This is a genomic window from Actinomyces bowdenii (assembly GCF_017592395.1).
In the GTDB taxonomy this organism is placed as follows: domain Bacteria; phylum Actinomycetota; class Actinomycetes; order Actinomycetales; family Actinomycetaceae; genus Actinomyces; species Actinomyces bowdenii.
This window is the reverse complement of sequence record NZ_JAGFOU010000022.1, coordinates 1-54,637: the sequence shown is the minus strand read 5'-3', so window position 1 is coordinate 54,637 and position 54,637 is coordinate 1. Positions and strand designations below refer to the sequence as shown.

The following is a 54,637-nucleotide window of genomic DNA, read 5'->3' as shown; positions in this document are numbered from 1 at the left end:
ATGGACGGGCTGGAGGTCACCGACGAGGTCTTCGAGTCCGAGGCCAACGTGGCCTTCGACCAGGCCGAGAACCGCATGCACACCATCAAGGCCGTCATGGTCGCCACCCTCGGAGACTGGGACTGAGCCGCCCCCGGTCCTGATCGGCCGCCGAGCCGTGGTCGGGCCCGGCCCCTGCCCCGTGCAGGGGCCGGGCCCGACCCGCATGGGGGTCATGCACTCCACATCCCGGGATGCAGCGCTCCTGGGGCCACCGCCTGGTCGGGACGTTAGACTCATGTCTCAAAGACCATGCGGAGGGGAGTACTCCCACAACAGCGGCGTCGTCATCACGGCGGACGGGGCAGCGGCCCCGGCCCCCGGCGCCACCGGCCGACGGCCGGGGCGGCATGCCCCGGCAGATGCGGCGGGAGGAGACCTCCGGTACTACCCGACCTGTACCGGAGGTACACCCAGTGGATGTCCACGCCCTCGGATGGATCGCCCTCGCCGCGATCATCCTGATCATGATCACGATCGACATCGTCGGCCATGTGCGCACCCCCCACGAGCCCACCATGAAGGAGGCCGCCTGGTGGTCGGTGGCCTACATCGCCATGGCCGTGGTCTTCGGCGGCATCGTCTGGGCGATCTGGGGGCCCGTCTACGGCCAGGAGTACTTCGCGGGCTACATCACCGAGAAGGCGCTGAGCGTGGACAACCTCTTCGTCTTCGTCATCATGATCTCGGCCTTCCGCGTGCCCCGGAAGTACCAGCAGGAGGTGCTGCTGGCGGGCATCATCATCGCCCTCGTGCTGCGCCTGGTCTTCATCCTGGCCGGCGCCGCCCTCATCGAGAACTTCTCCTGGGTGTTCTACATCTTCGGCGCCTGGCTGCTGTGGACGGCCATCTCCCAGGCGCGCGAGGGCGTGGAGGAGCCCAGCGAGCACGACCAGGAGTACGAGCCCAGCCGCTTCGTGCGCTTCATCTCGCGGGTCGTGCCCATCACCGACGGCTTCGTGGGCGGCAAGCTCATCCACCGCCACGCCGGGCGCACCATGATCACCCCCATGATGCTGTGCATCATCGCCATCGGCACCGCCGACGTCATGTTCGCCGTGGACTCCATCCCCGCGATCTACTCCCTGACCCGCGAGCCCTACCTGGTCTTCGCTGCCAACGCCTTCTCCCTGCTGGGCCTGCGCCAGCTCTACTTCCTCATCGACGGCCTGCTCGACCGCCTCGTCTACCTCCACTACGGGCTGGCGGCCATCCTGGGCTTCATCGGCCTCAAGCTCATCAACCACGCCCTGCACGAGAACGAGGTGGGCTTCATCAACGGCGGCGAGCACTGGGAGGCCGTCCCCGAGCCCTCCATCGGCGTCTCCCTGGGGTTCATCGTCGTGGTCATCCTCATCACCGTCGTCGCCTCGGTCATCAAGTCCCGCGCCGACGCCCGCAAGGAGGGGGCCAGCGCCTGATCGGCCGCGGGGCGCAGGAGGCGCCCGCCGCCGGCCAGTAGGCTCTCAACCGTGACCACGACAGATGCCACCGCCTGGCCCCAGGCCCCCACCGGGCTGACCCGCGCCCAGGTGGAGGAGCGCGTGCGCCGGGGCCAGACCAATGCCTACGAGGAGAGGACCTCCCGCAGCGCCGCGCAGATCCTGCGGGCCAATGTCCTGACCATCTTCAACGGCATCCTGGGCTGCGCCCTGGTGCTCATCCTGCTCGTCGGGCACTGGCCGGACGCCCTGTTCGGCTTCGTGCTGCTGCTCAACACCGCCACGGGCACCCTCGCCGAGATCCGCGCCAAGAGGGCCCTGGACCGCCTGGCCGTCCTGGAGGCGCCCCACGCCGTCGTCCTGCGCGAGGGCCGGGAGCAGGAGGTGGGCCTGGCCCAGGTGGTCCTCGACGACGTCGTGCGCCTGAGCGCGGGCCATCAGGTCCCCGCCGACGGCGAGCTGCTGTCCACCGACGGCCTGGAGATCGACGAGTCCATCCTCACCGGGGAGTCCCGGCCGGTGCGGCCCGCCCCCGGGGACCGGGTGCTATCGGGCACCACCGTGACCGCCGGTACCGGCCTGTTCCGCACCACCGCCGTCGGCGCCCAGGCCTACGCCCACCGCCTGGCCCGGGAGGCCCGCAAGTACTCCCTGGTGGTCAGCGAGCTCCAGGCCGGCACCAACCGGGTCCTGCACTGGATCGCCTGGGTCATCGTCCCGGTGGCCCTACTGCTGGTGTGGTCCCAGATGCGCCAGGCCGGCGGCGTGGCCCACGCGGCCGAGACCGGTGCCTGGCGCATGGCCCTGGTGGCCGGGATCGCCGGCGTCGTGGGCATGGTGCCTCAGGGACTGGTGCTGCTGACATCGGTCAACTTCGCGACGGCGGCCCTGGGCCTGGCGCGCAGCCACGTCCTGGTCCAGGAGCTGCCCGCCGTCGAGGTCCTGGCCCGCGTGGACACCCTGTGCCTGGACAAGACCGGCACACTGACCACCGGCCGCATCCGCCTGGGCGGCATCCTGGCGCCCCACGGGCCCAGTGCCGACCCGTCCAGTGCCGACCCGTCCAGTGCCGGCCCGCCGAGTGACGAGTCCATCGACGCCCTGGCGGTGCTCAGCGGGGGCCCCGACCCCAACCCCACCGCCCAGGCCATCGCCGAGGGCCTGGCCGAGCTTCCGCGGGCGCCGCGCGCCGAGAGTGGGGCTGTGGCCGCCGTGCCCTTCTCCTCGCGCCGCAAGTGGTCGGCAGTGCGCTACCGGGAGCGCACCTGGGTGCTCGGCGCTCCCGAGATCGTCCTGGGCGCTCAGGGCTCCGACGCCGGCAGCGGGGGTGCCGTGCTGGAGCAGGTCGAGGCGCTGGCCTCCCAGGGCGCGAGGGTCCTGGCCCTGGCCGTGTCCGACCACCCCTGGCAGGAGGGGGGCGGGCAGGACGAGCCCGCCCTGCCCGCCCGGCTCCAGGCCGCCGCGCTGGTCACCCTCGTCGAGGAGGTGCGGACCGATGCGCCGCGCACCCTGGCCTACTTCCGCGAGCAGGGCGTCCAGGCCAAGGTGATTTCGGGGGACAACCCGACCACCGTGGCCGCCGTGGCCCAGCGGGCCGGTGTGCGCGCCCCCGATGGGGGCCCGCTGGTGGCACTCGACGGGCGCGAGCTGCCCGCGCAGGCGGACACGCCCGAGGAGCTCCAGCGCCTCGCCCACGCCCTGGAGGGCGCCAGCGTCCTGGGGCGGGTCACCCCCGAGCAGAAGCGGGCCCTCGTGCGGGCCCTGCGCGCCGGTGGGCACGTGGTGGCCATGACCGGCGACGGCGTCAATGACGCCCTGGCCCTCAAGGACGCCGACCTGGGCATCGCCATGGGCAACGGCGCGCCCGCGACGAAGGCCGTGGCGCGACTGATCCTGCTCACCGGGGAGTTCGCCTCCCTGCCGGGCGTCGTCGCCCAGGGCAGGAGGGTGATGGCCAACACCGAGCGCATCGCCTCCCTGTTCCTGGCCAAGACCGTCTACGCCTCGCTCATCGCCGTCGTCGTGGCCGCCACCGCCATCTCCTACCCCTTCCTGCCGCGCCAACTGACCATCGTCTCCTCCTTGACCATCGGCATCCCCGCCTTCATCCTGGCGCTGGCGCCCTCCAGCCGGCGCTACCGGCCCGGCTTCCTGCCACGGGTGCTCGGCCTGGCGGTCCCGGCGGGCGCCGTGGCGGCCGCGGCGACCCTGGCGGCGCAGAACTGGCTGGCCTCCACCGGCGCACCGCCGCAGCAGGCCACCACCGCGGCCACGCTGGTCCTGGTGGCCTCGGGACTGTGGCTGCTGACCCTCACGGCCCGGCCCCTGCTGGGCTGGAGGCTCGGCCTGGTCCTGACCATGGCGGGAGCAGCCGTCCTGGGCGTCCTCATCCCCGCCGTGCGCGGCTTCTTCCGACTGGCCTGGCCCACGCCCGGGGCCTGGTGGGTGATCCTCATCGTCGCGGCCGCGGCCGTCGGCGGCATCGAGATCATCCACCTGGTGCGCCGGCGCGTGGTGGCCCACGACGCGAAGTGACGACCAGCGCGACCTCCCGGGCTCGGTCCCATCGCCCCTTGATGTCCTATGGGCCGTGCCATCGGCTGGGTCCCGGGATGCTGGAGCAGGCGCCGGCGTCAGCCGCGCAGGTCCTTCCGGCCGGGAAGGCCGCGGGGCTCATATTGGGCGTCACTTCGCGACTTGGACGGCACTTGTAGGTGTCGCTCTTGTCGCGAAGTGACGCTCTTGTCGCGAAACGACGCCCAACCTGCGGCCCCACCGCCCTCCCGGTGACACGCGACCCTCCCGGCGCACCAGTGTGCCGGCCCGCTGGGCATCCCGACCCAGCGCGAGGCCGCCTACCGGGCCTGGATCCACCCCGGCAATCGCCACCGATCCCACACGCCATCGAGGCTCAGCACCAGCCGACCGCGTCCACAACCTCCCGGGGAAGGACACCTAGACGGCCAGTACGCGCAGCCAAGCTCCCGCGGCGGTGCCGGCCGTCCTGGACCCGCGCGGAGCCCGCGGCCCGGAGCAGCCCGGTGAGCTCCTCGCCCTCGGGCGCATTCATGCCCAGGCGCTGCGCCTCCTGCCCCACATGGTCCGGGCCGCGGCGGCCACGGGCAAGGGCGCGCGAGGAACTGCGCGCTACTCGGCGGGGGCCAGCACCCCGATGACCGGGTTCCACTCCCGGGCGATGCGCTCGGCGATGAAACCCCGCTGCTGGAAGGGATCGTCCTCCAGCAGGGCCAGGGCCCCGGCCTCGTCCTCGGCGCGCACCACGATGAGGGCGTCGTGGGTGCCCACGTAGGGGCCCGCCGCCAGCAGCCGGCCCTCCTGGGCCAGGGCGGCGTTGAAGGCGCGGTGGGAGGGACGCACCTCGGCCATCTCCTCATCGCGGTCGGTGACGTAGTGGTACTCCACGGCGTAGATCCTGCTCATGGGCCCAGCCTACGCGCAGCGCCGGGCGCAGGAGCCGTGGCGGGCGCCCACCCGCCGCGGATGAGACGTGTCGAACACATGTACACAGGTGTCCAGGCCCTAGACTCTCACCTCGTGAACGACTCTCTCATCATCCGTGGAGCCCGCGAGCACAACCTCAAGGGAGTGGACCTCGACCTGCCCCGCGACAGGATGATCGTCTTCACCGGGATGTCCGGCTCGGGCAAGTCCTCCCTGGCCTTCGACACGATCTTCGCCGAGGGGCAGCGCCGCTACGTGGAGTCCCTGTCCTCCTACGCCCGCCAGTTCCTGGGGCAGATGGACAAGCCCGACGTCGAGCTCATCGAGGGCCTGAGCCCGGCGGTGTCCATCGACCAGAAGTCCACCTCCCGCAACCCCCGCTCCACCGTGGGCACGGTCACCGAGGTCTACGACTACCTGCGCCTGCTCTACGCCCGCGCGGGCATCCAGCACTGCCCCGCCTGCGACGCCGTCATCTCCTCCCAGACCCCCCAGCAGATCGTCGACCAGGTGCGGGCCATGCCCGAGGGCACCCGCTTCCAGGTGCTGGCCCCGGTGGTCCGCGGGCGCAAGGGGGAGTACCTCGAGCTCTTCGATGAGCTGCGGGGCCGCGGCTTCAACCGGGTGCGGGTCGACGGCCAGGCGCGCCGCCTGGACGAGGAGATCACGCTCAACAAGCGCCTCAAGCACGACATCGAGGTCATCGTCGACCGCCTCGTCGTGCGCGAGGGCATGCGCCAGCGCCTGACCGACTCGGTGGAGACCGCCCTGGCCCTGGCCGAGGGGCTGGTCATCATCGAGCAGGTCGACCTGCCCCGGGACGACCCCTCCCGCGAGCACCGCTACTCCGAGAAGCGCGCCTGCCCCAATGAGCACCCGCTCCAGCTCGACGAGATCGAGCCGCGCACCTTCTCCTTCAACGCCCCCTACGGGGCCTGCCCGGTGTGCACGGGCATCGGCACCCGCCTGGAGGTCGACCCCGAGCTGGTCGTCCCCGATGAGGAGCTGACCCTGGCCCAGGGTGCCATCGCCCCGTGGACCGGCCATCAGAAGTACTTCACCCGCCAGCTCGCCGCCCTGGGCGAGGAGCTGTCCTTCGACGTCGACACCCCCTGGAGGGCCCTGCCCGCCCGCGCCAAGGAGGCGATCCTGCGGGGCAAGGACTACGAGGTCAAGGTCAAGTATCGCAACCGCTGGGGCCGCGAGCGCGTCTACTCCTCGGGCTTCGAGGGCGTCCTGGACTACGTCATGCGCAAGCATGACGAGACCGAGTCGGAGTGGTCCCGGGAGCGCTACCAGGGCTACATGCGCCAGGTCCCCTGCCCCGCCTGCCAGGGATCCCGGCTCAAGCCCGAGGTCCTGGCGGTCAGGGTGGGGGAGCGCTCCATCGCCGAGCTGTGCGAGATGCCCATCAGCGAGGCCCGGGACTTCCTGGCGGGGCTGAGCCTGAGCGGCCAGGCCCGCCGGATCGCCGGCAGCGTGCTGGCGGAGATCGGCGCGCGCCTGGGATTCCTGGTCGACGTCGGCCTGGACTACCTCAGCCTGGCCCGCGGCGCCGCCACCCTCTCGGGCGGGGAGGCCCAGCGCATCCGCCTGGCCACCCAGATCGGCTCGGGCCTGGTGGGCGTGCTCTACGTGCTCGACGAGCCCAGCATCGGCCTGCACCAGCGGGACAACGAGCGCCTCATCGCCACCCTGGCCCGCCTGCGGGACCTGGGCAACACGCTCATCGTCGTCGAGCACGACGAGGACACCATCCGCGCCTCGGACTGGATCGTCGACATCGGGCCGGGCGCCGGCGAGCTGGGCGGCCGGGTCGTCCACTCCGGCACCCTGGAGGGCCTGCTCCGGGCCCCCGACTCCATGACCGGGGACTACCTGGCCGGGCGCCGGCGCATCGAGGTGCCCGCCACGCGCCGCAAGCGCGAGAAGGGGCGGGAGGTCACCGTCGTCGGCGCGCGGGAGAACAACCTCAAGGACGTCACCGTCTCCTTCCCGCTGGGAGTCTTCACCACCGTCACCGGGGTGTCGGGCTCGGGCAAGTCCTCCCTGGTCAACTCGATCCTCTACCAGGTGCTGGCCAACCGCCTCAACCGCTCCCGCGGCGTCCCCGGGCGGCACCGGACGGTGCGCGGGGTGGAGAACCTCGACAAGGTCGTCCACGTCGACCAGTCGCCCATCGGGCGCACCCCCCGCTCCAACCCGGCCACCTACACGGGGGTGTGGGACCACGTGCGCAAGATCTTCGCCGCCGTGCCCGAGTCCAAGGTGCGCGGCTACGGCCCCGGGCGCTTCTCCTTCAATGTCAAGGGCGGGCGCTGCGAGGCCTGCAAGGGCGACGGCACCCTGCGGATCGAGATGAACTTCCTGCCCGATGTCTACGTGCCCTGCGAGACCTGCCACGGCGCCCGCTACAACCGCGAGACCCTGGAGATCCGCTACAAGGACAGGACCGTGGCCGACGTGCTGGACATGACCATCCACCAGGCCGCCGAGTTCTTCTCCGCCTCCTCGGTCATCTCGCGCCACCTGGGCACCCTGGTGGAGGTGGGCCTGGGCTACGTCCGCCTGGGGCAGTCGGCCACCACCCTCTCCGGCGGTGAGGCCCAGCGCGTCAAGCTCGCCACCGAGCTCCAGCGCCGGGCGACGGGCCGGACCATCTACGTCCTGGACGAGCCGACGACGGGGCTGCACTTCGAGGACATCCGCAAGCTGCTCGGCGTGCTCCAGGGCCTGGTGGACAAGGGCAACTCCGTGGTGGTCATCGAGCACAACCTCGATGTCATCGCCAACTCCGACTGGGTCATCGACATGGGACCCGAGGGGGGCCGGGGCGGGGGCACCGTGGTGGCCGCCGGCACCCCGGAGAGGATCGCCTCCGTGGCGGAGTCCTACACGGGGCGCTTCCTGGCCCCGATCCTGGACCGGGCCTGAGAGGGGCCGGGGGTCACTGCGGGCTGCGCGGGCGCTGGGAGGCCTGCTCCTCGGCGGCCGCCCGGTTGTAGGCCAGGGACAGCGCGAAGCAGACCAGGCCCGCCACCGCCAGGGCCAGGACCCGCATGATCGAGTTGCCCGAGCCCAGGTCCACGGCGGCGAGCTTGAGCACCGCGATGAGGACGAGGCCCAGGCCGTAGTGGCGCAGGGCCGTGGCGCGCAGCCGGAAGCCCAGGATGATGCAGGCGGCCCCGGTGAGCAGGATGAGGATGGTCATGAGCACCGAGTCCACGCTGCTGCCGCTGAGGATGAGCGCCGAGCTCCACAGCGTCAGGGAGCTCAGCAGGGCGCTGGCCAGGGTGGCGTCCGTGGCGCCGAACCAGGCCCACACGAAGCGGTTGGCCAGGACGGCCAGGGCGGCCGCCAGCGCGATCAACGGCATCCGCCAGACCAGGGAGTCCACGAGCGCCGCCGCGGCCACCAGCATGATCAGGGTGCCCATGGCTCCCAGCACCCAGCCCAGCCAGGCGTGGGGCGGGGCCTGCGTGGGCGCGGCGGGCTGGGGGCCATGGGCGGGAAGGGCCTGCGGGAACCGCCCCGCCAGGCGCAGTGCGAGCAGGCGGCGCACCGTGGCCTGCGGGTGGGCCAGCCCCAGCCACAGCAGGGCCGCGAGCATGATGCCGAAGACCAGCGTGGGCAGGACCGGCTCCGCGCCCCGGGGCAGGAGGCGGTCGACCAGCGAGGGCAGGATGAGGGCCGCGGAGGCGGCCATGATCCACACGCTGATCCGCAGCGTCGGCGGGATGGCGGGGGGCTTGCCGGGCGCCTGCGGGGCGCACTCCCACCCGGGGATGCTCTCAAGGACCGCGGTCAGGGCGTGGATGGCCACGAGCGCGGCGATGAGGCCCACGACCTCCAGGGGGCGGCGCGTGGTCAGCAGGAGCGGCAGGCCCGCAAGCGCGCTGAGCGCCAGGAGCGGTGAGGTGAAGCGCTCGCGCAGTACCGGCACGCAGGTGAGCGCGACCACCAGGACCATCGGCAGCGCCAGGGCGGGAGTCGCATGTGCGGCGAGGATGCCCAGGAGGAGGGTCGTGATCAGGTGCGCCGGGGCGCATCGGCGGCGCCAGCCCGTGGGCCCCGGATCGAGCATGAGCGTGGAGACCGCTGCGAGCAGGCACAGTGCCAGGCCACCGGTCAGGGCGTTGAGCAGCTCGGCCCGGGGCGTGCCGTCGAGGAAGCGGACCAGCCGCAGGAGGCTGAGGCCCAGGACGATCCCCGCGACGGCCCAGTCGGCGCCCGCTGCGCTGCGATAGCCGGCGCTCCACAGCAGCCGGCTGGAGTCGAGCTGCTGGAGGAGCATGGCGGCGCAGGTCAGGGCCGAGAGCAGGATCGCGCCCACGGGTGAGGCGGCCACAAGGGTGGGGGCTGGGGCCATGAGCAGGGCCGCGCCCAGGACGACCAGGGAGGTCACGGGGTACCAGGCGGCCAGGGGCGTGGGGCGCCCGCGCCGCGCCAGGACCGTGGTGATCGCCGCCAGGACGACGGCATAGCCGCAGGCCAGGGCCCAAGTGCCCAGGCGGGGCTCGGGGGCCCACCAGGTCCGCCAGGAGGCGAAGCCGATGGTTACCAGGGCTCCGAGGGTGGAGACCACCGCGGTGAAGACCTGGGCGGTTAGGCGCGAGAGGATGAGCAGGGCCGCGCCCCAGGTGGCCATGAGCATGAAGGCCGCGCCCATGGGCACGACGCCGAGCAGGACCGCGCCGATGATGGATACGAAGCCCAGGGCGCCTCCCGTGCCGGTCATCGTCGCCGCGGCCACGCGCAGGTGCGAGCGGGATCCGGCCAGCCGGGTGCCCCCGGCCACCAGGGACAGGCCGAGCAGCCCCAGGGCGCCGACCTTGACCCCATCGGGGATCGAGTCCCACACCAGGGCGATGAGGCTGACGGCCGCCAGGACCACCAGCAGCGCTGCCGCTGCGGAGAGCAGGTAGCGGCCGAGATTGCCCTCGCTGCGCATGGCCGCCGGCAGGAGCGGTGCGGGTGCCGCGGGCCGGGCCTGCGGTGCCGGTTGGATCGGCGGCGTGGGACGGGCCGCTGCGGGCGGCACCGTGATGTACCCGTAGGGCCTGGGGCCCTGCGCGGCGGGCGCCTGAGCGCCCTGGTCGCGCAGTCCCGGCGGCTGGGGCGCCGCGGGTGCCGGGCCTCCGGGTGCCGAGCCCGGTCCGGCCCCGGGCCGCTCGGGCTCCGGGCCCTCGGGCTGCCCCGGCTCGGCCGGCCCCGGCTCGGAGGGCGCGACCCAGTCCTGGGCGGTGTCATCCTGCGCTGCGGCACTCCCGGCTGAGACGCGCCCTGCCGCATCGCTGTGCCCCGCGTCGTCCTGTGCGGCGGGGCTGCCGGCTGCTGGCTCCCGGGCAGGTGAATCCTGGGGGGCGGGCGACGGGGCCGCGGTGGCCTGGGCGGTCGTCACAGGCGGCTGAGGGGGCATGGGGCGCTGGGCCACCCGGCGCGCGATCCAGTCGAGCTTGCGCTCCATGAGGTCGAGCCGGGCGAGGATCTCCGGTGACCGGTCACCGGGGCCGTACGGGGCGGGCATGAGGCACTCCCAGGAAGGCGAGCAACGGGGAACAGCAACCATTATCAACCATAATCTCCGAGGCTGCAACGGCTACAAAAAGCCAGAAATCAGTTCTCACACGTGATATGTGTCACTGTTATCAAAAACGAACGAAGTCGAACAAGATGTCACATGGGGCGGCGGTCTCGGATACCCTCGTGCCATGAGCGAGAACGGACTGACTCAGGCCCAGGCGAAGATGCGTGAGGCGGGCGTCGCCGCCGAGGCGATCGATGTCTTCACCCACTACTACCGAGCACTGGAGGAGGGGGCCACGGGCCTCATCCCCGAGGACACCATCGAGCCGCTGACCTCCATTGACTCCATCGATGATGTCCAGGTCGATCAGGAGGCGGCGCGCGAGGCCCTGGGGCGGACCGTCCTCATCAAGCTCAACGGCGGCCTGGGCACCTCGATGGGCATGGACCGGGCCAAGTCCCTCCTGCCGGTGCGCGAGGGCCGGACCTTCCTCGACATCCTGGTCGCACAGGTGCGCGCCGCGCGGCGGGCCCACGGGGTGAGCCTGCCGCTGATCCTCATGAACTCCTTCCGCACCCGGCGCGAGACCCTGGAGGCGCTGGCCGCCTACCCGGACCTGGCGGTCGAGGGCCTGCCCCTGGACTTCCTGCAGAACCAGGAGCCCAAGCTGCGCCAGGACGACCTCAGCCCGGTGGAGTGGCCGGCGGACCCCGAGCTGGAGTGGTGCCCGCCGGGCCACGGGGACATCTACACCGCGCTCATGGCCTCAGGGGTGCTCGATGCGCTGATCGAGCGGGGCTACCGCTACGCGATGACCTCCAACTCCGACAACCTCGGCGCGGCGCCCTCGGCCGGGATCGCCGGCTGGTTCGCGGCCTCGGGGGCCCCCTACGCCGCCGAGATGTGCCGCCGCACGCCCGCGGACGTCAAGGGCGGCCACCTGGCCGTGCGCAAGGCGGATGGCCGCATCATCCTGCGGGACACCGCCCAGACCCCCGCCGAGGAGATGCACTACTTCACCGACCAGTTCCGCCACCCCTTCTTCCACACCAACAACCTGTGGTTCGACCTGCGGGTCCTGCGCGAGACCCTCATCGAGCGCAGGGGGATCCTGGGCCTGCCCCTGATCAGGAACACCAAGACCGTCGATCCGGCCGACCCGGGATCCACGCCGGTGGTGCAGATCGAGACCGCCATGGGGGCCGCCGTCGAGGCCTTCGAGGGCGCCACGGCCATCGAGGTGCCGCGCAGCCGCTTCCTGCCGGTCAAGACCACCAACGACCTGCTGCTGCTGCGCTCGGACGCCTACGAGCTCGACGACTCCGGCATGCTGGCCCAGGTGGCCCGGCCCGCCTGCACGGTGAGCCTGGACAGCCGCTTCTACAAGACGATCAAGGACTTCGAGGCCCGCTTCCCCCACGGCGCCCCCTCGCTGCGGGAGGCCGTCCGCCTCAGCGTCGCGGGGGACTGGACCTTCGGCGAGGGGGTGGTGGCCACCGGGGAGGCGGTGCTCACCGAGGACGGGTCGCCGGGCCGCGTGGCCGACGGCGCCCGGATCTGAGGCGGGCGGGAACGGCGCTGCTGCGCGCAGCCCTGATCGCGCGGCCCGCGACCGCGACTGGCGGTCGCCGGGCCGCGCCTGGCAGCCGGTGGTGGTGCCCGGCGGTGAGTCAGGCCGGATCGCCGCCGCTGAGCGGCAGGTTCTCCACGGTCAGGGAGGCGCCCTCGTCCTGCGGGGGAGCGGCGATGCCCCAGACCTGGCGGTAGAAGCTGAGCTCGGCCTCGTAGTGGCGGCGGATACTGGCCGCCATGCGGAAGCCGTGGCCCTCGCCGTGGAAGACCTCCAGGGCCACCGGCGCGCCCTTGGCCCGGATGGCCTCGTGCATGAGGGTGGCCTGCTCGGCCGGGACGATGGGGTCCTCCGAGCCCTGGACCAGCAGCAGCGGTGTGGTGATGGAGTCCACGTGGGTGATGGGGCTGCGCTCGCTCAGCACCGGGTCCCGGGGGTCCTGGGTGCCGATGAGCTGGCCGATGTAATGGGACTCGAACTTGTGGGTGGTGGCGCGCAGCCGGGTCAGGTCCGCGATGCCGAAGCAGGAGGCCGCCGCGGAGAACACCTCGGTGCGGGTGATGGCCGTCAGCACCGTGAAGCCGCCGGCCGAGGACCCGCGGATGGCGATGCGGGCGGGGTCCACCAGCCCGGACTCGGCCATGAAGCGCGCGCCGCTGATGCAGTCATCAACATCATGGATCCCCCAATTGCCCTCCAGGGCCCTGCGGTACTCAGTGCCGTAGCCCATCGAGCCGCGGTAGTTGACGTCCAGGTAGGCGAAGCCGCGGCTGGTCCAGTACTGGATGCGCAGGTCGTAGCCGGGCACCGCGGTGGCCGTGGGGCCGCCGTGGACATTGACGATCAGCGGGGGCAGCTCGTCCTCGGGGCCGGTGTGATGGGCCGAGGCCGGCGGGTAGTAGAAGCCGTGGGCGGTGGCGCCGTCGGTGCTCGTCCACGAGACCGGGTCGGGGAAGGACACGCCGATGGCCTCGGGCTCGAACTCGCCCGAGCCGCGCAGCACCTGGACCCGGCCGTTCCTGACCTCCACGATGCAGGGCATGGCCAGCTCGTTGGAGGCCAGCATGACCACCCGGCCCGCCGAGCAGGCCACATTGCCGATGGGCTGCCAGCCCACGTTCCACTCCTCCAGCTCGCCGTTGGACAGCCTGATGGTGCCCAGGTGCCAGATCGCGTCGCGGGCCCAGGAGGCGATGAGGTGCTCGCCGTCCAGGACGTCGAAGGAGTGCGGCCCCAGCTGCCAGGCCGGGCAGGTGAAGGTGGCCCGGGCCGGGTGCAGGGCGCGGGTGCGCAGCTGCGCGGTCCAGCCCTCGCGGTTGGTGCCGCGGCGCGGGAAGCCCTCGGTGCGGTAGAGGTTCCAGAAGCCCGAGGAGTTCGAGCCGTGGACGAGCTCGCACTCCTCGGTCCAGCGCGGCTCGGCCACCGAGTGCCCCGCCCCGCCGTCGATGACCGCCTGATCGCCGATGGTCCCGTCGGGCTGCAGGTCCCCCACGTGCAGGGCGGCGTTGTCCCAGGGCATGCCCGGATGGTCCCAGGTGATCCAGGCCAGGTGCTCCCCATCGGGGGACAGCGCGGGGGAGGTGACGAAGTCGGTGCCGCTGACCACGGTGCGCACGGCGTCGTCGTCGCGCGCGCCCGAGCCGTCCAGGGGGATGGCCACCAGGGAGTTGACGGGCTCGCCCGGGCCCCGGTGGTCCTCGCGCACGGCGTAGACCAGGCCCCGGGCGGTGTCGATCTCCAGGTCCCCGTGGCGCACGTCCCCGTAGATCGTCAGCGGCACCAGGCCGCGCATGCGATGGGCGACGTCGTAGCGGTACAGGCGCCCGTCCCCGGCGTGGGAGACCACGATGATCCCCCCGTCCACCGCGTAGGCCCGGCCCCCGTACTCATGGACGCGGGTGCGCACGTCGACCAGCTCGTCAGCCGGGGTCAGCGGCAGCACCTCGCCGATCTGCCCATCGCCGTCGCGGCGCAGCAGGACGTTGCGGCCGGCCTGGGCGGCGCGCTGCTCCACCCAGTAGGTGTCCGGCCCGTCGACGCGCACCTGGGACAGGCGCACGGTCCTGGTGGTGATCGTTCCCGGAGTGATCGGCGAGGGCCAGGTGCCGAAGGGGGCGGTGGTGCTCATGGTTCCTCCTGGGAGGCGCGGGTCCCGGCGGCGGCTCGTGGGATCGTGCCGGCCCGGCGCTCCGGGACAGTGGCTGATGGGTGGCTGACGGGTGGCGGCCGGGGCCGCTGCGGCCCGACCATGGCACACCCTACGTCCTCGCCGTGAGCAATGTGACACCCACCCGACATCCGGTCCAGCGCTTATGCTGTTGAGCCCGAAGGGATATCCCCGGCAGACCGGGCCGCATGGCCCGGCACACTGGACGATCTGGACGATGAGAAGAGGACACCGGTGCCCCCAGCCCCACACCCCGGCCGGCGCGCCGGACGCCGCCCAGCACCCTCATCGGACCTCCTGGGCTCGGTGCGCAGCCCGGCGGACCTCAAGCGACTGACCAGCGAGGAGCTGGTGGCCCTGGCATCCCAGATCCGCCACTACCTCGTTCACAGCGTCTCGCGCACCGGCGGCCACCTGGGCCCCAACCTCGGCGTGGTCGAGCTCACCCTCGCCCTGCACCGGACCTTCGAGTCCCCCCACGACACCATCGTCTTCGACACCGGGCACCAGGCCTACGTCCACAAGCTGCTCACCGGCCGCCAGGACTTCAGCCGCCTGCGCGAGCGCGGGGGGCTGTCCGGCTACCCCGCCCGCAGCGAGTCCGTGCACGACGTCGTGGAGAACTCCCACGCCTCCACCGCGCTGTCCTGGGCCGACGGCATCGCCCGGGCCAACGCCCTGCTGGACCACCGCGACCGCCACGTGGTGGCCGTCATCGGCGACGGCGCCATGACGGGGGGCATGGCCTGGGAGGCCCTGGACAACATCGCCGTGAGCGGGGCCAGGCGCCTGGTCATCGTCGTCAACGACAACGGCCGCTCCTACGCCCCCACCATCGGGGGCCTGGCCCACCACCTCGATGCGCTGCGCACCAACCCCGGCTATGAGCGGATGCTCTCAGGGGTCAAGCGCACCCTCCTGGCCCAGGGCGCCCCCGGCCGCGCCGCCTTCGACGCCCTGCACGGGCTCAAGCGGGGGCTCAAGGACGTCCTGGTGCCCTCAGCCTTCTTCGAGGACCTCGGCATCAAGTACACCGGGCCGGTCGACGGGCACGACATCACCGCCCTGGAGTTCGCCCTGACCCGGGCCCGGGAGTACTCCCAGCCGGTCATCGTCCACGTCATCACCGCCAAGGGCCGCGGCTACACGCCCGCCGAGGAGCACAACGGCGACCGCTTCCACGCCGTGGGCCGCATCCACCCCGAGACCGGCCTGCCGGTGGTGGCCGAGCGCTTCGGGTGGACCTCGGTCTTCGCCGAGGAGATCGTGTCCCTGGCCCGCGACGATGAGCGCATCGTGGGGATCACCGCCGCCATGCAGGCCCCCGTGGGCCTCCAGCCGCTGGCCGAGGCCATGCCCGAGCGGGTCGTGGATGTGGGCATCGCCGAGCAGCACGCCCTGACCGCCTCGGCGGGCATGGCCTTCGCGGGCCTGCACCCGGTGGTCGCCCTCTACGCCACCTTCCTCAACCGGGCCTTCGACCAGGTGCTCATGGACGTCGCCCTCCACCGCGCCGGGGTCACCATCGTCCTGGACCGCGCGGGGCTGACCGGCACCGATGGCGCCAGCCACAACGGCATGTGGGACATGGCGCTGCTGGCCCACGTGCCGGGCCTGCGCCTGGCCGCGCCCCGTGACGAGGCCACGCTGCGCCAGGCCCTCAGGACGGCGGTGGGCGTCGAGGATCGCCCCACGGTCGTGCGCTACCCCAAGGGGGCGCTGCCCGAGCCGGTGGAGGCCCTGCGGGTCCTGCCGGTCCCCGAGCGCCGCGAGGGCCCCGGCGGCGCCGATGACCAAGGGCCGGACCCGGTCTTCGAGCGGGTCGACGTGCTGTGGGAGGAGCCGGCGGGGGAGGCGGAGCTGGTCATCGTCGCCGTGGGGCCCATGACGGGGGCCGCCCTTCAGGCCGCCCGCGAGCTGAGCCGCCAGGGCACCGCGGCCATGGTCCTCCACCCCCACTGGGTCATCCCCATCCCCGGCGCGCTCCTCAGCGCCGCAGCGGCCGCCCGCGCCGTGGTCGTCATCGAGGACGGCCTGGTCGACGGCGGGATCGGCTCCCAGCTGCGCGACGCCCTGGACGAGGCCCGGCAGGGGGCCCGGGAGGCGGGCCCGGACGGGGAGCGGGATCGCCCCGCCGCCCCGGCCGGCCCGGTGGTGGTGCGCCTGGGCGTACCCCGCGCCTTCCTGGGGACCGCCTCGCGCGAGCAGCTGCTGGCCGACTTCGGCATGGATGCCCCGGGAGTCATCCGTGCCGCCCGCCGCGCCCTGGAGGCCGCCGGAGTCCAGGGCTGAGCAGCGCTCCGGACCCGGTCCCGGCACGGGGCCAAGTGCGGCATGACCTGGGACCTTCGGTCACAACGGCGGGTTCGGGGGTGGGGCCGCATGCGCTGCGGGGCCGCCCCGTCCCCGGGCGGATGGGACGGCCGTCCCAGGGGCCGAGCCCGTCCCGGCGGGTCCCGGCAAGGAGGCCCCATCTGGGGCGAAGCGGTTTGTCATGGCCCGCTCCGGTGATCACAGATCGGGACTAACGTCCCCACCGCTGAGGGTGGAGGCGCCTCCTGTGAGTCATCGCACCCGCGGGTGCGGGACCACTGGCCCATCCGTCTGGGTGCGGGGCATAGGCTGGAGCCGACGGCGTGTCAGGGCGCCGCCTCGCCTCACAAGGGCGATCGCTACCGGGCGGCGCGTGGCCGCCTACGCTAGGAGGGCCAAGGATGACCACCGAGGTCACTGCAACTGCCACCACCAGCAGGGAGGACGCCTGGGAGGGGTTCGTCACCGGCCCCTGGACCGAGACCACCGACGTCCGCGACTTCATTCAGCGCAACTACCGCCCCTACGACGGCGACGCCTCCTTCCTCGCCGGGGCCACGGACAAGACCCTGCGGCTGTGGGACACCCTGGAGAAGGACTACCTCTCCGAGGAGCGCAAGGTCCGCATCCTCGACGTCGACACCCACACCCCCGCCGACATCGACGCCTTCAAGCCCGGTTACATCAGCGAGGACGACGACGTCATCGTCGGGCTGCAGACCGACTCCCCGCTCAAGCGCGCCATGATGCCCAACGGCGGCTGGCGCATGGTGGAGACCGCGATCAAGGAGGCCGGCAAGGAGGTCGACCCCGAGGTCAAGAAGATCTTCACCCAGTACCGCAAGACCCACAACGACGCGGTCTTCGACATCTACACCCCGCGCATCCGGGCCGCCCGCTCCTCGCACATCATCACCGGCCTGCCCGACGCCTACGGCCGCGGCCGCATCATCGGGGACTACCGCCGCGTGGCCCTCTACGGCGTGGACCGGCTCATCGAGCTCAAGCAGATCGCCAAGGACGAGGTGGCCGACAAGCCCTTCTCCGAGCACTGGGCGCGCTACCGCGAGGAGCACTCCGAGCAGATCAAGGCCCTCAAGAAGCTCAAGGTCATGGCCGCCTCCTACGGCTACGACATCTCCGGCCCCGCCCGCAACGCCCACGAGGCCGTGCAGTGGACCTACTTCGCCTACCTGGCCTCGGTGAAGTCCCAGGACGGCGCCGCCATGAGCATCGGGCGCCTGTCGGCCTTCCTGGACATCTACTTCGAGCGGGACCTGGCCGCGGGCCTCCTGGACGAGTCCCGGGCCCAGGAGCTCATCGACCACATGGTCATCAAGCTGCGGATCACCCGCTTCCTGCGCACCATCGACTACGACCAGATCTTCTCCGGCGACCCCTACTGGGCCACCTGGTCCGACGCGGGCTTCTCGGAGGACGGCCGCTCCCAGGTCACCAAGACCTCCTTCCGCCTGCTCCAGACCCTGCGCAACCTGGGCCCCGCCCCGGAGCCCAACATCACCATCTTCTGGGATGAGCGCCTTCCGCAGGGCTACAAGGAGTTCTGCGCCCTGATCTCCATCACCACCTCCTCCATCCAGTACGAGGCCGATGAGCAGATCCGGGAGCACTGGGGCGACGACGCCGCGATCGCCTGCTGCGTGTCGCCGATGAAGGTCGGCAAGCAGATGCAGTTCTTCGGCGCCCGCGTCAATTCCGCCAAGGCCCTGCTCTACGCCATCAACGGCGGTCGCGATGAGATGACCGGCAAGCAGGTCGTCACCGGGCTGCCCGGCATCGAGGGCGACGGCCCGCTGGACTTCGACGAGGTCTGGGACAAGTACGAGAAGATGCTCGACTGGGTGGTGGCCACCTATGTCGAGGCGCTCAACATCATCCACTACTGCCACGACCGCTACGCCTACGAGTCCATCGAGATGGCTCTGCACGACTCCGAGATCGTCCGCACCATGGGCTGCGGCATCGCGGGGCTCTCGATCGTGGCCGACTCCCTGAGCGCCATCAAGTACGCCAAGGTCACGCCGGTGCGCGACGAGACCGGCCTGGTGGTCGACTACATCACCGAGGGCGAGTTCCCCATCTACGGCAACGACGACGACCGCGCCGACGACATCGCCGCCACGGTGGTGCACACGGTCATGTCCAAGATCAAGGCCCAGCCCTTCTACCGCGACGCCATCCCCACCCAGTCGGTGCTGACGATCACCTCCAACGTCGTCTACGGCAAGGCCACCGGCAACTTCCCCTCGGGGCACCGCAAGGGCACGCCCTTCTCCCCGGGCGCCAACCCCGAGAACGGCATGGACACCCACGGCATGGTCGCCTCCATGCTCTCGGTGGGCAAGCTGGACTACAACGACGCGCTGGACGGCATCTCGCTGACCAACACCATCACCCCCCAGGGGCTGGGCCGCACCGAGGAGGAGCGGGTGGCCAACCTCGTGGGCATCCTCGACGCCGGCTTCGTCCCCGACGACTGCGCCGATATCTGAGCGGCCCGGGCCGCCGACCCATAGGACACCGACAGACAACCCATCTCACGAAAGGGGCCGATCATGGCCACATACGAAGAGCGCCTCGCCTCCATGAAGGCGCAGCGCCAGGACAACGGCGGCGTCAAGGGCCTCTACCACGCCAACATCAACGTCCTGGACCGCAACACCCTCGAGGACGCGATGGAGAACCCTGAGAAGTACCCCAACCTCACGGTGCGCGTCTCGGGCTACGCCGTCAACTTCGTCAAGCTCACCCGTGAGCAGCAGCTCGACGTCCTCGACCGCACCTTCCACTCCCAGGCCTGAGCCCGGGCACCAGCGGCCGCCCATGTCTGAGACGACGACGGCCGCGCAGGCGGGGCGGCCGGCCCCGGCAAAGCAGGGCCCCCCCCCCCCCCCGGGGGCGGCCGGGACCAGGACTTCCTGGCCCCGGCCGCCCGCCTGCGCGGGGCCGGCATCGGAGGGCTCGAGGAGCTCACCGACCTCGAGCGCTCCGAGCGCCTGGAGCGGATGCGCAGCGGCGAGCTCGGCTCGATCCACTCCTGGGAGCTGGTCACCGCTGTCGACGGCCCGGGGACCCGGATGACCGTCTTCCTCAACGGGTGCCCCCTGCGCTGCCAGTACTGCCACAACCCGGACACCTTCCTCATGAAGGACGGCGAGCCCGTGGAGGCCGCCGAGCTGCTGCGCCGCATGCGCCGCTACCGGGGGGTCTTCCGCGCCTCCAGGGGCGGCATCACCCTGTCCGGGGGGGAGGTGCTCATGCAGCCGGCCTTCGCCGCCAGGCTCCTGTCCGGGGCCAAGGCGATGGGCATCCACACCTGCATCGACACCTCGGGCTTCCTGGGGGCCAATGCCAGCGACGAGATGCTGGAGAATATCGACCTGGTGCTCCTGGACGTCAAGAGCGGGGACGAGGAGACCTACAAGCGGGTCACCGGGCGGTCCCTGGCCCCCACCATCGCCTTCGGCGACCGCCTGGCCGCCAAGGGCATCGAGATCTGGGCCCGCTTCGTCCTGGTGCCCGGCCTGACCGATGACCCGGGCAATGTCGAGAAGGTCGCCCGCATCATCGAGCGCTGGGACACCGTCTCGCGCGTCGAGGTGCTCCCCTTCCACCAGATGGGCACCGACAAGTGGGACAGCCTGGGGCTGACCTACACCCTGCGCGAGACCCGGCCGCCCGAGCCCGAGCTCGTGGAGGCCACGCGGGCCATCTTCCGCTCCCACGGCTTCACCGTGCACTGACACGTGCACCGCCGCTGGGCACTGACGCCTGGGGCCGGAGGGCCGCGGGCTCAGGCCAGGCGCTCGGCGATCCGGGGCGCGACCTGCTGGACCTGCCAGGGGCGGGCCCCCAGGGCCTCCAGGCGCTCGCCGATCGCGGCGGCACTGATGCGGGCCGCGCCGGCATCCCCATCGGCGCCCAGATCCCATGCCAGGCGGCGCTGGGCCTCCGGGGCCAGGAGGAGCTCCTGGGGCACCCTGATGGCCTCGGCGCGCTCGCGCACCGCGGCGCGCACCAGCTCCAGGGCGGAGGCCGCCCCGGCATGGTGGCGCTGCCAGGAGCGCGGCTGGGGCAGGGCCCGGGGGCCCTGGGGGGCGCGCGCCGGGGGCAGATCCTCATCGGGCATCTGCATGGCCCGCTCAATGGCGCGCCACCACAGCTCCTGGTGCTGGCGCGCCTGGCGGGAGGAGAACTCCTTGAGCGCATTCATCTTGCGCCGGGAGGTGGGACGGGCCACCGCCGCGGCCACCAGCGCCTGGTGCGGCAGCACCTTGGAGGGGGTGCGGTCCAGCTCGGCGGCCAGCTGCTCGCGGGCCGTCCACAGCTCACGCAGGATCGCCAGGGACCTGGGGGAGCGCACCGCCCGGCCCGCCCGCGGGGTCTTGCGCCACGGGTCGATCTTGGCCGGTCGCGGTGGGCGGGTGCGCACGTACTCGAACTCCTGGTCCGCCCACTGGGTCTTGCCGGCATCCTCCAGCTCCTGGGCCAGGGCCGCGCGCAGCTCGATGAGGAGCTCGACGTCCAGGGCGGCGTAGATGAGCCAGGAGCGCGGCAGCGGGCGGGTCGACCAGTCGGCCGCCGCATGATCCTTGGCCAGGCGCAGCCCCAGCGTCTCCTCGATGACCGCCCCCAGGCCCACATGGGCGCGGCCCAGCAGGCGGGCCGCCAGCTCGGTGTCGAACAGGCGGGCCGGGTGCAGCCCCAGGGCGTTGAGGCAGGCCAGGTCCTGGTCGGCGGCGTGCAGGATCCACTCGGGCTCGCGCAGGGCGAGTCCCAGACCGCCGAGGTCGCCAGCTCCCACCGGGTCGATGAGGAGGGTGCCCGCGCCCTGTCGGCGCAGCTGGACGAGGTAGGCGTCCTGGCCGTAGCGGAAGCCCGAGGCCCGCTCGGCATCCACGGCCACCGGGCCCGATCCCCGTGACAGCGCCGCCACCGCGGCGGCCAGGGCCCGGGGGGTGTCGGTGACCCCGGGCAGCCCCTCGCGCGGGAAGGTGCAGTCGACGACCTGCTCCGCGGGGATGGGGTGATCCGTCGTTCCCGGCACACGGGCGGGCACGGCGCCGCGGTGGCTCACCTGCGGACCCCGGCCAGGCTGAAGGGGCGCACCGGGGCCGGCTCATGGCCCGAGGCCATGAGGACCAGCTCGTACCAGGCGGTCAGATGGGGCCCGAGATCGGCCGTGGTGGGGGACCATGAGGCCCTGATCTCAGCGTGCCCGCAGGAGTCGCTGATCCTCAGCCCGCCAAAGGTCTCCGACAGCACCCGGGTCACCGTGCCCACCAGGTCATGGTAGCCGGCGCCGGCGTCGTCGAGGCAATCGGTGAGCCAGGACCAGGCGGCCTGTCCCAGGGCCGGATCGTCCTGGACCTCGTCGTCGAGCTGGGATCGGACCATGGCCACCATGCGGAAGTCGGAGTTCCAGGCCTCCTGCCCGGCAGGATCATGGAGGATGACGAATCGGCCCGAGCCCACCGGTGAGCCGCCCGCATGGCGGACGGTCTCCGCTGTCAGCGCAGCGGTGTAGGGGGCCATGCGCGCAGGGCCGGGCACCTCCTCCAGCAGGAGGCCGCGCGGGCGCGGCGTGGCGCGCACGGAGAGCAGCGCCTCCTTGAAGCGCCCGGGTATTCCCTGCGCCTCGTCATCCTGCGGCCTACGACTGCCTGTCACGGCATGAACGCTAGCGGGGCGCCCCCTGGGCCCCGTGGTGCCACGCCGCGCACGGATGATTGCAATCCGCGAACCGCGTGGCACCCGCCTCACGGCGCTGATGGCCGCAGGACGGCCGGTATGTTGCGTTATCGTGATCCACCCAATCGCTTCCGGCGTTGAGCTCGCGCCCTGGCCCCGCACGGCAGGGCCGGCGGCCCGCGGCCGCCGCCACGGCACGGAGCAGGGGCCCACGGGCCCCGAGGAGCACGAGGAGGTAGGCGTGGACACCCCCACCGGAGCCCGTCAGGGCCATCGCCCGCAGGAGGAGCGGGCTCCCGACCTGCTCCCGGTCCTCCTGGGCGGGGATATCGGCGTCTATGCCCTGGCGCGCTGCTTCCACGAGGCCTACGGCGTGCGCCCGGTGTGCATCGCCCCGCACCCCACCGAGATCCTCACCCGCTCCAGCATCGTGCGCACTGTGGCCCTGGGGGAGAACGGCGAGCCCCAGGACTATGTGGCCGCGGCCCTGGAGGAGGCCAGGCGGGCCCCCGGGGCCCGCCGCATCCTCATGGCCAACACCGACTGGCACATCCGCCTCATCAACGACCACCGCGATGCGCTGGAGGAGCACTTCGCCATCCCGGCGCCCGGCCCCCGGGCCACGGCCGCGGTCTCCGACAAGGCCGTCTTCGCCGACCTGTGCCACCAGCTGGGCGTCCAGACCCCTGAGACCGTCGTCCAGGACTTCGCCGCCGCCGATGACCCCGGCTGGCGGCCCGCGGAGGTGGACCACCTGGGATACCCCCTCATCGCCAAGCCCGCCTCCTCGGCGCAGTACAACGACCTGCGCATGCCGGGCAAGAGGAAGGTCTTCGTCCTCCAGGACCCCGCCGAGGCCTCGGCCCTGTGGGAGGCCCTGCGCCGGGCCGGCTTCCGGGGCCGCTTCCTGGCCCAGGAGCTCATCGAGGGCGACGACGCCTCCATGCGCTCCCTGACCCTCTACGTCGACTCCCGGGGGCGCGCCGCCCTGACCGGCTCGGCCCGCGTGCTCCTGGAGGACCACGCCCCCACCATGCTGGGGAACCCGGTGGCGATGATCACCGAGCCCTTCGAGGAGCTCATGGAGCCCGCGGCCCGTCTCCTGGCGCACCTGGGCTACACCGGCTTCGCCAACTGCGACATCAAGGTCGACCCGCGCACCGGGCGGGCCCTCTTCCTGGAGATCAACCCCCGCATCGGCCGGAACTGCTACTACATGGCCGCGGCCGGGGCGAACCCGATCATCCCGGCGGTGCGCGACCTGGTCCTGGGCCGTGAGCCCGGCCGGCAGCGCCTGGAGGAGGAGGTCCTCTACAGCCTGGTGCCCCACCGGCTGCTGCGGCGCTACCTGCGCGAGCCGGCCCTGCGGCGCCGGGTCGATGAGCTCATCGGCCGGGGCCGCACCGCCAACCCCCTGCGCTACCGCCGGGACCGCTCACTGCGGCGCGCACTGGTGGTGGCCGCCCAGGAGCTCAACCAGTACCGGAAGTTCGCCCGCTACTACCCGCGCCCCACGGACTCCTCCTTCTGAACCACCGACCCGACCCTTCGATGACCAGCGACGAGAGGCCCACCATGACCAGCACCCGACCCCCCGGCCGCGAGCGTGCGCGCATCCGCGAGGTGGACTGGGAGACCTTCCGCACCATCGCCTCCTCAGCCGGCGCCGCCCTGCCGATCGAGCAGACGGCGGTGTGGGACTCCTTCGACATCACCGCCCAGGGCCGTGAGCCCTGGGGGCGGGTGGTCTACCGGGACCGCCGGGGCCGCGACCGGGCCCTGGTGTCCCTGGCGCGCATGAGCGTGCGCGGCTTCCCCTACCTGTGGGCCCGGCACGGCCCGGTGTGGCTGGGGGCCGAGCCCACCGCCGGCGAGGAGCAGGAGCTGCGCGACCTGCTGACCCGCGGGGTGGGGCGGCGCGACCCGCGGGTGGTCTTCCTGCGCCTGCACGCCGCCTCCCCGGGGCCGGACTGCCATGAGCTCCTCCAGACGATGACCTACGACCGCACCGTCATCATCGATCTCGACCACCCCGACGACGAGGCACTCCTGGCCTCCTTCAAGCCCCGGGGCCGGCGCGACGTGCGCAAGGCGCTGCGCAATGAGGAGCTGACCTTCCACGATGAGACCTCCCAGGCCGAGGACGTCTTCGGCGAGCTCTACGAGATCCTCACCGAGACCGGCGAGCGCGACGGCTTCCGGGCCGCGCCGGAGGAGACCTACCGCACCATGCTGCGCGCCCTGGGCCCCGGGCACGCCCGCCTGTTCGTGGCGCGCCGCCGGGGCCAGGAGGCCCTGGCATGGTCCCTGGTGACGGTCTACGGCGATGGCGCGGTGCGCTACTACGCGGGCTCCTCGGCGGCGGGACGCCGGATGCGGGCCACCGACGCCCTGCTGTACCGGGAGGCCTGCCTGCTGCGCGCCGAGGGCGTGCGCCACTACGACCTCATGGGCGTGGACTCCGAGCGGGTCCCCGAGCTGGCCGGGGTCCGGGAGTTCAAGAGCAAGTTCGCTCCCCAGGGCCCGGTGGACGTCCCCGGTGCCTGGGATGTGCCCGTGCGCCCCCTGCTCCACACCGCGCTGGTCAAGGCCATGGGCCTCAAATGGGGCCTCAAGCGGGGACTGGACCGGCAGGCGGGCAAGAGTGGCGAGAGTGACGGCAAGGGCGGCGGCGGGAAGGGCCGGAAGGGCTCGGAGCCCGGCTCAGGGCGATGAGGCCCCGGGGCGGGCGATGAGGCTTGCCCCGGGACCCAGCTCCCGGGGGCCGCGGGGCCCCTGCCCCCACGACAGCAGCGGCCGCAGGCCGTCGGGCAGGGGGCGCGGGGACGGCGAGAGGTTGACCGCCACCACGAGGTCCTCATAGGCCACGGTGATGAGGCCCTCGGCCTCCTCGACCCGGGGCCAGGCCCGGCGTCGGGACCAGCCCAGGCGGCGGCGCAGGGCGATGAGGCCCCGGTACCACTCCAGCATGCGCGCATGCGCCTGCCGGGCGGGCTCCTCCCAGTCCAGGCGGGAGGCCTCCACCGTGGCCGGATCCTGGGGATCGGGGATCTGCTCGGCCCGCCATCCGAACTCCGCGAACTCCTGGATGCGACCGGCGCTGACCCCCGCCGCCAGGCCCGGATCGTCGTGGTCGGTGAAGAACTGGAAGGGGGTGCGCGTCCCCCACTCCTCTCCCATGAAGATCATGGGGGTGTAGGGGCTGAGCAGCAGCAGGGCGGCCTGAGCCGCCAGGGCGTCGTCATCCAGGCCCTGGGAGGGGCGGTCGCCCGCCGCCCGGTTGCCCACCTGGTCGTGGTTGGAGGCGAAGACGACGAAGCGCCGCGGGTCGGTCCCCTCGGGCACCGGCGCCCCCCAGTCCCGCCCCCGGAAGCTCGACCAGCCGCCGTCGTGCAGGAAGGCCCGGCCGTAGGCCTTGACCCAGGCGCCGGGCTCGGCGAAGTCGGCGTAGTAGCCCTGCGCCTCCCCGGTCAGGCGCGCGTGCAGGGCGTGGTGGACGTCGTCGGCCCACTGGGCGCTCATCCCCAGGGCCGGCACAGTGGTGGTCGTGGGCGTCCCGGTGGGGGAGATGACGGCGACGTCGTTGAGGTCGGACTCGGCCACCAGGCCCAGTGGGCGCCCCAGCTCGCGGGACAGCTCGGCCACGGCGTCGGAGAGCTCGGCGAGCACATGGCGCTCGGAGTCATCGACGATGGCGTGGATGGCGTCCAGGCGCAGGGCGTCGAGGTGGAAGTCCTCCAGCCAGCGCAGGGCGGCGTCGATGACGTAGGCCCGCACCTGGGTCGAGCCCTCCTGGTCGAAGTTGACCGCCTCACCCCAGGGCGTGTGGTGCGCCCCGGTGAAGTAGGGGCCGAAGACGCTGAGGTAGTTGCCCGAGGGGCCCAGGTGGTTGTAGACGACGTCGAGGCACACCCCGATCCCGGCCCGGTGGGCGGCGTCCACGAAGGCCGCCAGGGCCCGCGGCCCGCCATAGCCCTCATGCACCGCCCACAGGCTCACCCCGTCATAGCCCCAGCCGGCCCGGCCGGGGAAGGGCGCCAGCGGCATGAGCTCGATCATGTCCACGCCCAGGGCGGCCAGGTGGTCCAGGCGGTCGATGGCCGCCTCCAGGGTGCCGGCGGGGGTGAAGGTGCCCACGTGCAGCTCGTAGATGACGCTGCCCAGCACCTCGCGCCCCGGCCAGGCGGCGTCGCTCCACAGCGTCTCGTCCCAGGCGGAGGCATCCACCCGGCGCGAGGGGCCGTGCACGCCGTAGGGCTGACGGGCGCTGCGCGGATCGGGGCGGTCGGGGGAGCCGTCGACCCGGAAGGCGTAGTCGGTGCCGTCGGGCACCTCCACCGGGGAGGACCACCAGCCGCCCTCGCCCCGCTCCATGGGCACCAGCTCACCGGTGGCGGGCAGGTGCAGCTCGACGAGCGAGGCCGCGGGGGCCCACACCGGCACGCGGGGGCCCGGGGCGGGCGCGGGGGAGGTGCGGCGCCTCATGACCGGCCCCCCGGCCCGCCCGCGCCCTGCTCCGCCCCGGCCTCGACGTGCTCGCACTGGTCGACTCGGGCCAGCACGGCCACCGGCTCCTCGCCGATGACCTCGGACAGCTGCTGGGAGCCGCCCCGGCAGCAGGCGCCGGAGAGCACGTCGTGCCAGATGCCCTCGGGCAGGACCACGGTCTCCTGGCGCCAGCCGCCCAGCTGCTCCAGGCGCCGGTGCAGGCGCCTGGCGATGACCACGACATCGGGCCGCCCGTCGAGCAGCCTGGTGTAGGCGAAGGCCAGGGAGGTGGTCACCGGGATCGCCCGGTAGCCCGAGCGCGGCCCGACGAAGGTGTCGGGACGGGCGGCCCGCAGGCGCGCCAGGCGCGAGACGAGGAAGAGCTTGTCCTCATCCAGGCTCCGGGGCCCCTGCCCGGCATCGAGGCGCTCGAGCATGGGGATGAGGCCCGAGGCGCCGGTGTAGTCCACGGGACGGCGGTTGTCGGGGTCCACCAGGGAGGTGCGGGTGGTCTCGCTGCCCTGGTAGACATCGGCCACCCCCAGCCAGGTCAGGGCCACCGCCTTGCTGGCCAGGATCGTCGAGCGCACCGCGCGGGCGGTCAGCGCCGCGAAGGCGCCCATCTCCCGGGCCACGGCCTCATCGGTGAGCAGGTGGGCGGCGTAGTCGGTCAGGGCCTTCTCCCGGGCCTCATCCGGGGAGGTCCAGCTCGTCCAGGTCTTCTGCTCGCGGGAGGCCTTGATGAGGTAGGCGCTCAGGCGCCCGATGTCCATGGGGTCGTCGGAGTCGGGGGCCCAGGTGCCCCACAGGGTCTGCCACAGCAGGTTCTCGCTGCGACCGTCGAGGTCCACCGGTCGGGCCTGGGCGGTGGCCGCGCGCAGGCGGTGGACCAGGTCCACCCACTCCTGGGAGTAGGAGGCCAGCACATCCAGGCGGGCCCGCACATCCTCCCCGCGCTTGGTGTCATGGGTGGTGGAGGTCACCATCGTGCTGGGCCAGACCTCCTGGGTGCGGCTGGCCCAGGCGTGGGCCTCATCGGCGCTGATGTCGAAGCCGACCGGGTTCCCGCCCACCTCGGTGAGGCTGGTCAGGTGGGTCCAGCGGTAGAAGGCGGTGTCCTCCACGCCCTTGGCCGTCACCGCCCCGCACACCTGCTGGAAGCGGATGACCGCCTCAGCGCGCCCGGGGGAGTCGGACAGGCCCTCGGAGCCCACGGGCTCGCCCAGCAGGATGGCCACCACCAGGTCCAGGGTCTGGCCCTGGTCGGCCTCCAGGCGGGTGCGGGCCCGCTCGGCGTCGCTGCGCAGGACCGCGGCCGTCTCCGGGCCGGGTGCTGTGCCCGGCACCACGTAGGCCCGGTACTGGTCGGCGGCCACCAGCAGCTCGACGACGCAGTCGCGCAGATCCCGGAAGGTGTGGTCGCGCAGGCGCACGTCCTGGGAGGTCAGCGAGGCCAGGATCCGGGCCAGGCGGTCGACCTCGGAGGCCAGGGAGCCGGAGATGATCTCCCTCTTGGCCTCCTCCACGACACGGTCGTAGTCCACCGGGGCCTCACCGGTGAGCTCCTGCATGAGGGCGCCCAGCTGCCCGGCGCCCGAGCCGTCGACCTGGAGCTGGTCGATGCGCCAGGCGGCGTCGTAGCCGGTGGTTCCCGCCACGCTCCAGGTGGGGGGCAGGGCCTCGGTGGGGGCCAGGATCTTCTCGGCGGCGATCCACGCGCCCCCGCTGGCCGTGAAGAGCTGGTCGAGGTAGCCGCCCGGATCGGCCAGGCCATCGGGGTGGTCCACCCTCAGGGCATCGATGACCCCCTGGTCCATCAGCTCCAGGAGCAGGGCGTGGGAGCCGGCGAAGACCTCCGGGTCCTCCACCCGGATGGCCGCCAGGGTGCCGACGTCGAAGAAGCGCCGGTAGTTGATCTCCTCATCGCCCACCTTCCAGTAGGCCAGGCGGTAGTGCTGGCGCTCGACCAGCACGTGCATGGGAAGATGCTCGGTGCCCTCGGCCACGGGGAAGGCCTGGTCGTAGTAGCGCAGCACCCACTGCTCGCCCCCCTCCTCCTGGCCCGGGACCACCATCCTCTCCAGGACCAGCTCCTCATCGGCCAGGACCTGGCCGATGCGCGCCCCCAGCACGGGCATGAGGATCGGCTCATCGACCGAGACGTCGAACCAGGCGGCGAAGGGCGACTGGGCGCCCTCGCGCAGCACCGACCACAGGGGCAGGTTGTGCCAGGCGGGGGTGGGCACCGCCATGTGGTTGGGGACGATGTCCACCACCACGCCCATATGCGCCTCATGGGCCTTGCGGGCCAGCGCCTCCAGGCCCGCCCTCCCGCCCATGATCCCGCTGATGCGCCGGTGGTCCACGACGTCGTAGCCGTGGGTCGAGCCCGGTGCGGCGGTCAGGACGGGGGACAGGTAGAGGTCCGTGACCCCCAGGGCCGCCAGGTAGGGGATGAGCGCCTGGGCGTCGGCGAAGGTCATCCGCTCGCCCATCTGGAGGCGGTAGGTGGTCACCGGGGTGCGGCGCCGATCATGGGGCACATGCCCCGACCAGGGCGCGTAGCCGGCCGCCTGGCCCCCGGGGCTCACCCCCGCCCCGGCCTCCACGGGCTCATGCCCCGAGGCGGCCGCCGAGGCCGTCCGGTCCGGGGCCTGCGTGCCGGTCGGGGGGTGGGGCCTGTCACTCGTGTTGTCCATGTCCAGCTCCGTCAGTGTCCGGTGTCGGTCTTGGCTCGGTGGTGTCGTGTCGGTCGGTGTGAGGCGGCGCGCCGTCCCCTCGGGCGGGGCCCGGGGCCGCGATGCGGGCGCCGGTGCGGGCCGACCGGGGGCCGGCCGCGGGCCGGCGCTCAGGCGCCGGCGGCGCCCCTGGGGGCCGCCGGGCCCGCGCTCTGGGGGGCCGGCTCCGGGCCGTGGGAGTCCGGGGCGCTGATGAGGAAGAGCATCGAGCGGGCCTCGACCGTGACGGCCTCCCCGGCCCCGAGGACCGGGTCGGAGTCGCCGTCGACCTCGGGCGCGGTGTCCAGGGCGACCTCCCAGGCGGGGGCGTAGCCCCGGGTGGGCAGGGTGAAGTCGATGTCCTCCGCGGAGGCGTTGATGAGCACCAGGAAGGAGCTGTCCACGATCCGCTGGCCGCGGGCGTCGGGCTCGGCGATGGCCTCGCCGTTGAGGAAGACCATCATGGAGCGGGCGTACCAGGTGCCCCAGTCCTGCTCGGTCATGGACTGGCCCGAGGGGGTGAGCCACTCGATCTCCCCCAGCTCGCTCTCGCCCCCGTGGCCGGCGTCCCCGGAGAAGAAGCGGCGGCGGCGCAGCACCGGGTGGTCCCGGCGCATCCACACCATGGTGCGGGTGAAGTCCAGGAGCTCCTGCTGCTGCTCGTCCAGGTCCCAGTGCACCCAGGACAGCTCGTTGTCCTGGCAGTAGACGTTGTTGTTGCCCTCCTGGGTGCGCCCCATCTCATCACCGTGGCACAGCATGGGCACGCCCTGGCTGAACAGGATGGTGGCCAGGAAGTTGCGGATCTGGCGCATGCGCAGGGTGATGATGGCCGGGTCGTCCGTGGGGCCCTCCACCCCGCAGTTCCAGGAGCGGTTGTTGGAGTCGCCGTCGACCCCGCCCTCCTTGTTGGCCTCATTGTGCTTGGTGTTGTAGGACACCAGGTCCCGCATGGTGAAGCCGTCATGGGCGGTGACGAAGTTGACCGAGGCCACCGGGGTGCGCCCCGAGTGCTGGTAGAGGTCGGAGGAGCCGGTGATGCGGGAGGCGAACTCGCCCAGGGTCGAGGGCTCGCCGCGCCAGAAGTCGCGCACCGTGTCGCGGTACTTGCCGTTCCACTCGCTCCACAGCGAGGGGAAGCCGCCCACGTTGTAGCCGCCGTGGCCCACGTCCCAGGGCTCGGCGATGAGCTTGACCTGGGAGAGCACCGGATCCTGGTGGATGATGTCGAAGAAGGCGCTGAGCTTGTCCACCTCGTGGAACTGGCGGGCCAGGGTGGAGGCCAGGTCGAAGCGGAAGCCGTCCACATGCATCTCGGTGACCCAGTAGCGCAGCGAGTCCATGATCATCTGCAGCACGGCGGGGGAGCGCATGAGCAGGGAGTTGCCGGTGCCGGTGGTGTCGAAGTAGTGGGCCTGGTCGCCGTCGACCAGCCGGTAGTAGGAGGCGTTGTCGATGCCCCGGAAGGACAGGGTCGGCCCCATGTGGTTGCCCTCGGCCGTGTGGTTGTAGACCACGTCCAGGATGACCTCGATGCCGGCCTCGTGGAGGGCCTTGACCATCGACTTGAACTCCTGGACCTGCTGGCCCTCGGTGCCGTAGGCCGCGTAGGCGTTGTGCGGGGCGAAGAACCCGATGGTGTTGTAGCCCCAGTAGTTCGACAGCCCCTTCTCCTGGAGGTGGGAGTCGTTGACGAACTGGTGGACGGGCATGAGCTCGATGGCGGTGATGCCCAGGGTCTTGAGGTGATCGATGACCGCGGGCTGGGCCAGCCCGGCGTAGGTGCCGCGCAGGTGCTCGGGGATGCCGGGGTGGAGCCGGGTCAGCCCCTTGACGTGGGCCTCGTAGATGATCGTCTCGTGGTACTCGTGGCCCGGCGGGCGGTCGTGCCCCCAGTCGAAGAAGGGGTTGATGACCACCGAGCGCATGGTGTGCCCCGCGGAGTCCTCCTCGTTGCGCTCCTGCGGGTTGAGGAACTGGTAGGAGTAGAGGCTCTGGGAGGGCGACACCTCTCCCGACATCGCCTTGGCATAGGGGTCCAGGAGCAGCTTGGAGGGGTCGCAGCGGTGACCGCTGGCCGGGTCGTAGGGGCCGTGGACCCGGTAGCCGTACCTCTGCCCCGGGCTGATCCCGGGCAGGTAGGCGTGCCAGACGTCGCTGTCGACCTCGTTGAGCGGGGTCCTGTGCTCGGCGCCCTCCTCGTCGAAGAGGCACAGCTCCACTCCGGTGGCCGCGGCGGAGAACAGGGCGAAGTTGGTGCCTGCCCCGTCGTAGGTCGCGCCCAGGGGGTAGGGCTGGCCCGGCCAGATCTGCGGAGTCTGAAGTGTCGCCATGGCACAACCTTGCCACGTCCCGCTGCCCGGGGCAGCGCGGCGGGCGCGCACGGGGCGGGCAATCTGTTCGCCCTGAGCCCCTCCTGGGCCCCTGCTGAGCCCTTGGCGGCCCCCCGCCCGAGCCGTGCCGCTCCTGCTGGCTCCCGCCGGGCGCTTGAGCGGTCCGGCGCCGTCGCACGAGGGGCCCATGGGGCAGTGATCCACGTCATGAGGGTGTCGGGGGTGTCGGCTTTGCCCGCGCGCGGCCCCGTCTGCTAGTTTTCTTCCGGCACCTGATGAGGGTGCCACGCGGATGTGGCTCAGTTGGTAGAGCATCACCTTGCCAAGGTGAGGGTCGCGGGTTCGAGTCCCGTCATCCGCTCGGGCGATTGGCGCAGCGGGAGCGCGCTTCCCTGACACGGAAGAGGTCACTGGTTCGATCCCAGTATCGCCCACCAGGCCCCGCGCCGGGGGTGCCGTCGGATCGGGATGAGGCCCGGGACTCAGGTCCTGGGCCTTCTGCGTGCCGGCTCGCGCATTCCGGGTGCGCCTGGGGCCCGGTCCGGGCCGGGGCCGTGCCGGTCCGTGGGCGCCCGGTCGGGTCGCCTCCCCGGAGGCGCTGAGGGCCCGCCGGCCTGCGGCAGGAGGAGTGCGCTGTGTCCTAGTTCCCCCTGGCGGAGGAGAGGCGGACAGGTCCCCGTGCCCTAGGGTTGTGCGCAGCGCGCCCGCGCCGCGGGCGTGCCGATCACGCGCACCGGCGCACGACGGGTGCCGCAGACCGGCAGGATGGAGAACACACAGGAATGGCAGCACGCTTCACCCACCTGCTCCCGGTGGTGCTCGGGGGGGACATCGGCGCCTACGCCCTGGCGCGCCAGCTCCACCAGGCCACCGGCGCACGGGTCCGCCTGGTGGCCTCCGAGCCGATCGTGGCCATCTCCCGCTCCAGCTACATCGACGTCGTCACCCTGCCCCAGGGCGCCGGCGACGACGAGGCCATCGCCCTGCTGCGCAGCCTCGTGGAGGGCCGGGGCGAGCGCAGCGCCGTGCTCATGGCCAACACCGATGCCGCGGCGGCCCTCATCGCCTCGCGCCGCGCCGAGCTCGAGCCGGCCTACGTCCTGCCCTTCCCCGACATCGAGGTCCTGGAGCGCGTCAGCGACAAGGCCTCCTTCTCCCGCCTGTGCGCCCAGGTCGAGGTCGACACCCCCCGCGAGGTCGTCGTCGACCTGGCCGATCCGCAGTGCCGGCCCCCCGTGGAGGCCGCCGAGCACGGGCTGCCCTTCCCTCTGGTGGCCAAGGCGGCCATCGGATCGGACTACGACCAGGTCTCCTTCCCCGGCAAGCGCAAGATCTGGTTCATCGACGACGCCGAGGAGCTCGCCGGCATGTGGCGGGCCCTGCAGCAGGCCGGGTACCGCTCGCCCTTCCTGCTCCAGGAGCACATCCCCGGGGACGACACGGCCATGCGCTCGGTGACCGTCTACATGGACTCCACCGGGGCCATGAGGCTGGTGGCCTCCGCCCGGGTCCTCCTGCAGGACCACGCGCCCTCGCTCATCGGCAACCCGGTGGCCATGATCACCGAGGCCTTCCCCGGCCTGTGGCGGGCCACCGAGCGGCTGCTGGTCCACGCCGGCTACCGGGGCTTCGCCAACCTGGACATCAAGGTCGACCCCCGCGACGGCCGCGAGGTGTTCTTCGAGGTCAACCCGCGCATCGGACGCAACTCCTTCTACCTGACGGCCGCGGGGGCCAATCCCATGACGATCATGCTCGAGGACCTGGTGGAGGACCGCCGCGGCCCGCGCACCGAGGTCACCCGCCAGGTGCTCTACTCCCTGGTGCCCCTGCGCCTGCTGCGCCGGTACCTCAGGGATCCCGGCCTGCGCCACCGCGCCCGGGCCCTGGCGCCCAGCGCCGCCGACCCGCTGCGCGATCCCGCTGAGCGCTCCCTGCGGCGCCGTGCCACCATCGAGCTCCAGAGGCTCAACCAGTACCGCAAGTTCGCCCGGTTCTACCCGGCGCCCTCCTCCCACTCCTCCGCCCCCACTCACTGACAGGTCCCGAGATGCCGCACCACACGCCCGCTCCCACCACTCCGTCAGCCGAGACCGCCGCACCGGTGAGCCCGGACGCGCGCAAGGCCGGCGGGCCGGCCCTCAAGGCCCCGGCCCGTGCCATCAGCTCGCCGGGCTTCAGCGAGACCCTGCGCCCCACCGACGCCCGCGGCATGCGCCTGGCCGTGGGCAACACCCCCGCCGCGGTGGAGCAGACCGACTGCTGGGAGCGCTTCGAGGAGGCCATGGGCCGCCCCCTGTGGGGCCGCTACCTCTACGAGGATGCCGGCAAGCCCGTGGCCGCCATCGCCCTGTACCGCTACGAGCTGGCGGGGCAGGCCTTCCTGTGGGCCAAGCACGGGCCGGTCTGGCTCAAGGAGCAGTCCCCCCAGCGCGAGGCCCACCTGCGCGAGCTGCTGCGCACCGAGGTCAGGCGCCGCGACCGCTCGATCCGCTTCATCCGCATGCACGCCCGCTACGGCGCCAAGGACCTGCACGAGTTGCTCTCGACCATCACCTACGACCGCACCTTCGTCATCGACCTGACCCCTAAGAAGCCCGAGGCCATGGCCGCCGCCATGCCCAAGGACGGGCGCCGCGCCGTCAAGCGCGCCGAGAGGGTGGCCCGGGAGGCCGGCTGCACCATCAGCGACGAGACCGGGCTGAGCCGCCAGGACTTCGAGGAGGTCTACCAGGTCCTGCGCGAGACCGCCGAGCGCGACGGCTTCACCCCGCACGACTCCGGGGTCTACTGGACGATGCTGACCACCCTGGGCGCCGAGCACGCCCGGCTCTTCGTCCTGCGCAAGGACGGACGGCCCCACGCCTGGGACCTCATCCTGACCTCCGGCAAGGACGCGGTGGCCTACTACGGGGCCTCCTCCAACGAGTCGCGCACCTTCCGCGGCGCCGAGGCCCTGGACTGGTGGGCCGCCTGCACCCTGGCCCAGGAGGGCTACCGCGGCCTGGACCTCATGGGGGCCGGATCGACCCGCGTGCCCTCCCTGTACACCGTGGGCCAGTACAAGAAGCGCTACGCCCAGCACGTCACTGAGGTCGACGGCGCCTGGGACGTGCCCGTCTCAGCGGCGGTCTACCGCCTCATGACCAGGGCCAAGCGCCTGCGCGACGCCCTGCGCTCGCGCCGCCGGGAGGCCGTCGACTGAGCCGGGCCCCGCAGGGGGCCCGGGCCGGCCGAGGCCAGTAGACTCACCATCACCGGGTGCACCAGTGCAGCGCCCGGACAGCACGACCGCCCAAGGAGACCATGTCCATGTCATCGCAGCCCACCTCCCGGATCACCGTTGACGGCGTCGAGCGGCGCATCGGGGCGGGCACCACGGGCACCGAGCTGTTCGAGTCCTCGCTCAAGGACGGCGTGGTGGCCATGCGCGTCAACGGCGAGCCCTGGGACCTGGAGCGCCCGATCCCCGAGGGCGCCGTCGTCGAGCCCATCACCCTGGACTCCGAGGACGGGCTGGCCATCCTGCGCCACAGCGCCACCCATGTCATGGCCCAGGCCGTCCAGGAGATCTTCCCCGAGGTCGACCTGGGCATCGGCCCCTTCATCACCGACGGCTTCTACTACGACTTCGGGGGCATCGACGCCGTCACCCCCGAGCTCATGCGCGAGATCGAGAAGCGCATGAAGCGCATCGTCAAGGAGGGGCAGGCCTTCCGCCGCCGCGAGATCAGCGAGGCCGAGGGCGCCGCGGAACTGGCCGACCAGCCCTACAAGCTCGAGCTCATCACCACCAAGGGCGCCGGCGCTGAGGGCGCCTCGGTGGAGGTCGGGGCCGGGGGCCTGACCATGTACGACAACGTCCGGCGCGACGGCACCGTGGCCTGGACCGACCTGTGCCGCGGCCCCCACCTGCCCTCCACCCGCCACATCGGGCAGGGCTTCGCCCTGACCAAGTCCTCCTCGGCCTACTGGAAGGGCGACCAGTCCGGGGACTCCCTCCAGCGCATCTACGGCACCGCCTGGGCCTCCAAGGATGACCTCAAGGCCTACCAGGCCCGCATGGCCGAGGCCGCCCGGCGCGACCACCGCAGGCTGGGGGCCGAGCTCGACCTGTTCTCCTTCCCCGAGGAGCTGGGCGCGGGACTGCCGGTCTTCCACCCCAAGGGCGGGGTCCTCAAGCGGGTGATGGAGGACTACGTGCGCGCGGCCCATATCGAGTCCGGCTTCCAGTACGTGGGCACCCCCCACATCTCCAAGGAGGAGCTCTTCCACATCTCCGGGCACCTGCCGTACTACGCCGACGGCATGTTCCCGCCCATGGACGATGAGGGCCAGGCCTACTACCTCAAGGCCATGAACTGCCCCATGCACAACCTCATCTTCAGCAGCCGCGGGCGCTCCTACCGCGAGCTGCCCCTGCGCTTCTTCGAGTTCGGCACCGTCTACCGCAACGAGAAGTCCGGGGTGCTCCAGGGGCTGACCCGGGTGCGCTCCATCACCCAGGACGACTCCCACTCCTACTGCATGCCCGAGCAGGCGCCCGATGAGGTGCGCCACCTGCTGCGCTTCGTGCTGACCCTCCTGGCCGACTTCGGCATGGACGACTTCTACCTGGAGGTCTCCACCCGTGATGAGGAGGGGGCCAAGCGCGAGAAGTTCATCGGCTCGGACCAGCAGTGGGCCGAGGCCACCGCCATCCTGGAGCGGATCGCGGCCGAGTGCGCCGCGGAGAACGGGCTGACCGTGGTGCCCGATCCCGGTGGCGCGGCCTTCTACGGGCCCAAGATCTCCGTGCAGGCCAAGGACGCCATCGGCCGCACCTGGCAGATGTCCACCATCCAGTACGACTTCAACCAGCCTCACCGCTTCGGCCTGGAGTACACCGCCCCCGACGGCTCCCACCGCGAGCCGGTGATGATCCACTCCGCCAAGTTCGGCGCCCTGGAGCGCTTCATCGGGGTGCTCACCGAGCACTACGCCGGGGCCTTCCCCGCCTGGCTGGCCCCCGAGCAGGTCCGGCTCATCCCCGTGGCGCAGGCCTTCGACGACTACGTCGACGGCATCGCCGCGAGGCTGCGCGCCCAGGGCGTGCGCGTGGAGGTCGACCACTCCGACGACCGCTTCGGCAAGAAGATCCGCAACGCCGCCAAGGACAAGATCCCCTTCACCCTCATCGCCGGCGGGCAGGACGCCGAGGCCGGCGCCGTGTCCTTCCGCCTGCGCGGCGGCGAGCAGGTCAACGGCGTGCCCGTGGACCGGGCCATCGCCCACATCACCACCGTCATCTCCGAGCGCATCAACGACCCGGAGGGGGAGAGGCTCAGCCGTGACTGAGGAGCAGGCCACGAGCGGGGCGGCAGGCGCGGTGGAGCAGCCCGGCGCCCTGGCGCAGGAGCCGCCCTACCACGAGGGCGCGCCCCCGTCCTTCCAGCGCCTGTGGACCCCCCACCGCATGGTCTACATCGGCGGCCAGGACAAGCCCGCCGATGACTCCGCCTCCCAGTGCCCCTTCTGCCGACTGCCGGGGCTCGACGATGAGGAGGCCCTCGTGGTCCACCGGGGCCGGGCCTGCTACGTGCTCATGAACCTCTACCCCTACAACACCGGGCATCTCCTGGTGTGCCCCTACCGGCACGTCTCGGACTGGACCCGGGCCACGGCCCAGGAGCGCACCGAGATCGGGGAGCTGACCGCCCGGGCCATGGAGGTGGTGCGCCACGTGGCCCGCCCCCACGGCTTCAACCTGGGGATGAACCAGGGGGAGGTCGGCGGCGCCGGCATCGCCGCCCACCTCCACCAGCACATCGTCCCCAGATGGATGGGGGATGCTAACTTCATGCCCATCATCGGCCGGACCAAGCCCGTGCCCCAGCTCCTGGGCGAGCAGCGCGACATGCTGGCCGCCGCCTGGGACGCGGCCCCCACCGGCGGCCGGGACGAGGCCTGAGCCGCCCGGCCCTGCGGCCATCGACGCCATCGACCACGAGGACAAGATGCTCGGCACCCACGGACGAGGCCTGACCACCACCGCTCTGACCCCCCTGGCCCTGGCGCTGGCCAGAACCGGCGTGACCCCCAACGCCCTGACGGTGTGCGGCACCGTCCTGAGCGCGGGGGTGGCGGTGGCCTTCCTGCCCCGCGGCAGCTTCGTGGCCGGCCCCCTCCTGCTGGCCGTGGTACTGGCCGCCGACTCCTTCGACGGCGTCCTGGCGCGCGCCACCGGCACCTCCTCGCAGTTCGGGGCCTTCCTGGACTCCACCATGGACCGCCTGGCCGACGGCGCCGTCTTCGCCTCCCTGGCCGCCTGGGCCGCCCTGCGCCTGGAGCCCGGCGCTCTGCGCACCACGACCGTGGCGGTCTCCCTGGCCGTCATCGTGCTCGCCGCCGCGGTCCCCTACGCCCGGGCCCGTGCGGAGGCCGTGGGCGCCACCGCCTCGATGGGAATCGCCGAGCGCACCGATCGGCTCCTGGTGGCCATGGGGGCCTGCCTGGCCGTCGGGCTGGGGGCGCCCCCGTGGGTGCTGACCCTGGGCCTGGGGTGGGTCGCCCTGGCCTCACTCATCACCGTCATCCAGCGCGTGAGCGCCGTGGCCCGGCAGCTGGCCCGCAGCCAGGGGGAGGAGCAGCCGTGAGCCCCATCCCCGTCGAGGCGCTCTACCGCCTGGCCTGGCGCGGCGTCAGGCACCTGCCCTCCTCAGCGGGCTACGCCCTCTTCCACGCCGGGGCCGACCTGGCCTGGGCGCTGCACCGGCTGCGGCCCGAGTCCGGGAGGGCCGGGGGAGTGGGCCAGCTTGAGCGCAACCTGGCCCGCCTCCTGCCCGGGGGCGCCTCCCAGCGCGCCCTGCGCCGACTGGGCCGGGCGGGCATGCGCTCCTACATGCGCTACTTCTACGAGGCCTTCGCCCTGCCCGGCATCAGCCAGGAGCAGATCCGCGCGCGGGTCCGCGCCGACCTCGACCCCCGGGTCCGCCAGGACCTCCAGCGCAGCAGCATCGTGCTGGCCCTGCCCCATATGGGCAACTGGGACCTGGTGGGCGCCTGGGCCTGCCGGGAGCTCGCCCCGGTGCTGACCGTGGCCGAGCGCCTCGAGCCCCCCGACCTGTTCGAGCAGTTCACCGCCTTCCGCCAGGGCCTGGGCATGAGGGTCCTGGGCCAGGCCCGCGGGGAGCGGGTCTTCGAGCGACTCGTGGAGGCCGCCGGGGAGGGCCGCTACGCCATCGCCCTGCTGGCCGACCGCGACCTGTCCTCCAGCGGGGTGCGCACGGGGATCGGCGGGCACCCCGCCTATGTGGCCGCCGGGCCCGCCGCGATCGCCCAGCGCCTCGCCCTGCCCCTGTACGCCGCCGCCATCCACTACGAGCGCCTCACCGGCGAGCGCCGGCGCCGGGCCGGGGGCGCCTGGGGCTTGGTGCTCACGGTGCGCCGGGTCCCGGTCCCCTGGACCCCCGGCGGCTCCCCCCGGGCGCCCGGGTCAGCGGGGACGGGGGGCGATGGCGGGCACGAGCGGATCGCCCGGGCCACCCGGGCCTGGGTGCGGGCCCTGGAGCCGCTCCTGATCGAGCACGCCGTGGACTGGCACATGCTCCAGCCGGTCTTCGAGGCCGATCTGGACCCCGAGCGCCTGGCCCGCGGGCGCGCCCGCGACGCCGGGAGGGCGGCGGTATGAGGATCGGCATCGTCTGCCCCTACTCCTTCGACGCCCACGGCGGCGTCCAGGTCCACGTCATGGACCTGGCCGCAGAGCTGCGCAGGCGCGGGCACGAGGTCCGGGTCCTGGCCCCCGCGGGCCAGGGCACCGAGCTGCCCGAATGGGTCACCAGCGCCGGGGACTCCATCGCCATCCCCTACAACGGATCCATCGCCCGCCTCAACTTCGGGGCGGTCGTGGCGCGGCGCGCCAGGCGGTGGCTGGAGGAGGGCGACTTCGACCTGCTCCACATCCATGAGCCCATCACCCCCAGCGTCGGCATCCTGGCCCTCCAGGCCGCCAGCGGCCCCATCGTGGGCACCTTCCACGCCGCCATGGACCGGTCCCTGGCCAGGGAGCTGCTCTCCCCGGCCGCGGTGCCGCTCATGGAGAAGCTCTCCGGGCGCATCGCCGTCTCGGAGGAGGCCAGGCGCACCCTCATCCAGTACCACGGCGGCGACGCCGTGGTCATCCCCAACGGCGTGAGCACCGGGCCCTTCCTGGCGGCGCCCAAGGACGACCCGCGCTTCCGGGGCGCCTCCGGCGCCCCCACGATCTCCTTCCTGGGGCGCCTGGATGAGCCCCGCAAGGGGCTCCAGGTGCTGGCCGCGGCGATCCCCGCGGTGCTGGAGGCGCTGCCGGGCGCCCGCTTCCTCATCGCCGGGCGCGGCCAGGCCCAGGACACCCGCGCCGCCCTGGCCCACCTGGGCGATTCCGTGGTCTTCCTCGGAGGCGTCAGCGATGAGGACAAGGCCGCCATGCTCGCCTCGGCCACCTGCTACGTGGCCCCCCAGACGGGCGGGGAGTCCTTCGGCATCGTCCTGGTCGAGGCCATGGCCGCCGGCACCCGCGTCATCGCCTCCGACATCACGGCCTTCTCCGACGTCCTGGGGCAGGGGGCCTACGGAGCCCTGTTCCGCAACGGGGACAGCGCCGACCTGGCCCGCGTCATCATCGAGACCCTCACCGACCACGAGGCGGCCCGGGCCCGCTGCCGGGCCGCCTCGGCGAGGGTGGGCCGCTACGACTGGTCGGCGGTGACCGATGAGATCCTCGACGTCTACGACATGGCGCTCTCGGCGAGCCACACCCGCGTGACCCTGGCCCCGGGGAGCAGGACCATGGTGGCCCGCCTGCGCGACGCCTGGGAGGACTGAGCATGCCCGAGGCCATGGGCGCCTGGAGCGGCGCCGTCGTGCTCCTCATCGCCCTGCTGGTGTGCGGCTGGGCCCTCTACGCCCGGGCCGTGCGCGTGGATCGCCTCCACCGCCAGGTCCTGGGCGCCCGTGCGACCCTGGAGGCCCAGCTCCTGCACCGGGCCCAGGCCGCCGCCGACCTGGCCGACGGCGGCGCCCTGGATCCGGCCTCGGCCCTCCTGCTGCGCCGGGCCGCCCGTGACGCCCTGGAGGCCGAGGGCCCCATCGTCTCCGACGGGCTGGACCCGGACCCCCGGCTCGACGCGCCCCGACCCGGGACGCGCGAGCGCAGCGTGGTCGAGTCCGACCTCAGCCGGGTGCTGCGCACCGTGCTGGATGAGCCCACCCGTGCGGCCCTGGCCGGCCCCGGGGCCGCCTCGGCACTGGCGCGCCTGGATCGGGCCAGCTACCGCCTGGTGCTGGCCCGGCGCTTCCACAACACGCATGTCGCCCAGGCCCGCGCCCTGCGCGCCAAGGCGACCGTCAGGCTGCTCCACCTGGCCGGGCACGCCCCCATGCCGGCGACCTTCGACGCCGACGACGAGACCCGCCCCCTTCCCGAGTCCCCCGAGTCCCCGAGGCTCCCGGAGGAAGGGCCGCAAGGAGGTCCGCAGCGATGAGCACACCCACTCCCGGCCAGGGCCCCTGGGCGCCGCGCCCCGGCTATCAGCGGGCCCGGCTGCCCCAGCTGTCGACCGCGGCCGCGGGGGCCCCGCGCGGCGGGGGCGCCACGCCCCAGGGCCCGGGCTCCCACCCCCCGATGGGCCCTGCCGGCCCCCCGCCGTGGAGCGCATCGGGCACCCGGGGCCCGGGGGGATGGCGCCGGGTCGTCGGCACGGTCCTGGCCGTGCTGGGCGCCCTGGGCCTGGTGGCCGTCCTGGTGGTGGTCTCGGCCTCGGCCACGGACATGTCCCAGGTGGCCCTGGCCACCCTGCTGGCCCTCATCCCCCTGGGCATCGTGCTCCTGGTCGTGTTCTGGATCGACCGCTGGGAGCGGGAGCCCTGGAGCATGATGCTCCTGGCCTTCCTGTGGGGGGCGGGCTTCTCCACCGTCATCTCCCTGGTGGTCAACACCACCACCACCGTCCTGGTGGCCGAGTCCAGCTACGACCTGGAGGGGGCGATGCTCGTCTCCGCGGTGGTCTCGGCGCCCATCATCGAGGAGCTGACCAAGGGCCTGGGCGTCCTGGTGGTCTTCCTCATCTGGCGGCGCACCTTCAACGGCGCGGTCGACGGCATCGTCTACGCCGCAGTGGTGGCCGGAGGATTCGCCTTCGCGGAGAACATCCTGTACTTCGTGAGGTACTACGAGCTGATCGTGGAGGTCTTCATCCTGCGGGGCGTCTTCTCCCCCTTCACCCATGTGATCTTCACCGCCTTCACCGGGGCGGCGATCGGGATGTCCGCCCGGCGCCGCTCCCGGGCGGCCTGGCTGTGGTGCGCCCCCATCGGCCTGGGGTGCGCCATCATCCTGCACGCCTTCTGGAACGGCGTCATCGCCGCCTCCCCCCAGTACTACTTCTTAGTGGGCATCCCCTTCTTCATCGCCTGCGTCGGCATGATCATCTGGCTGCGCTGGGCCGAGCGGATGAACATGCGCAGGCGCCTGGCCGACTACTCCCGCGCCGGCTGGTTCTCCCCCGGGGAGGTGGCCATGCTCACCACGGGATCGGGCCGCTCCCAGGGGCGGCGCTGGGCCGCCGCCCGCGGACCGGTGGCGGCCAGGGCCATGGCCGACTTCCAGAAGGGCGCCGCCGAGCTCGCCCAGCTGCGCCAGCAGGCGGTGGACGGGCATGCCGGAGGCGACTTCGCCGCGGAGGAGCGCCGGGCCCTGGAGCGCATCACCCAGTCCCGCCGGGTCTTCCTGGGGCAGGCCTGAGCACCGCGGCGTGTAGCATCGTCGCGGCCCGCCGGGCCCCAGGGCCGTGCCCTGCAGGAACCCATCGTGAGGACCATGATGAGCACGACGAACGCGACCACCGGGACCCCCACCATCAAGCGCGGCATGGCCGACATGCTCAAGGGCGGCGTCATCATGGACGTGGTCACCCCCGAGCAGGCCCGCATCGCCCAGGAGGCGGGAGCCGTGGCCGTCATGGCCCTGGAGCGCGTCCCCGCCGACATCCGCGCCCAGGGCGGGGTGGCCCGCATGAGCGACCCCGACCTCATCAGCGGCATCATCGAGGCCGTCTCCATCCCGGTGATGGCCAAGGCCCGCATCGGCCACTTCGTCGAGGCCCAGGTGCTCCAGAGCCTCGGCGTGGACTACATCGACGAGTCCGAGGTCCTCACCCCGGCCGACTACACCCACCACATCGACAAGCAGGCCTTCACCGTGCCCTTCGTGTGCGGGGCCACCGACCTGGGCGAGGCCCTGCGCCGCATCACCGAGGGCGCGGCGATGATCCGCTCCAAGGGCGAGGCCGGCACCGGGGACGTGTCCAACGCCGTCACCCACATGCGCACCATCCGCGATGAGATCCGCCGGCTGGCCTCCCTGCCCGCTGACGAGCTCTACGTGGCCGCCAAGGAGCTGGACGCCCCCTACCCCCTGGTGGCCGAGGTGGCCGCCACCGGGCACCTGCCCGTCGTGCTCTTCACCGCCGGGGGCATCGCCACCCCCGCCGACGCCGCCATGATGATGCAGATGGGCGCCGAGGGCGTCTTCGTCGGCTCGGGCATCTTCAAGTCCGGGGACCCGGCCAGGCGCGCCGCCGCCATCGTGCGAGCCACCGCCCAGTTCGACGACCCCGCGGTCATCGCGGAGGTCTCGCGCGGCCTGGGCGAGGCCATGGTGGGCATCAATGTCGAGGACGTCCCGGCGCCCCACCGCCTGGCCGAGCGCGGCTGGTGAGCCGCCCGCGCGCCGCCCGGCAGGCCCTGCCCCAGGGGCCGGGCCACCAGCGCCACCCCGCCGTCCCCGAGGACTGGGCCGAGCTGCTCGACCCCGAGGAGTGGCGCCTGGGCCCCGACGGCCTGCCCTTCCGCCGAGCCGCGCGAGTGCTGGCCCTCACCGCCCAGGGCCAGGTGCTCCTCCTGGAGGGGCACGACGTCGCCGAGCCCGAGCACCGCTGGATCTTCACCCCCGGTGGTGGGCTGCACCCCGGGGAGGATGCCGCCGCCGGGGCGGTGCGCGAGCTGGCCGAGGAGACCGGGCTGCGGGTCGGGCCCGGTGAGCTGGAGGGGCCCATCGCCCAGCGCGACGCCGTCCTCCGCTTCGCCCGGGTGGTGTGCCGCCAGCACGAGAGCCTCTTCCTGCTGCGCCTGCCGGCGGCCACGGCCCTGGACGCGGCGGGGTGGACCGCGCTGGAGCGCGACGCCGTGGACTCCATGGGCTGGTGGAGCGCGCAGGACCTGGAGCGGGCCGGGCAGGAGGGCCGGGAGATCTACCCCGTGGCCCTGCCCGGGCTGGTGGCCGAGCTGGCTGGCGCCGGCTGGGACGGCAGGGTCCGGGACCTCACCGATCCCGCCGATGCCCGGGCCCTGACCCCGCTCGACGATCCGCGGGTCCCGGCATCCCGGTGGCCGGTGCCCGAGCAGGCCTCGACGCTGAGCGGGCGCACCCCGCGGGCGCTCTTCCCGGCCCCCTCGGCGATCGACCAGCGCCCCACCATCGGGGTCCTGGCCCTCCAGGGGGATGTGCGCGAGCACAGCCTGGCCCTGGCGGCCGCCGGGGCCCGCGCGGTGGCCGTGCGCAGCGCCCGGGATCTGAGATCCCGGCCGGGGGAGCGCCTGGACGGGCTCATCATCCCCGGAGGGGAGTCGACGACGATGAGCACCCTGCTGGCCTCCTTCGGGATGCTCCAGCCGCTGCGCGGGCTCATCGCCGCGGGACTGCCCGCCTACGGCTCCTGCGCCGGCATGATCCTGCTGGCCGACCGGGTCGAGGGCGCCGAGGAGGGGCAGTCCTTCCTCGGCGGCATCCGCATGACGGTGCGGCGCAACGCCTTCGGGCGCCAGGTGGACTCCTATGAGGAGGACCTGGTGGCACCGGCCCTGGGGGCCGATGAGGACCACCCCCTGCGGGCGGTGTTCATCCGGGCCCCCTGGGTGGAGGAGGCCGGCCCCGGCGTCGAGATCCTCGCCACGACCCGCGCGGGGCGGGCGGGCACGGAGGGTCCAGGAACAGGCGGTAGGATCGTGGCGGTTCGTCAGGGCCCCCTGCTCGCCACCGCCTTCCACCCGGAGGTCGGCGGGGACCATCGGGTCCACGACATCTTCGTCGGGATGGTCGCCGCGGCGCGCCGCCGATGAGCGCCCCGCCGCGGCGGGCCAGATGACCAGCACTCATCGCACCTACGCAAGGAGAGCACATGTCGGGTCACTCCAAGTGGGCCACCACCAAGCACAAGAAGGCTGCCATCGACGCCAAGCGTGGCAAGCTCTTCGCCCGCCTCATCAAGAACATCGAGGTGGCCGCCCGCACCGGCGGCGGGGACCCCACCGGCAACCCGACCCTCTTCGACGCCATCCAGAAGGCCAAGAAGAACTCCGTGCCGGCCGACAACATCACCCGCGCCGTCAAGCGCGGCAGCGGTGAGGAGGCGGGCGGCGCCGACTGGCAGACCATCATGTACGAGGGCTACGGGCCCGGGGGCGTGGCCTTCCTCGTGGAGTGCCTCACCGACAACCGCAACCGCGCCGCCTCCGATGTGCGCGTGGCCTTCTCCCGCAACGGCGGCAACCTGGCCGACCCCGGGAGCGTGGCCTACAACTTCTCGCGCAAGGGCGTGGTGGAGGTGGCCAAGGCCGAGGGCGTCGATGAGGACTCCATCCTCATGGCCGTCCTGGACGCCGGCGCCGAGGAGGTCGAGGACATGGGCGAGGCCTTCGAGATCTACTCCGAGCCGGGCGACATCGTGGCCGTGCGCACCGCCCTGACCGAGGCCGGGATGGACTACAACTCCGCCGAGGTCCAGTTCGTGGCCGCCACCAGGGTGGAGGTCGACGCCGAGGGGGCCCGCAAGGTCCTCCGCCTCATCGATGCCCTGGAGGACTCCGACGACGTCCAGAACGTCTTCACCTCCATGGACATCTCCCCCCAGGTCGCCGCCGAGCTCGACGCCCACGAGGACTGATCCCCCCGTGCCCGCCACCGGCCCCACGCGCTCCAGGCACGCACTCATCGCCCAGCAGCGGGTGCTCGGGATCGACCCGGGACTGACCCGCTGCGGACTGGGCTGCGTGGACATCGACGCCCGCCGCCAGGTGCGGCTGGTCGAGGTCGGCGTGGTGCGCACGCCGCCCTCCCAGAGCCCCGAGCTGCGGCTGCTGACCATCGCCGAGGCCATCGAGGACTGGATCGCCAGGCTCGGGCCCACCGTGGTGTCCATCGAGCGGGTCTTCGCCCAGGACAACCTGCGCTCGGTCATCTCGGTGGCCCAGGTCATCGGGGTGGCCATGACCGCCGGCGCCCGCGCCGGCCTGGAGGTGGCCCAGCACACGCCCAGTGAGGCCAAGGCCGCCGTCACCGGCTCCGGCATCGCCGACAAGGCCCAGGTCCAGGCCATGGTCACCCGCATCCTCGGCCTGGAGGCCCCGCCCCGGCCCGCGGACGCGGCCGATGCCCTGGCCCAGGCCATCTGCCACGGCTGGAGGGGCGGGGGCACGGGAGCCGATGACGTCGCCGAGATGGTCTCCGCCGGCGGAGCGGTGCGGGCCTCGGCCCGCACTCCGGCCCAGCGCCAGTGGGCCGCGGCCCAGGCGGCCGCACGGCGCACCGGCGCGGTCGACCCCCGCCGTGCGCGGCGCTGAGCCCACCGCCTGCTAGGCTCCGAACAACCGTTCGAATCCGTCCCAGCCAGGAGATGCCACCCGCATGATCGCCTCACTGCGCGGCACCGTTGTGGACATCAGCCTCACCAGCGCCGTCATCGAGACCGGCGGGGTGGGGATCAGCGTCCAGGCCACCCCCACCACCCTGTCCCGCCTGCGCGTGGGCCAGGAGGCCCTCCTCCACACCGAGCTCGTCGTCAGGGAGGACTCCCTGACCCTCTTCGGCTTCGCCGAGGCCGAGGAGCGGGACAGCTTCACCATCCTCATGAGTGCCAAGGGCGTGGGCGCCAAGCTCGCCCTGGCCATGCTGGCCGTCCACACCCCCGAGGCCCTGCGCCGTGCGGTGGCCCAGGAGGACGTGGCCGCGCTCAAGCGCGTGCCGGGACTGGGGCCCAAGGGCGCCCAGCGGATCATCATCGACCTGGCCGGCAGGCTCGGGCCGGCCCACGGCCCCGGGGCCGACCCGGGCGCGGCGCCCGGGCCCCGGGCGCAGGAGCCCGCCCCGGGCGGGCCCCACCCCGACGTCGTGGCGGCCCTGACCCAGCTGGGCTGGAACGAGGCCAGCGCCCGCCAGGCGGTCACGGCCGTGGCGGCCGATGGCGCGGTGGACGAGGCGGCTGACACGGCGGCGCTGCTGCGCGCCTCGCTGCGGTGGCTGGGGAGCGGTCGCCGTGGATGACCAGCGCGTCGTCGGCGCTGGGGCGATGGAGGGCGAGAGCGCCGCGGAGGCGGCCCTGCGGCCCAAGCGCCTGGAGGACTTCACCGGCCAGGAGGTCGTGCGCGGCCAGCTCTCCGTGGTCCTGCGCTCGGCCCTGGCCCGCGGCGTCAGCGCCGACCACGTCCTGCTCTCGGGCCCGCCCGGGCTGGGCAAGACCACACTGGCGATGATCATCGCCGCCGAGCTCGACGGCTCCCTGCGCCTGACCTCCGGCCCCGCCATCCAGCACGCCGGCGACCTGGCGGCGATCCTGTCCTCCCTGGAGCAGGGCGATGTGCTCTTCATCGATGAGATCCACCGCCTGGCCCGCACCGCCGAGGAGATGCTCTACCTGGCCATGGAGGACTACCGGGTCGACATCGTGGTGGGCAAGGGCCCGGGGGCCACCTCCATCCCGCTGTCACTGCCGCCCTTCACTGTGGTGGGCGCCACCACCCGCGCCGGGCTGCTGCCCGCACCCCTGCGCGACCGCTTCGGCTTCACCGGGCACCTCGACTTCTACGGCCCCGCCGATCTCACCCGCATCCTCAGGCGCAGCGCGGGCCTGCTGGGCGTGGTGCTCGACGAGGAGGCGGCCGCAGAACTGGCCGGCCGCTCGCGCGGCACGCCCCGCATCGCCAACCGCCTCCTGCGCCGCGTCCAGGACTGGGCCGAGGTCCACGGCAGCCCCGGGCGCCTGGACCTGGGGGCAGCCCGTGCCGCCCTGGAGGTCTTCGAGGTCGACGCCCTGGGCCTGGACCGGCTCGACAGGCAGGTCCTGCTCGCCCTGTGCACGCGCTTCGGCGGTGGCCCGGTGGGGCTGACGACGCTGGCGGTGAGCGTGGGGGAGGAGCCCGAGACCGTCGAGACCGTCGCCGAGCCCTTCCTGGTGCGCGAGGGCCTGGTGGTGCGCACCCCGCGCGGGCGCTCGGCCACCGCGTCGGCCTACGAGCACCTGGGGCTGCCCGCGCCCCCGGAGGGCACGCTCTTCTCCTGAGGGCGGCCGGACCGGCGGCTGCTTCGAGACCCTCTTGTGCCCGACTCCTCGCAGGGGGCTGGACCCCGCCCCGCAACCGTGCCCTAGACTCGCCACCGTCGGCCCGTGCCGGCGACCGCCACCGATCTGGAACGGAGACGACCCCATGGAACTGCCCATCTTGCTGATTGTCGTGCTCGGAGGGATGTGGATGATGTCCTCCTTCGCCCGCAAGCAGCAGAGGCGGATGGCGCAGGAGCAGGCCCGCCGCACGGAGGAGGCGCTGGTCCCCGGCACCTGGGTGCGCACCACCTCCGGCTTCTACGGCACCGTTGTGGAGATCGACGGCGATGCGGTGACCCTGGCCACGCCCCTGGGCGATGAGACCCTCTGGGACAAGCGCGCCATCGCCGGGGCCGAGGAGCCCCCCTTCGCCTCGGCATCGCAGGACCAGCCCGGTGCTGCGGATGAGGCGGGGGCCGAGGAGCAGGTGGAGGCGGACCGGCCGCAGGCCGATGACGAGGATGCGGCTGAGGAGACCGCTGACAAGGCCTGAGAGCCTACCCGCTCCGGGCCGCCGGGGCGAAGCCCAACGTCCCGAGCCCTCTGATCCAGAGCGCTCGCACCACCTCAGGAAGGGACCACGTGTCCAGCACAAGAAAGCGCATGCGTCCGGGGCGTCGTCTCGTGATGCTCCTGCTCACCATGGCCATCGGCCTGGGGGTCCTGGTGGCGGGCACCGTCACCCACCGCACCTCGATGGTCCCCGGCCTGGCCCTCGACCTGGAGGGCGGCACGCAGATCATCCTGACGCCCACCACCACCGACGGCTCGGCCATCACCGATGAGGACATGGACCAGGCCATCGATGTCATCCGCCAGCGCGTGGACGCCTCCGGCGTCGCCGAGGCCCAGATCTCCCGGCAGGGCGGCCAGAACATCGTCGTGTCCCTGCCCGGCAGGCCCAGTGAGGCCACCCTGGAGCTCATCCGCACCTCGGCGGTCATGTACTTCCGCCCCGTGCTGCGCATCGTCGACCCGGCCAGCGCCCTCCAGCAGCCCCAGGCCGCCCCCCAGGGCGACCCGCAGATCGACCCGGGCCAGGGCTCCGCTCCCGAGGAGCCGGAGGAGTCCGCGGCCCCCGCCGATCCGGAGCTGTCCGACCCCGGCAGCGGGGCCAGCGCCGACCCGGCCGTCCTCCAGCCCGAGGACGCCCGGCGCGCCGTGAACGTGGCCACCGCCGATCCCCAGGAGCCGGACGAGGGGCAGGCCGAGGAGCCCGAGGCCGACCCCGAGCAGCCGGCCGCCACCCCGGAGGAGGGCGGGAGCACCGTCCCGGCAGAGCCCACCGCCCCCGGGCAGGAGGCGCCGACCGGTGCCGCCAGGGAGCAGATCGCGACCCAGGCGGCCGACGTCAACGGCGATGGGACCATCTCCTCCGAGCCGCTGCCGGCCACCTCCCAGGACAACTCCTCCGACCAGTGGCTGACCGAGCAGCTCATCTACGACGCCTACATGACCGATTGCACCGACCCGGCCAACCTCACCGGGCAGTCCCAGGACCCCTCGGCGGCCGTCATCTCCTGCCCCCGTGAGGGTGGGCCCGGCGCCTACATCCTGGGCCCGGCCGACATCTCGGGAACCGAGCTGTCCAACGCGGTCTCCGGCCTGGAGACCACCGCGCAGGGCGGGACCACCAACCGCTGGGTGGTCAACCTGGAGTTCGACTCCGCGGGCGCCAAGAAGTTCGCCGACCTCTCCGGCCGGCTCATCGCCTTCCGCGACCAGTCCACCGCCCAGGCCCTGAGCGGGTCCCCGGGCGATGCGGCGGCCAAGGCCCAGTTCGCCATCGTCCTGGACGGCCTGACCATCATGGCCTCGGGCTTCAACCCCGAGGTGACCTCGGCCATCACCGACGGCCGGGTCCAGATCAACGGCCAGTTCGACCAGGCCAGCGCCAACACGCTGGCCAACCAGCTGTCCTTCGGCTCCCTGCCGCTGAACTTCACGGTCCAGTCCGAGCAGCAGATCTCGGCGACCCTGGGAACCGAGCAGCTGCGCAACGGCCTCATCGCGGGGCTCATCGGCTTCATCCTCATCATCGTCTACCTCCTCTGGCAGTACCGGGGCCTGGCGGTGGTGGCCGTGACCTCGCTCATCGTGGCCGCCGCCCTGACCTACCTGACCATCGCCCTGCTGAGCTGGGCCATGGGCTACCGGCTGTCCCTGGCGGGTGTGGCCGGGCTCATCGTGGCCATCGGCATCACCGTGGACTCCTTCATCATCTACTTCGAGAGGATCCGCGACGAGGTCCGCCACGGCCGCAGCCTGCGCGCCGCCATCGACGAGGGCTGGACGCACGCCCGGCGCACCATCATCGTCTCCGACATCGTCAACATCGTGGCGGCCGTCGTCCTGTACTTCCTGGCGGTCGGGGGGGTGCAGGGCTTCGCCTTCACCCTGGGGGTGACCACCGTGGTGGACCTGGCCGTCGTCGTGCTCTTCACCCACCCCTTCATGGAGTGGCTCCAGCGGTTCCGCTTCTACTCCGAGGGCCACCGCCTCTCGGGCATGGACCCCGAGCGCCTGGGCGCCACCGGCTCGACCTACGGCAGGGCCCGCGAGGCCCTGGCCGAGGGCCTGACCAGCTCCCTGGCGCGGCGCAAGGCGGCCGAGCGCCGGGCCGCCCGCGACGGCGGGGACCTCGCCTCATCGACCCCCAGCGGAAAGGACGGTGAGGCAGGATGACGTCCCTGGCCTCCATCGGCAACGACCTCTACTCCGGGCGGACCTCCCTGCCCTTCATCGGCAGGCGGAGGCTGTGGTACTCCATCGCCCTGCTCATCGTCGCGTCCTGCGCACTGCTCCTGGGCACGGTGGGCCTCAACCCGGGCATCGACTTCAAGGGGGGCTCCGAGGTCTCCGTGACCGGCCTGAGCGCGCCGTCGGTGGGCCCCGCCAACAAGGTGCTGGAGGCCTCGGACCTGGACACCGGAGCCTCGGTGACCACCATGGGCGCCTCCGGGGTGCGGGTGCAGACCAGGGCCCTGGACAAGCCCCGGCTCGACGCCCTGTCAGCCGATCTGGCCGAGGCCTACTCCGTCCAGCCCGACAGCATCACCGCCACGACTGTGGGACCCACCTGGTCGGCCGACGTCACCGCCAAGGCGGTGCGGGGCCTGGTGATCTTCCTGGCGCTCGTGGGCGTGCTCATCTGGGCCTACTTCCGCACCTGGAAGATGGCCGCGGCCGCCCTGCTGGCCCTGTGCCACGACATCGTCATCACGGTGGGCATCTACGCCCTGTCAGGCTTCGAGGTCACCCCGGCCACGATCATCGGCGTGCTCACCATCCTGGGGTACTCCTTGTACGACACCGTCGTGGTCTTCGACAAGGTCAGGGAGAACACCGAGGGCTTCGAGACCCAGACGCGCTCGACCTACGCCGAGCTGGCCAACCTGGCCGTCAACCAGACCCTCGTCCGCTCCATCAACACTTCCGTGATCGGCGTGCTGCCGGTGGCCTCGCTGCTGGTGGTCGGCGCCCTCCTGCTGGGCGCCGGGACCCTGCGCGATATCGCCCTGACCATGTTCATCGGCATGATCGCGGGAACCCTGTCCTCCGTGCTGCTGGCCACCCCGCTGCTGGTGGACCTGCGCTCGCGCGAGAAGGCGATCACCGAGCAGGCCGCCCGTGTGGAGCGGGCGCGCCGCCAGCGTGTGGAGGAGGCCGGCGACGACGAGGAGGCCCTGGAGGCCCTGGCCGCCGCGCCCGCGGCCTCGCCCCTGGTACCAGGACACCACCTGGGCGTGACCGCCCAGCCCAAGAGGAAGAGGAAGCGCTCATGACATCGGCGACCACGGCAGGCCACAGCGAGACGATCTGCGAGGACCTCACCCGCCTGGTCCTGGACAACCTCAGGGAGATCCCGGACTTCCCCGAGCCCGGGGTGCTCTTCCGCGACATCACCCCGCTACTGGCCAACGGGCCCGCCTTCGTCGAGCTCGTCGACGGCCTGGCCGACCACTACCGCGGGCGCATCGACGCCGTCGCGGGCCTGGAGTCGCGCGGCTTCATCCTGGCCGCGCCCCTGGCCGTCCGCCTGGGCATCGGCATGCTCACCGTGCGCAAGAGCGGCAAGCTGCCGGGCCCGGTCATCGGCGTGGACTACGACCTGGAGTACGGCAGCGCCCGCATGGAGCTGCGCCCCGAGACCGTCCGGCCCGGCTCGCGGGTCCTGGTCATCGACGACGTCCTGGCCACGGGCGGCACTGCCGCGGCCTCCATCAGCCTCATCGAGGCCGCCGGTGCCCGGGTCGAGGCGATCTGCATGCTCCTGGAGCTGCGCGACCTGGGAGGGCGCACCAGGCTGGGGGGCCGCGAGGTCGACTCGGTGGTCATCTTCTAAGCGGGGGGTCGGCAGAGTCGGTTGTGTCTTGCTTCAGTGTTCGTGTCCGGTTTTGGGTCTGGGATCAAGCAACATCGGTACGGTCTTGATGAGGCCTTCAGGAGGGGGCACGATGAGCAACAACGGGAGCTCGGTACCTAGGAAGCGGCGGCCGAAGAAGGTGCTGTCGCCATCAGCGAAGTACGAGATCTGGCTACGGCTGGTCCGCGGTGAGGTCACGATCTCACAGGCCGCGAGCCAGGCCGAGGTGGACCGGTCTACGATCATCCGCCTGCGACAGGTCGCCAAGGACGGGGCGTTGACGGCCTTGGCGGCCTCTAAGCCCGGGGCTCGGGGCAAGTCGGCCAGGGACGCGGAACTGGAGCAGGCTCACGCCGAGATCGAACGTCTGAGCGAAGCGGTTAAGGAATTAGCGGTCAAGCTGACGGTGCTGGAGAAAAAAGGGGCTCTTCGTGTTTGAGGGTGTGGTAGGTGGGGCTTATTGCTGGGTTTGGGTGGTTGTTTTGAGTTGGTCCTTGAGGCGTCCGGTGTGGATGAGGCTGCGGGTGGTGTAGTGGGTCAGGTTCCGAAATCCCAGGGCGATGCCGCGTAGGTGCTCGAGCCTGCCGTTGATGGCCTCGGTGGGGCCGTTGGTGGTGCGGGGGGTGGTCGAAGTAGGCCAGGGGTGTCGGCGCTTCGGCGGGTCAGGGTCTTGGCCAGTGCCTTGACCTCCTCCAGGCCGTCGGGGATGGCCTGTCGTAAGGCGTCGAGAGCCCGTTGCATCAGGAACCGGCCCAGGCCGCGGTCATCGGCCCTGTAGGCCTGGATCAGGCGCTGGTAGAGGCTCCAGGCGGCCTTGAGCGGGGCGTGGTGCTCATCGGCGAACAGGGCCTGGAGGCGCTGCGCCTGGGCATCGGTGAGCAGGTCGGTCCCGGTGCGCAGGGTGCGCCTGGCCCGGTAGAGCGGGTCGCTCTTGCGGCCCCGGCCCCCGGTGATCTGGCGCTGGATGCGCTGTCGGCACTCATCGACCTTGCCCGCAGCCAGTGCCACCACGTGGAAGGGGTCCATCACCGCCCCGGCACCGGGCAGCTCCTCAGCGGCGGCGGTCTTGAACCCGGTGAAGGCGTCCATGGCCACCACCTCGATGCCCTGGCGCCATGCTTGATCGCGCTGGGCCAGCCAGTCCTTGAAGGCCTTCTTGGACCGGCCCGGGACCAGGTCCAGCAGGCGGGCCGGACCATGGCGGTCGCGCACGGGGGTCAGGTCAATGATCACGGTCACGTAGCGCTCGCCCCGCCTGGTGGTGCGGCGCCAGAGGTGCTCGTCAACCCCGATCACCTCTACCCCCTCCAAGCGGTGGGGATCACCGGTGAGCATCTGCTCGGCGCGGGTAAGGATCGCGGTGTTGGCGGTGTGCCAGGCCACCCCCAGGGCCTGGGCGACCCGGGAGACAGACATGCTCCAGGCCCAGGGCCCCCAGCCCCCAGTCCACGGCCTGGTGGGTCAAACGCGCCCGCGGCCCGGCCACAGCGCTGGTGTCCTGCCTCCATGCCCGACGGCAGTGGGGACAGGCAAAGCGCCGCACACGCACCCACAACTCGGTAGGACGCCATCCCACCGGCAGATGCGCCACACGCCGCACCACGGTGCCCCGCGCCGCCCCCTGGGCCCCACACGCCCGGCAGAACGGGTCCTGCCCGCTGATGGGCATGCGGCACTCAACCACCGCACGATCGGCCTGCAGGCACTGACCCACCGCTACCAGCCCCAAGCCATCCAGGCCCAGGAAAGTCGTCAGATCAGCAGCAGTCAAGGTAGTCTCAGGCATGTCGAGGTCCTCACAGATGGGTTGGTTAAGCAGCTCCCATCATCAGGGGACCTCGACCCCTACCCCCGCAACGACGCACCCACACCACCACCCACCATCACACCCACAACTAACACCTACCACACCCCCAAACACGAAGAGCCGCCATTCGATCAATGCCTCTAGCTCCTTGCGGCGCTGGGCGGATTTCGGGCTCTTCGCATTTGAGGGTGTGGTAGGCAAGATTTATTGGTGTGTTTGGGGTGGGGCTGGGTGGGTGCGTCGTTGCTTGGGTGGGGGTCGAGGTCCCCCGATGATGGGAGCTGCTACACACGCCAC

General features: G+C 72.4%; 38 protein-coding genes, 2 tRNA genes and 3 pseudogenes. 34 read left to right on the top strand and 9 right to left on the bottom strand.

Going from position 1 to position 54,637, the window contains the following annotated elements:
• From J5X07_RS10120 to J5X07_RS10110, 3 genes and pseudogenes are all read left to right on the top strand, one after another.
• Positions 1-126 (top strand): annotated as a pseudogene (locus J5X07_RS10120) (ornithine carbamoyltransferase); the annotation flags it as partial.
• Positions 127-455: 329 nt separating this feature from the next.
• Positions 456-1,460: a TerC family protein gene (locus tag J5X07_RS10115; RefSeq protein ID WP_124934640.1), complete on the top strand. Its 1,005-nt coding sequence runs from the start codon at positions 456-458 to the stop codon at positions 1,458-1,460.
• Positions 1,461-1,511: 51 nt separating this feature from the next.
• Positions 1,512-4,016 carry an HAD-IC family P-type ATPase gene (locus tag J5X07_RS10110; protein WP_208479716.1) on the top strand — a complete coding sequence of 835 codons (2,505 nt, stop codon included), beginning with the start codon at positions 1,512-1,514 and terminating at the stop codon, positions 4,014-4,016.
• A 612-nt stretch (positions 4,017-4,628) separates the two neighbouring features.
• On the opposite strand, the gene J5X07_RS10105 is transcribed toward J5X07_RS10110, so the two are convergent.
• The gene (locus tag J5X07_RS10105) at positions 4,629-4,922 is read right to left on the bottom strand and encodes a YciI family protein (protein ID WP_208479715.1); all 294 of its coding nucleotides are present in this window, start codon (positions 4,920-4,922) and stop codon (positions 4,629-4,631) included.
• A gap of 114 nt (positions 4,923-5,036) precedes the next feature.
• Between J5X07_RS10105 and uvrA the strand changes: the two genes are divergently transcribed.
• The gene (gene uvrA, locus J5X07_RS10100; RefSeq protein WP_208479714.1) at positions 5,037-7,877 is read left to right on the top strand and encodes an excinuclease ABC subunit UvrA; all 2,841 of its coding nucleotides are present in this window, start codon (positions 5,037-5,039) and stop codon (positions 7,875-7,877) included.
• Between the two features lie 13 nt (positions 7,878-7,890).
• Here the strand turns inward: uvrA and J5X07_RS10095 are convergent, their stop codons facing one another.
• Complete coding sequence (locus tag J5X07_RS10095; protein WP_208479713.1) at positions 7,891-10,470, bottom strand: DUF2339 domain-containing protein; 2,580 nt, start codon at positions 10,468-10,470, stop codon at positions 7,891-7,893.
• A gap of 184 nt (positions 10,471-10,654) precedes the next feature.
• On the opposite strand from J5X07_RS10095, the gene J5X07_RS10090 reads away from it, so the two are divergent.
• Positions 10,655-12,031: a UTP--glucose-1-phosphate uridylyltransferase gene (locus J5X07_RS10090; protein ID WP_124934635.1), complete on the top strand. Its 1,377-nt coding sequence runs from the start codon at positions 10,655-10,657 to the stop codon at positions 12,029-12,031.
• A 109-nt stretch (positions 12,032-12,140) separates the two neighbouring features.
• Here J5X07_RS10090 and J5X07_RS10085 read toward each other — a convergent pair whose 3' ends face one another.
• Positions 12,141-14,168, bottom strand: a complete 2,028-nt coding sequence (locus J5X07_RS10085) for an alpha/beta hydrolase family protein (protein ID WP_124934634.1) — start codon at positions 14,166-14,168, stop codon at positions 12,141-12,143.
• A gap of 273 nt (positions 14,169-14,441) precedes the next feature.
• On the opposite strand from J5X07_RS10085, the gene dxs reads away from it, so the two are divergent.
• From dxs to pflA, 4 genes are all read left to right on the top strand, one after another.
• Complete coding sequence (dxs, locus tag J5X07_RS10080) at positions 14,442-16,499, top strand: 1-deoxy-D-xylulose-5-phosphate synthase (RefSeq protein WP_208479712.1); 2,058 nt, start codon at positions 14,442-14,444, stop codon at positions 16,497-16,499.
• A 422-nt stretch (positions 16,500-16,921) separates the two neighbouring features.
• Entirely contained in the window at positions 16,922-19,033 is a 2,112-nt protein-coding gene (locus J5X07_RS10075; RefSeq protein WP_208479711.1) for a pyruvate formate lyase family protein, read from the top strand.
• A gap of 63 nt (positions 19,034-19,096) precedes the next feature.
• Positions 19,097-19,342 carry an autonomous glycyl radical cofactor GrcA2 gene (gene grcA2, locus J5X07_RS10070; protein ID WP_124934631.1) on the top strand — a complete coding sequence of 82 codons (246 nt, stop codon included), beginning with the start codon at positions 19,097-19,099 and terminating at the stop codon, positions 19,340-19,342.
• A 204-nt stretch (positions 19,343-19,546) separates the two neighbouring features.
• Positions 19,547-20,284 (top strand): pyruvate formate-lyase-activating protein, encoded by a 738-nt coding sequence (gene pflA / locus J5X07_RS10065; protein WP_243896702.1) that lies wholly within the window; start codon positions 19,547-19,549, stop codon positions 20,282-20,284.
• Positions 20,285-20,334: 50 nt separating this feature from the next.
• Here pflA and J5X07_RS10060 read toward each other — a convergent pair whose 3' ends face one another.
• Both J5X07_RS10060 and J5X07_RS10055 read right to left on the bottom strand, forming a co-directional pair.
• Positions 20,335-21,618 (bottom strand): HRDC domain-containing protein, encoded by a 1,284-nt coding sequence (locus J5X07_RS10060; RefSeq protein ID WP_244925137.1) that lies wholly within the window; start codon positions 21,616-21,618, stop codon positions 20,335-20,337.
• Positions 21,615-22,211: a DUF3000 domain-containing protein gene (locus J5X07_RS10055; RefSeq protein WP_208479710.1), complete on the bottom strand. Its 597-nt coding sequence runs from the start codon at positions 22,209-22,211 to the stop codon at positions 21,615-21,617. Before J5X07_RS10055 ends, J5X07_RS10060 begins: the two co-directional genes overlap by 4 nt.
• 262 nt (positions 22,212-22,473) lie before the next feature.
• Between J5X07_RS10055 and J5X07_RS10050 the strand changes: the two genes are divergently transcribed.
• Both J5X07_RS10050 and J5X07_RS10045 read left to right on the top strand, forming a co-directional pair.
• Positions 22,474-23,763 carry a carboxylate--amine ligase gene (locus J5X07_RS10050; RefSeq protein ID WP_244925136.1) on the top strand — a complete coding sequence of 430 codons (1,290 nt, stop codon included), beginning with the start codon at positions 22,474-22,476 and terminating at the stop codon, positions 23,761-23,763.
• A gap of 44 nt (positions 23,764-23,807) precedes the next feature.
• Positions 23,808-24,947, top strand: a complete 1,140-nt coding sequence (locus tag J5X07_RS10045; protein WP_208479708.1) for a lipid II:glycine glycyltransferase FemX — start codon at positions 23,808-23,810, stop codon at positions 24,945-24,947.
• Here the strand turns inward: J5X07_RS10045 and treZ are convergent.
• From treZ to glgX, 3 genes are all read right to left on the bottom strand, one after another.
• A complete protein-coding gene (gene treZ, locus J5X07_RS10040; RefSeq protein WP_208479707.1) occupies positions 24,936-26,717 on the bottom strand; it encodes a malto-oligosyltrehalose trehalohydrolase in 1,782 nt (593 codons plus the stop codon). The two genes, J5X07_RS10045 and treZ, sit on opposite strands and share 12 nt — an antisense overlap.
• Positions 26,714-29,419, bottom strand: coding sequence for a malto-oligosyltrehalose synthase (gene treY / locus J5X07_RS10035; protein WP_124934626.1), 2,706 nt, complete (start codon positions 29,417-29,419; stop codon positions 26,714-26,716). The genes treZ and treY overlap by 4 nt, the downstream gene beginning before the upstream one ends.
• Before the next feature lie 149 nt (positions 29,420-29,568).
• On the bottom strand, positions 29,569-31,770 hold the full coding sequence (gene glgX / locus J5X07_RS10030; RefSeq protein ID WP_208479706.1) for a glycogen debranching protein GlgX: 2,202 nt from the start codon (positions 31,768-31,770) through the stop codon (positions 29,569-29,571).
• Positions 31,771-32,058: 288 nt separating this feature from the next.
• Here glgX and J5X07_RS10025 point away from each other — a divergent pair.
• From J5X07_RS10025 to J5X07_RS09915, 23 genes and pseudogenes are all read left to right on the top strand, one after another.
• Positions 32,059-32,131: transfer RNA gene (locus J5X07_RS10025), tRNA-Gly, on the top strand.
• A gap of 1 nt (position 32,132) precedes the next feature.
• Positions 32,133-32,207 (top strand) — tRNA-Val (locus J5X07_RS10020).
• A 345-nt stretch (positions 32,208-32,552) separates the two neighbouring features.
• Positions 32,553-33,809 carry a carboxylate--amine ligase gene (locus tag J5X07_RS10015; protein ID WP_124934624.1) on the top strand — a complete coding sequence of 419 codons (1,257 nt, stop codon included), beginning with the start codon at positions 32,553-32,555 and terminating at the stop codon, positions 33,807-33,809.
• A gap of 11 nt (positions 33,810-33,820) precedes the next feature.
• The gene (locus tag J5X07_RS10010) at positions 33,821-34,975 is read left to right on the top strand and encodes a lipid II:glycine glycyltransferase FemX (RefSeq protein ID WP_424924124.1); all 1,155 of its coding nucleotides are present in this window, start codon (positions 33,821-33,823) and stop codon (positions 34,973-34,975) included.
• Between the two features lie 107 nt (positions 34,976-35,082).
• Positions 35,083-37,107: a threonine--tRNA ligase gene (gene thrS, locus J5X07_RS10005; protein WP_124934623.1), complete on the top strand. Its 2,025-nt coding sequence runs from the start codon at positions 35,083-35,085 to the stop codon at positions 37,105-37,107.
• A 31-nt stretch (positions 37,108-37,138) separates the two neighbouring features.
• Positions 37,139-37,720: an HIT family protein gene (locus J5X07_RS10000; protein ID WP_341769452.1), complete on the top strand. Its 582-nt coding sequence runs from the start codon at positions 37,139-37,141 to the stop codon at positions 37,718-37,720.
• Positions 37,721-37,766: 46 nt separating this feature from the next.
• A complete protein-coding gene (gene pgsA / locus J5X07_RS09995) occupies positions 37,767-38,405 on the top strand; it encodes a phosphatidylinositol phosphate synthase (protein ID WP_208479704.1) in 639 nt (212 codons plus the stop codon).
• Complete coding sequence (locus J5X07_RS09990; RefSeq protein WP_124934621.1) at positions 38,402-39,439, top strand: phosphatidylinositol mannoside acyltransferase; 1,038 nt, start codon at positions 38,402-38,404, stop codon at positions 39,437-39,439. The genes pgsA and J5X07_RS09990 overlap by 4 nt, the downstream gene beginning before the upstream one ends.
• The gene (locus J5X07_RS09985) at positions 39,436-40,617 is read left to right on the top strand and encodes a glycosyltransferase family 4 protein (protein ID WP_208479703.1); all 1,182 of its coding nucleotides are present in this window, start codon (positions 39,436-39,438) and stop codon (positions 40,615-40,617) included. Before J5X07_RS09990 ends, J5X07_RS09985 begins: the two co-directional genes overlap by 4 nt.
• 2 nt (positions 40,618-40,619) lie before the next feature.
• The gene (locus tag J5X07_RS09980; RefSeq protein WP_208479702.1) at positions 40,620-41,276 is read left to right on the top strand and encodes a hypothetical protein; all 657 of its coding nucleotides are present in this window, start codon (positions 40,620-40,622) and stop codon (positions 41,274-41,276) included.
• The gene (locus J5X07_RS09975; protein ID WP_208479701.1) at positions 41,273-42,535 is read left to right on the top strand and encodes a PrsW family intramembrane metalloprotease; all 1,263 of its coding nucleotides are present in this window, start codon (positions 41,273-41,275) and stop codon (positions 42,533-42,535) included. The genes J5X07_RS09980 and J5X07_RS09975 overlap by 4 nt, the downstream gene beginning before the upstream one ends.
• A 78-nt stretch (positions 42,536-42,613) precedes the next feature.
• A complete protein-coding gene (gene pdxS / locus J5X07_RS09970; protein ID WP_208479700.1) occupies positions 42,614-43,510 on the top strand; it encodes a pyridoxal 5'-phosphate synthase lyase subunit PdxS in 897 nt (298 codons plus the stop codon).
• A pseudogene (locus J5X07_RS09965) lies at positions 43,507-44,034 on the top strand (NUDIX hydrolase); the annotation flags it as partial. The gene pdxS and the pseudogene J5X07_RS09965, both read left to right, overlap by 4 nt.
• A gap of 171 nt (positions 44,035-44,205) precedes the next feature.
• On the top strand, positions 44,206-44,910 hold the full coding sequence (gene pdxT / locus J5X07_RS09960) for a pyridoxal 5'-phosphate synthase glutaminase subunit PdxT (protein ID WP_208479717.1): 705 nt from the start codon (positions 44,206-44,208) through the stop codon (positions 44,908-44,910).
• 59 nt (positions 44,911-44,969) lie between these two features.
• A complete protein-coding gene (locus J5X07_RS09955) occupies positions 44,970-45,734 on the top strand; it encodes a YebC/PmpR family DNA-binding transcriptional regulator (RefSeq protein WP_208479699.1) in 765 nt (254 codons plus the stop codon).
• Positions 45,735-45,795: 61 nt separating this feature from the next.
• On the top strand, positions 45,796-46,410 hold the full coding sequence (ruvC, locus tag J5X07_RS09950; RefSeq protein WP_124934643.1) for a crossover junction endodeoxyribonuclease RuvC: 615 nt from the start codon (positions 45,796-45,798) through the stop codon (positions 46,408-46,410).
• Between the two features lie 64 nt (positions 46,411-46,474).
• On the top strand, positions 46,475-47,110 hold the full coding sequence (gene ruvA, locus J5X07_RS09945) for a Holliday junction branch migration protein RuvA (protein ID WP_208479698.1): 636 nt from the start codon (positions 46,475-46,477) through the stop codon (positions 47,108-47,110).
• A 25-nt stretch (positions 47,111-47,135) separates the two neighbouring features.
• Positions 47,136-48,125: a Holliday junction branch migration DNA helicase RuvB gene (ruvB, locus tag J5X07_RS09940; RefSeq protein WP_124934642.1), complete on the top strand. Its 990-nt coding sequence runs from the start codon at positions 47,136-47,138 to the stop codon at positions 48,123-48,125.
• Positions 48,126-48,270: 145 nt separating this feature from the next.
• Complete coding sequence (locus J5X07_RS09935) at positions 48,271-48,660, top strand: preprotein translocase subunit YajC (protein WP_124934615.1); 390 nt, start codon at positions 48,271-48,273, stop codon at positions 48,658-48,660.
• Positions 48,661-48,794: 134 nt separating this feature from the next.
• Positions 48,795-50,852 (top strand): protein translocase subunit SecD, encoded by a 2,058-nt coding sequence (gene secD / locus J5X07_RS09930; RefSeq protein WP_124934641.1) that lies wholly within the window; start codon positions 48,795-48,797, stop codon positions 50,850-50,852.
• Positions 50,849-51,952 (top strand): protein translocase subunit SecF, encoded by a 1,104-nt coding sequence (secF, locus tag J5X07_RS09925; protein WP_124934614.1) that lies wholly within the window; start codon positions 50,849-50,851, stop codon positions 51,950-51,952. Before secD ends, secF begins: the two co-directional genes overlap by 4 nt.
• The gene (locus tag J5X07_RS09920) at positions 51,949-52,512 is read left to right on the top strand and encodes an adenine phosphoribosyltransferase (protein ID WP_124934613.1); all 564 of its coding nucleotides are present in this window, start codon (positions 51,949-51,951) and stop codon (positions 52,510-52,512) included. The genes secF and J5X07_RS09920 overlap by 4 nt, the downstream gene beginning before the upstream one ends.
• 112 nt (positions 52,513-52,624) lie before the next feature.
• Positions 52,625-52,972: a hypothetical protein gene (locus J5X07_RS09915; protein WP_124934612.1), complete on the top strand. Its 348-nt coding sequence runs from the start codon at positions 52,625-52,627 to the stop codon at positions 52,970-52,972.
• Positions 52,973-52,990: 18 nt separating this feature from the next.
• Here J5X07_RS09915 and J5X07_RS09910 read toward each other — a convergent pair.
• Positions 52,991-54,319 (bottom strand): annotated as a pseudogene (locus J5X07_RS09910) (ISL3 family transposase).
• Between the last annotated feature and the right edge of the window lie 318 nt (positions 54,320-54,637).

What these genes read in the sequence shown, in the direction of transcription:
- secD (WP_124934641.1), top strand. Translation starts at nt 48,795, where the DNA reads ATGCTCCTGCTCACCATGGCCATCGGCCTGGGGGTCCTGGTGGCGGGC.
- secF (WP_124934614.1), top strand. Translation starts at nt 50,849, where the DNA reads ATGACGTCCCTGGCCTCCATCGGCAACGACCTCTACTCCGGGCGGACC.
- grcA2 (WP_124934631.1), top strand. Translation starts at nt 19,097, where the DNA reads ATGGCCACATACGAAGAGCGCCTCGCCTCCATGAAGGCGCAGCGCCAG.
- J5X07_RS10015 (WP_124934624.1), top strand. Translation starts at nt 32,553, where the DNA reads ATGGCAGCACGCTTCACCCACCTGCTCCCGGTGGTGCTCGGGGGGGAC.
- glgX (WP_208479706.1), bottom strand. Translation starts at nt 31,770, where the DNA reads ATGGCGACACTTCAGACTCCGCAGATCTGGCCGGGCCAGCCCTACCCC.
- J5X07_RS09975 (WP_208479701.1), top strand. Translation starts at nt 41,273, where the DNA reads ATGAGCACACCCACTCCCGGCCAGGGCCCCTGGGCGCCGCGCCCCGGC.
- J5X07_RS10010 (WP_424924124.1), top strand. Translation starts at nt 33,821, where the DNA reads ATGCCGCACCACACGCCCGCTCCCACCACTCCGTCAGCCGAGACCGCC.
- treY (WP_124934626.1), bottom strand. Translation starts at nt 29,419, where the DNA reads ATGGACAACACGAGTGACAGGCCCCACCCCCCGACCGGCACGCAGGCC.
- J5X07_RS10105 (WP_208479715.1), bottom strand. Translation starts at nt 4,922, where the DNA reads ATGAGCAGGATCTACGCCGTGGAGTACCACTACGTCACCGACCGCGAT.
- J5X07_RS10085 (WP_124934634.1), bottom strand. Translation starts at nt 14,168, where the DNA reads ATGAGCACCACCGCCCCCTTCGGCACCTGGCCCTCGCCGATCACTCCG.
- J5X07_RS10090 (WP_124934635.1), top strand. Translation starts at nt 10,655, where the DNA reads ATGAGCGAGAACGGACTGACTCAGGCCCAGGCGAAGATGCGTGAGGCG.
- J5X07_RS10045 (WP_208479708.1), top strand. Translation starts at nt 23,808, where the DNA reads ATGACCAGCACCCGACCCCCCGGCCGCGAGCGTGCGCGCATCCGCGAG.
- J5X07_RS09920 (WP_124934613.1), top strand. Translation starts at nt 51,949, where the DNA reads ATGACATCGGCGACCACGGCAGGCCACAGCGAGACGATCTGCGAGGAC.
- J5X07_RS09985 (WP_208479703.1), top strand. Translation starts at nt 39,436, where the DNA reads ATGAGGATCGGCATCGTCTGCCCCTACTCCTTCGACGCCCACGGCGGC.
- J5X07_RS09980 (WP_208479702.1), top strand. Translation starts at nt 40,620, where the DNA reads ATGCCCGAGGCCATGGGCGCCTGGAGCGGCGCCGTCGTGCTCCTCATC.
- pgsA (WP_208479704.1), top strand. Translation starts at nt 37,767, where the DNA reads ATGCTCGGCACCCACGGACGAGGCCTGACCACCACCGCTCTGACCCCC.
- J5X07_RS09915 (WP_124934612.1), top strand. Translation starts at nt 52,625, where the DNA reads ATGAGCAACAACGGGAGCTCGGTACCTAGGAAGCGGCGGCCGAAGAAG.
- pdxS (WP_208479700.1), top strand. Translation starts at nt 42,614, where the DNA reads ATGAGCACGACGAACGCGACCACCGGGACCCCCACCATCAAGCGCGGC.
- treZ (WP_208479707.1), bottom strand. Translation starts at nt 26,717, where the DNA reads ATGAGGCGCCGCACCTCCCCCGCGCCCGCCCCGGGCCCCCGCGTGCCG.
- pflA (WP_243896702.1), top strand. Translation starts at nt 19,547, where the DNA reads ATGCGCAGCGGCGAGCTCGGCTCGATCCACTCCTGGGAGCTGGTCACC.
- J5X07_RS09955 (WP_208479699.1), top strand. Translation starts at nt 44,970, where the DNA reads ATGTCGGGTCACTCCAAGTGGGCCACCACCAAGCACAAGAAGGCTGCC.
- J5X07_RS09935 (WP_124934615.1), top strand. Translation starts at nt 48,271, where the DNA reads ATGGAACTGCCCATCTTGCTGATTGTCGTGCTCGGAGGGATGTGGATG.
- ruvB (WP_124934642.1), top strand. Translation starts at nt 47,136, where the DNA reads ATGGAGGGCGAGAGCGCCGCGGAGGCGGCCCTGCGGCCCAAGCGCCTG.
- J5X07_RS10075 (WP_208479711.1), top strand. Translation starts at nt 16,922, where the DNA reads ATGACCACCGAGGTCACTGCAACTGCCACCACCAGCAGGGAGGACGCC.
- J5X07_RS10095 (WP_208479713.1), bottom strand. Translation starts at nt 10,470, where the DNA reads ATGCCCGCCCCGTACGGCCCCGGTGACCGGTCACCGGAGATCCTCGCC.
- thrS (WP_124934623.1), top strand. Translation starts at nt 35,083, where the DNA reads ATGTCATCGCAGCCCACCTCCCGGATCACCGTTGACGGCGTCGAGCGG.
- ruvA (WP_208479698.1), top strand. Translation starts at nt 46,475, where the DNA reads ATGATCGCCTCACTGCGCGGCACCGTTGTGGACATCAGCCTCACCAGC.